The sequence below is a fragment of the Actinomadura oligospora ATCC 43269 genome (genome assembly GCF_000518265.1).
GTDB lineage: Bacteria > Actinomycetota > Actinomycetes > Streptosporangiales > Streptosporangiaceae > Spirillospora > Spirillospora oligospora.
Genome location: NZ_JADG01000029.1, coordinates 1 through 44288, shown reverse-complemented (window position 1 = coordinate 44288; position 44288 = coordinate 1). Strand labels below are relative to the sequence as shown.

Genomic DNA, 44288 nt, shown 5'->3' with positions numbered 1-44288 from the left:
GCGGAGGCCGATGCGGTAGGACAGGTGGGTGTCCAGGCCGCGGAGTTTGCCTTCTTCGAGGCGTTGGGAGGCCAGGAGGAGGTGGACGCCGAGGGATCGTCCGAGTCGTCCGATCATGACGAACAGTTCGGCGAAGTCGGGTTTGGCGGACAGGAGTTCGGAGAACTCGTCCAGGACGACGAACAGGGTGGGCATGGGTTTGAGGGGTGCGCCTTGTTCGCGGGCTTTCTCGTAGTCGCGTAGGGAGGCGTAGTTCCCGGCGGCGCGGAGCCATTCCTGGCGGCGGACCATCTCGCCGTGGAGGGCGTCGTACATGCGGTCGACGAGGGGGAGTTCGTCTTCCAGGTTGGTGATGATGGCCGACACGTGCTGCAGGCCGTCCATGCCCAGGAAGGTCGCACCACCCTTGAAGTCCACCAGGACGAAGTTCAGCACCTCCGACGAATGCGTCATCGCCAGACCGAGGACCAGGGTGCGCAGCAGCTCCGACTTTCCTGACCCGGTCGCACCGATCAGCAACCCGTGAGGACCGACGCCGCCCTGCGCGGCCTCCTTGATGTCCAGTTCGACCGGGCGGCCCTCGGCGTCGACGCCGATCGGCACGCGCAGCCGATTGCGCGGCGCGCGCGGACGCCACGTCCGGGTCAGATCGAGCTCACGTGGCGAACGCAGACCGAGCAGGGAGGTGAGCGTGAGGTTGCCCGCCAGCGCGTCCTGTTCCGGTTCCTCGGGCGCTCCCGCCCGCAGTGGGGCGAGCTTCATGGCCAGGGCTTCGGCCTGCACGGGGCTGAGCGCGTCGGGACGCCCGAGCGGGGACACGACGTCCTTGCCCAGATGATCGCGCTCGAGCATTTCCAGCCGGTCGTCCGTGACGTTCAGCCGGAGCGTGGACGCGTCGGACGTCGGGGACACCGCTCCGCTCAGGTCCACGACGCAGACGCCCCTGATGCCGTCCGCGCCGATCTGCGAGTCCGGTGAGACCTCGCCGCCGTCCACGACGACGAGGTGGTACGGCAGGTCGTCCTTGTCGACGCCGGGGCCGAACCTGGCCCGGTCCTTGATCTCCTCACCGAGCCGTTCCTCCAGCTCGGTGAGGCTCCCGGCCAGCAGCCGGACGGGCCCGGCCGCGTCCTGCTCGGTGGGGTGCAGGCAGTGCGGCAGCCATTTGGTCCACTGCCACTCCGTCATCCGCTCCGGCGAGACGCAGATCGAGATACGCAGGTCGTCCGGCGCGTGGAACGTCGCGCTCTGCGCGAGCAGCGCCCGCACCATCGCCCGGACGGCCTGCGGGTCACCGGTGGGGACGACCCGGGCGAACGCGGGCAGCGACACCGCCACCGGCAGATCCGGGACGGTCGAGTGCGCGCGCAGAAACCTGCGCAGCGCGCCCGCGCACATCGGCTCCAGGTCCTCGATCGGCTTGGTCTCCGGGACGAGCAGCTCGAGCGCGAGCCGCTGCCTGCCCCGCCCGATCCGGGCCTGGCCGAAATCGGCGTCGGAGGGACGCCGCTCCCACAGCCGGTGGCTCATCGCCAGCGACCAGAGCGTGCGCGGCTCCGGACCCGTCCATTCCAGGGCCTGCCGCTGCTGCCCCGCCGCCTTGCGCACCCGGACGCGGACCTGGTCGAGGTAACGGTAGTAGTCGCGACGCGCGCCGTTCAGCCGCTGCTTGCGCTCGCCCGCCCCCTGGCCCATGTGCCCGAAGCCCATGCCGACCATCGACAGCGCGAAGAGCCCGCTCGCCACCCACATGATCGGGTTGCCGCCCGCGCCGCCGGAGCCGCCCATGAACATCAGGCCCATCGCGCCGCCGCTCGCCGCCATCGGCAGGTAGGTCAGCATCCCGGAGAAACCCTGGCTCACCGTCTCGGGCACCTCCGGCGGAGGCTCCAGAACGATTTCACCCTGCGGTATCTGCGGAGGTGAAGGGCGTTCCGGACGGCTGACGAGGACAATGCCCATCTCTGTGGCCCCTCCGATGACTGGCGCCGATCCGTCAAGACTGGTAGTCAATGACCGGTCATCCTAATGATCGAGGCGGGTGCGAAGTCGAGCACTCCGGGAGGCCGAGTGAATCCGACGATCGGTGTCGACCTGTGCCGCGTGGCCCTCGTCTCCGTGAATCGCCGAGTGGACGTGTCACTGCCCGCCGATATGCCTTTGGCGCACATGCTGCCCACGCTGCTGAAAGTCGCCGGAATCGATCTTGCCAACTCCGGACTCGCACATTCCGGCTGGGTTCTGCAGCGTCTCGACGAGGCTCCCTTCGACGAGTCGAAATCCCTGTCGGCCCTCGGGGTGCGTGACGGTGAGCTGCTCTACTTCCGACCTGGGCTTTCGCAGATTCCCGAGGCCGCGTTCGACGACGTCGCGGACGTGGTCGCGACCGGCGTCAACGAGCACGGCGACCGCTGGCGCCCGGAACTGACCCGCCGGTTCGGCCTGCTCGCCGCGGCCACCGCCCTCGCCGTCGGCGCCGTCGGCCTCGCGGCGGCGGGTCCTCCGTGGGAGGTTCTGGCGATCGTCTCGTCCACCGTGGCGGTCTTGCTGCTCGTCGGCGGAATCGTGCTGTCGCGCGCGATCGGGGACGCGGGAGCGGGCGCGACGCTTGGTTACGGCGCCCTGCCGTACGCCTTCCTGGGTGGCCTGCTGGCCCCGGCTCGTCCGGTCTCGCTGTTCTCGCTCGGTTCGCTGCACCTTCTGGCGGGGTTGGGGGCGGTCACGTTCGTCGCCGTCGTCGCCGCGTTCGCGATCACCGAGGGACTGCCGACCTTCCTCGGCGTGGGGTTCACCTCCCTGCTCGGTGTGGTCGCCGCCGGTTGCGTCCAGGGCTTCGGCTGGTCCGCGGACGGGGTGGCGGCCTGCGTCGCGGCGGCGTGCCTGGCGCTGACCGCGTCGATCCCGTCGCTGGCGTTCCGGCTGGCCCGGCTGCCGCTGCCGCCCGTCCCGGAGAACGCCGAGGAGCTCCGGAGCGCGGCCCAGACCTTCGACGGTCCCAGCCTGCTGCGCCGGACCCGTGACGCCGACCGCTTCGCCACCGGCCTGGTCGCCGGAGTCGGCCTGGCCTGCCTGTCGGCGCAACTGCTCGTGGTCCCGGAGCGCGGCTGGCTGCCGACGACGATGAGCGCCTGCCTCTCGGTGGTCCTGTTGCTTCGCGCGCGGGTCTTCCACGGGCGCGGTCAGAGGTTCTGGATGCTCGGGTCCGGCCTGGCGGGCCTGGCGCTGCTGGCCTTGCGAGTCGCTCTGACCGAACCGCCGCGTTCGGTCGTCCTGCTGATGCTGGTGCCCCTGTTGCTGGGCGTGGCATTGATGATGACGATGGCCCTGCGGCTGCCGGTGAACAAGCCGTCCCCCTTCTGGGGACGCGCCGGGGACATCCTCGACATGGTGCTGATCGTGAGTCTGTTCCCCCTGGCGTTCGGTCTTTTGAACCTGTACGCCTGGCTGCGCGGATTGGCCGGTTGACCTGCGATGCAGAACCGCAAGGACCTGTACCAGGCGCACAGACTGATGACCCAGAGGGTCTCGCTGGCGCTCCTTCAGGGGACGCCCGGCGCGGCCGAGTCCCCGCTGCGGAGGACCGGCGTCGGGGCACTGTGCGGGCTCATGGTCGCCGTGCTGGTCGCCGCCGGCTTCGGGATCGCCGGCTTCGTGCTCAAGGGCGGCGCGCGCAACCTCGAACAGCCGGGCCTCGTGCTGATCGAGAAGGAGACCGGAGCGTCGTACTCCTACAGCGCGCCCGATCACCGGCTGATCCCGTTCGCGAACTACGCGTCCGCCCGGCTGGCGATGCCGACGACGGACATCAAGCGGAAACTGGTCTCGGGACGGTCGCTGGCGAAGTACTCACGCGGCCCCCTCACCGGAATCCCGGGCGCACCCGAGTCGCTGCCGGACCCCGGCCATCTGACCGGAGGGCCCTGGTCGCTCTGCGTCCGAAGCGCTGCCGGGACGGGCGGCCTGACGAGCTCTGTCGTCTCACTGGTCGGCGGACGCGATGTGGGGGGCCGTCCCTTGGGCGCGAACGAGGGAGTGGTCGTCCAAGGGGGCCCGCAGGCGTGGCTCGTGTGGCGGAACATCCGGATGAGGATGACGCCACGGGCCGTCCGCGTCCTGACGGCGGAGGCCCCCGCACCCGTCGACATGCGCTGGCTGAACGGACTTCCCCAGGGCCCCGACTTCGCCGCGCCCGCCATCGCGGGCCAGGGCACCCGCGTCACCGGCCCGGACGGAGCGCCGGCCCGCGTCGGCCAGGTCTTCCGCGTCCCACCGGTCGCGGGGACCTCTGAGCGTTGGTACGTCCAACTCGCGGACGGCCTGTCGGGCATCTCCGCGACCCAAGCCCGCCTGCTGCTGGACCAGACCGGCTCCGTGGCGCAACGGGACATCACTCCAGGGGCGGCCGGTTCGCGCGCGTCCGCGACGAACCTGCACAGCCGGGACCTGCCCGAGGAGCCGCCTCACACGGTGGCCTACGCCCCGACAGCGCCGCTCTGCGCGGTGTACCGGGGAACGAGCACCCTCTCCACGGACGCGCGCTTCACCGTGGGCGGCGCGCTCCCCGACCAGCGCGCCGTCGCCGGTGCGCCCTCGGCCGGGCTCGACCAGGTGTTCCTGCCAGGCGGCGGAACCTTCGCCGGCACGTTGACCGCGCCGGGCCAGAGGCCGGAATCCTTCGCCCTGATCACCGATCAAGGGCTGCGCTACCCGGTGCCGACCGCCGATGATGTGGCGAAATTGGGCTATTCACCCCAATCGGCGATTCCGGTACCGGGAAACCTCCTCCAATTGCTCCGTGAGGGACCTGCGTTGTCGAGTGCCATGGCGGCGCGGCCGGTTCCGGCCAACTGACAAAATTCCAGCAGCGACCTGACAAGTGCTGTCACAGGTCGTCGGGGGATCGCGTTCGGACGTGTGAAAGGGAACCGTCCGTGCTGTCGGCGCGTCTATGGACACGAGATCAGGCCGATCCCTACGATCGAATTTGCTCGTAGGCACGAACCGTGTCGAGTGCCCCCCCGCCAACCGGCTCCCCGCACCGGCTGAAAAGCCGACACGTCTCGTGAACCCCAAGGTCAGACGTGTGCGAGGAGAGCGATGAGCAACCAGTCAGCGGTCAACCGGGTACACATGCAGCAGGCGGCCGGCAACGTCCAGGACGCCGCGGGGCAGATCAACCAGATCAAGGGACAGCTCAACGGCCACCACGCGGAGCTCCAGGCGGCGTGGAAGGGCGAGTCGTCGGCCGCGTTCACGCAGGTCTACAACATGTTCGAGACCGAGTTCTCCAAGGTGCTCAAGGACCTCAACGTCATCCACGAGAAGCTCGTGCACACCAAGGTCAAGTACGCGGCCGCCGAGCAGCAGAAGACCGAGCGCGTCAACCACCTTCGCGGCGTCATCTGAGCCGGCCGTCCCGAGACCTGGAGGAACCACGATGAGCTACACCTACGTCAACTTCGGCGGGATGCAGAACGGCCAGCAGAACTTCCTGGCCGCGCTGAAGCAGTACCAGTCCACGCTGGACCAGCTCGACGCGCAGGTGCGCGCCCACCTGGCCGAGTGGGACGGCGACGCCCGCCAGGCCTACGAGGCCAAGTCGCGCGAGTGGAAGCAGGCCGCGCAGCGCATGGCGACCGCCGTCTCCGGCATGAGCCAGGCGATCGGCGACTCCCACGACATCCACCTCGGCGCCGAACGCACCAACGCCGGCATGTGGGGCGGCTGAGCCCTCCGATCCCACGGAAGGAGCCAAGCACCATGCCCCCCAAAGACCCCAACGACGTCCTGAACGGCATTCTCCCCGGTATCGCTCCCCAAGGCCCCCATATCCCGTTCGACCTCAACCGCCCGGACCTGCTCGTCAAGCCGCCCGTGGTCAGCAACAACGGCGCCGGTGGCCGAGGCCATGTCATGGCCGTTCCGGAGCAGATCCGGAAGGTCGCCGAAGAGATGGAGAAGGATGTCAGCGCCCTGGAACAACAGCTGGGCGCGTTGAAGACCCAGTTCGGTGAGGTCGGCGGATGGGACGTCGCCAAGGCGCTCCACTCGAACGTCGGCAAGGCCCACGTGAACATGGTCGAAGGCATCCAGGCCTACATCAGGGCGTACCGAACCGTCATCGCGCGCGTTCGTGAAACCGCCAACAGGTACAGCACCGCGGAAGGCGGTGCGAAAAAGGCCAGCGACGGACCACGTAAGACCCTGGGCGATCCACCCTCGCCTTGGCGGACCTCGTGACAGGACGGAGAGGCATGAGGAGGCCCCATGGGCGGTGACGTCCGCGAAGAGAAGATCAGGCCGGGTGGCCTTCCGCACGGCAATCCAGCCCAGTACGACTACGACAGCATCAACAGGCTCCTCATGGGCGCCACTCCCGAGTCCCTGGACGAGCTCGCGTCGAGCTACACCGGTGTGTCGGATGCGCTGAGCAGGGTCGAGGGCAGCCTCGTCACCCACATGCAACGGCTCACCAAGGTCTGGGGCGGAGACGCCCAGGAGCTGGGCGTCGCCAACGTCAAGTTGCTCAACCAGGCATCGAGCACTTTGTCCGAGGCGACCAGCAAGTTCGGGGGCGCGCTGACGGAAGCCTCGGGTGCCATCAAGACCAGCAAAGCGTCCATGCCGACGAAGACGGCGCCGACCAACCCGAACACCCAGCCCAGCCGGGCAGCGGACATCCTCGCTCCGCAGCGCGACAACCAGGCGGCGCGGGATCACCTGGCGAAGACGAACAGCGACCTCGCCAAGGCGTACTCCAAGATCCCCAGCACCGTCTCGCTCAATCTCCCAGGGCCGAGGTCGGGCCGGGGAGAAGAGGCATACCCGGGGGCAGGTGGTGCTGGCCCCGGCAGCGGACGTGGTGGCCCCTCGGGTACCGGTGGAGGTCCAGGCGTCCACCAGATTCCACCATCCAGCCACCAGCCGGGCAGCGGGAGCGGTGGGGGCCACAGCAATACGCCCGGTCAAGGCCACAACCCAATTCCTGGGCAGGGCGGACATGGCGGCGGGCACGGGTCCGACCTCGAGGGAACCTCGCCTGGTTCGTCAGACCCGAACGGAAGCGGACCGGGCGGAAAGGCGCCGAATACTCCCCCAAACGGAAACCAGCCAGGTCTTCCACCGGGCTCGGGAGACGGAAGGGGGCCTGGATACATTCCGCCTGGCCCCGGGCTTCCGGGGCGGGGAAAGCAGGCGTCCGAAAATCCGCTGATCGGCAGAGGGCCGGGAAACCCAGGCCCCAGGGCGGAAGTTCCGGATGGACGCGGACCGAATGGTCGTTCCACACCGTCCGAGGGCATCGGTCCAGGAGGCCGGCCGGGCCTGGGCCAAGGTCGTGGTGGGCTACTCAGCCCCAGAGGTGTTCTCGGTGGCTCAGGGACCGGAGCACTCAGTGGCGAAGGGGTTCCCATTCGTGGGTCCGGCGTGATCGGCAACGGCAGGATGGCCGGGGCCGCAGGAGAGGCATCTGCCGCAGAAGCCACTGCCGGTAGCCGGGCTGCAAGCGGCATGCCCATGGGGGGATCGGTCGGCGGTGGTCGTACCCACAAGCCGGATCGCGAACGGTCCTCGTGGCTGACCGAAGAGCCGGATGTCTGGAAGGACGACGACGCCACGGCGCCGAGGGTCATCGGCGAGCGAGGTCGGCGGAAGAATTCTTGATCGCCATGAATGGAGGAGCAGCGCCGCGCAGGTGGATCGCGACGGCTTGTGTGGCGCTGCTCCTCGCGCTCCACATGGGGAACGCCGCTGCGGCGCCCAGCCCACGTTCCGAAGAGTGGTGGTTCTCGGCGTGGGAGATAACGAAGATCTGGAGGATGACGAAGGGGGCGGGCGTCATCGTCGCGGTGATCGACTCAGGAGTGGAGGCCCGCCTCCCCGACCTGCAGGGAGTCGTTCTCAAGGGCGGAAGCGTCGGATGGGGTCTCCACGGTGACGGCCGGACCGACCACGACTCGGAACAGGGTGGGCACGGCACCGGAATGGCCGCGCTGATCGCCGGCCAAGGCAAGGGAACCGGCATGACGGGCGTGGCGCCCGACAGCAGAATCTTGCCCGTCCTTGCGGACCAGGACTCCTGGCCACAGGCAATACGGTTCGCCGTTGACCACGGCGCGAAGGTGATCAACATGTCCGTGGGCGCGGACACGGCGAGCTGTGACCCCAAGCTCCAAAACGCGATCTCATACGCCATTGATCACGATGCCGTCTTGGTGGCCGCAGCAGGGAACAAGGCAGGGACGGACAGTGAAAAAAGCTCTCCGGCGAACTGTGCGGGGGGCCTTGTCGTCGGGGGCCTCGATCAGAATCTCGGGGTCTACCGGAACAGCACGCCAGGTGATTCCACGGCGGTGGCGGCACCCGCTGTGAACGTTGGATCGATTGGCAAGGCCGGTGTTTTCGGTGTGGTCAACGGCACCAGCAGTGCCACAGCGCTCACTTCGGGGGCCATCGCTCTCCTCCGGTCCCGGTTCCCGGACGAGTCAGGCCGCCGTATCGTTCAGCGACTCCTGAACACGGCACGTGATGTGGGAGACAAGGGCTGGGATAGATACACAGGAAATGGTGCGGTAATACCCTACTCGGCGGCTGTGGACAATGTGCCAAGCGGTGCGCCAAATTCTGTCTATGCCAGATATGATCGGTGGAGCCAGGGGCGGACCGGGAAAGCCGGGCCACAGGCCCCGGTCCAAGTGAGAACGCCAAAAGACAAGTCGCGTCGCCCCGGTCACTCTGGCATTCCCAAGATGCTGTACGTAGAGATCGCCGGAGCCCTCTTGGTTGCGATGGCTGCCGTCGGAGTGGTGCTTATAGGGGTTCGGCGTGGTCGGAAGAGGTAGTCCGATGGGGAAATATTTCAACCGCTCCTCAGCCCGCCCTGGACCTGTTTCGCTCGCGGCTGGATTCGTTAGCACCGCTCAACCCACCCGGCTGAAAGGGTGGGTTATGGGGGAGATTAGAGCAGATTTTCAGGCCGTCGCGGACGCTGAGCAGAAGTTCAGCGAAGCCCTTCGGCGACTCGAGGGCCTTCGAGAAGGACTCGGCCAGGCTCTGGAACGGACTCTCTCAGGGTGGAATGGTGACGCGAGGGAGGCCTATCTCATCGCCCATGCGCGATGGAACAGGTCGGCGAGGCGATGCATGCTGAGCTAGCTCGGCTTCATCGAGATATCGCTCACGCTCACCGGAACTTTCGGAATTCCAGTGAGACCAACGTACGGATGTGGTCCGGATGGCAGGTGTGGCGAGCCTCAGTCATCGCGCTCGGCGCGGTGGCCATACTTCCTTTATTGGAGTATCGATGCTCTGCCTTCAGCGGAAGACGACTCGTAAATGAATCCATTCACCCAACGGGGCATGTCGGGAGTCGACGGCCAACAATGAGCCCACTCAAAGATGAGTTGAACAGGAGCACGCCACACGCGCCAGCGTCCGAAGAGGAGGTGGCCGCGCGACGGGAAGCGCGCAACCTTTGGGCTGGAACGCCGGAGGCATCCGGGCCTGAAGCAGAGAAATCGACTGAAAGTGTTGCGGAACCGGTTGACGGTGAAATGGATCGCGACCGGTCGCCTCGCCGCACCGGAAGTCCGTCACCCGGCTGGCAGGGCGTCGGTGACGGTGCCGGGCCAAGTGATGGGCCCTCCTATGAGGAAATCGATGCCGAGGCGGATGCGGCCGCTGAAACAGCGGCAAGGGCCCTGCTCGTGTTGGCTGACCAGTCATTCGAGGAGCAGAGCAGGGACGGGGCGATCCATGTCGTCGTGGATGGATGGGGTGAGGTGACGTCCATTTACATCACTCGCCGACCTGAGGATCACCTGGGTATCGCAGAATTTGAACGCGACATCGTAGAGCTGATCAACAGGGGTATGGGCCGTGCTCAGCGCTACCAGAAGGCGCTGAGGGAGCAACAGGGCGACACTCCCTACTGGGAATCATGATGGACACTTCATCGGATCATCGACGTCAGAGGGCCGAGGATCGCCTGGCCTCACTGGACGAAGCCGCGCGGCGCATGGACCATGTCGAGAGTGAGGTCGCGGCCTATGAGTTGAGGATCGAGGGGGTTATCAACAGGCTCGCCTCTACTGAAGTCGAAGGGAAAATGGACGATGGGCTCGGATCCGTTGTCGTCAACGGGGAAGGCCGGCTCGTCCGAGTCAAATTCGACCCCGATCGGTTGAGCGCGACGGAAGTATCAGAAGTCGGTGGTCATATTTTGACGGCTATCAGCAGAGCTCGGTCGACGTTGAACCAGAACCTCCGAGCTGGCATGAAGCAGGCGGCTCGAGAAATCGGATTCTGAGAGGTGGCGAAGGATGTCACGTAATCGTCCGGGGCCTGGCGGGGGCAGGGGCGGAGGTGGACGCGGCCAAGCCGGCGCTGGTGGAACCGGCTCCGAAGTCGAGGAAGCTCTGCCCGGTGCGGACAGCGGTCGAATGCTTGTCAACGTCGCGCACGCCGTTCTCATGGCAACCGAGGTGCTGAAGGCTTATAAAGCTCTACAGAAGACCAAGCCGAAGCCCGCAGCGATCAGAAAAGCTGCAGGGAAATGGTATGACGCCAGCTCCCATTATGACGAATCAAGCGATATTCTCAAGGAGACGTACAATCAGCTGGGCGGTTACTGGGAAGGCAAGGCTTTTGATGCCTTCAAGGGGTATATGACAGATACCGTTCTCCCGGTGGCGTCGAAGAACTCTGACGCACTCTTTGCCGCCGGCGATGAACTGGTGAGCATCCATAATGACATCGTCGATCGCTATAATGATGCAATGCAGAATTATGCCGATACCCTGGACAAGGCTCTTGAGCTCCAGGCCAGTATCGGAGAGGCTGCAGACAAGGACGCGAAAGCCGCCGCCCAGACGGCGTTGATAAACTATCTCAGAGTCTGGATATCAAGAGTTTACAGTCACACCATTCTCGTGAAGAGCATTGCGGACAAGGGGGCCGGTGCCATGACCTCCCTGAGCGGGAAGGTGGAAAAGATCCGCGCCCCCAGGGCTATGCCTCCAGTTATCGCGGACAGGGATAAATGGAAGTACTCCGGATGAGTTCGCGAGCATTGTTCGCGCGCGCGTCAGTTGCCGCCCTCGCCGTGCTCGCGCCGGTCGCCTGTTCTTCCGGGGGAGATGGCGGGGAGGATATCAGAACGAAGCTCGTGGCCACTGGCGCCAAGGACGTCCAGCCCTGTGAAATGCTTTCCTCGTCTACTCTGAAAAAGATCATCGGTTCGTTCGAGCAGAAGAGCGGTCCGATCAAGGAGAGTTCGAGCTGCTCCTGGGCGACTCGGGCCGATTCGGTCGGAGATGATGGCCCAACATCTGTTGTCGTGACCATATCCGTCCAGAAGAGAAGAGTGGCGCGAGGGGATTTCTTCGGTGAGGCCAAGGCGAGTTTCAGGGGATTTCAGTCCGGCAATACCTGTAACGGTATCTCGGTTGGGGCAAGTGAGAGCTGCTGGTATGGTTCCGGCCCGTCCCTGGGGGTCGTGGTCCGCCGCGGATACTACGTAGCGCTGGTCGTCTACACTCCTGAAAGTCAAACGCTGGCGCACCTGAATCGCAAGGATGTATCCAAAATGCTTGCCGTGGATCTGGCGGCCAGGATGCCGGTCTGAGAACCTAAGGGAGAATGGCATGGTGGACGCGTATAGGGTAAACGGTCTCGATCGGATTGTTCACGCTGGAGACACGATAAACGAGGCGGTGAATAAATGGGGCGAAGGCAGCCTGGCGATCGATGGTGCCTGGCTGGAGTACGGAGCGCTCAGTGAGTACGGCGAAAGTGCCCGCTTCGCCTATGAGAAGGTTCGATCGGATGCTCAGAAGCGGCTCGTCGAGTCAGAGAACTCACTCATTCTCTCTCGCGAGACCATGTACCAGGTAGCTCATGTGTACAACAGGAGTGAGATCGACTCCAAGGGTGCCGTGGCGAAGTCGCCTGGGCTGCGTCATCGTCCCGAGATTGACGACCCGAACCGCTGACGGATAGAAGCCGTGGCCGAAGAAGTACCGTGTCCAGGTTGCCGGCCTTCGATTGCCATCCGGCAGTCATCAGGCCTCCGGACCGGCTTGGGGTGTTCGTACCCGGGCAACGCGGTTCGACCGTGAGTCACTGCAGACCTGCAACCGGAGTGGTCCTGGGCTAGTGGTCGGCTGATGATGCCTACCTGAAGCGGTGCCTTGAAGCGTTCTGGTCCGCTGTACCTTCCTGGGTCAGTGTTCTGGCTGGTGCTGGAGGTGGTGGAGGAGGCGGTGGTAGTGGTGCCAGGTGGCTGGGGTGGTGGTGTCGCCTAGGGGGTACCAGGTGATCGGGCCGGCGGCGGCGGAAGGGAAGTCGGGGGCGGGTGGGCGGAAGCCCGTGATGGCCAGGCCGACGGGTGTGGACGTTCCTGACCAGCGTGGTTCGACGGTGAGGTCTGGGCGGCCGGGGGACTGGTGGACGAGCAGGGAGGTGAAGGGGACCTCCGTTGCCGCGGCGGCCAGGATCGCCGGGAGGTGTCGGTGCGGCTGTGGCGCGTTCAGCGCGAACGCGAAGGTGATGGTCGTGTTCTCGGTGGCAGTGCCGTTGTGAGCTGAGGTTCGCTCCGAGAGCGCGAGGGACGGCCCCGGGCCCACCGCGACCATGCGGGTGGGGGGATCGGCGTAGAGGTCGGCGAGGTTCCAGGGGTGGGCGATGGGTTCGGACGTGTCCCAGCCCGTGGGGTTGGCGCCGGTCATGGCTCTCGTCAGTGCTTCGACGGCGGCGCCGGGAGCGGACGAGTCGGTGCGCAGAGTGAGTGTGAGGTGGGTGCCGAGCGGGCTGGCCGGGCCTTTGACGAAGCCCGGGGCGTAGTCGGTCGCGCTCGAGAGGGGGACGAAGGCCGTGCCGTCCCAGTGCATGGGGTGGCCGGTCAGGGCGGCGTAGTAGCCATCTGTGTCCCGGACGATCCACTCGATCTTGTTGGCCGTTACCAGGAGACGCAGCACGGTGGTGATTCGGCTGTGTGGGGAGGTGACGAGCTGGACGATGCGTCCCGAGCCTGTGCATGTGCTCTCGGCTTCGGCGAGGTCGCTGGTGAGCCCGATGACGGGACGGTCGGAGAGCACCACCAGGGCGCGGTCCGTGACGGCGTCGAAGGTGGTCATGCAGGCGTCTCTGCGGTGCAGATGGTTCCGTGGTGGCGGGTAGCGAGGGCTTCGGCGCAGTGGCGGGCGGTGGCGGACGCGGTGTCCGGTGTGGCGGCGGCGCGGAGGTCGATCCACCAGGTGGGCAGCGGTGCCGGGACGCCCAGCAGGCGTTCGGTTTCGCCCGGGACTTCGATGCGGCGTGGCTCGGCGACGCGGACGAGTAGGCGGCCTTCGTCGTCGTAGAGCAGGGTCGCGCCGTCCAGGTGGGCGATCGACAGGGCGGTGTCGCGGAGGGCGTCGGAGTTCGACAGGACTGCGGCGATGTCGGGTGGTTCGGGCAGCAGGACGACCAGTTCGCGGCTCATGTGCTGCCTCCGGCGAGCGAGTGGGTGAAGGACTCGTCGGCGATACGGGTCGTGGCCTCGCGGGTGGAGGCGCTGAGCAGGCCGCTGTCGATCGAGGCTCCCGCAGCCAGGTGACGGTCGAACGGGACGGTCACGACGGACTGGCCGCCGCCGCTGAGAAGGCGTTGGGCGCGGGCGAGGTCGGTGTCGGGGGCAGGTGTGTGCGAGACGAGCACGATCAGCGTCCGGGGCAGGAGGTCGGCGTGGCCGTTGCGTGCGAACCAGTCGATGGCGGCACGGGCGCTGAGCGTGCCGTCCCCTGTGGCGGGGGCGACGAAGATCTGGGCGTGGGCCGAGGTCAGGATGTCGCGGTGGAGCGGCGAGACCAGTCCGGCTCCGCAGTCGATCACGGTTGTGGAGAAGTAGCGGCCCAGTCGTCCGAGGCCGGTGTGGAAGGTGTCGAAGTCGAGGTCCGCGCCCACCGAGCCGTGGCTGCTCGCCGCGAGTACCCAGAGGCCGCTCGGGGTCTGGGTGAGGCAGGAGGCCGTTTCCTCGAAGCTTGACGGGCGGGCGGCGGCCAGATCGCGTAGCGAGCGCGTGGGGCGGACGCCCAGCCGGGGGGCGAGGGATCCGAGGCCGGGGTCGGCGTCGACGGCCGCCACGCGGTCGCTGCGGTGTTCGCGGATCACGTCGGCGACGAGCGCGGAGATGGTGCTCTTGCCCGAGCCGCCTCGGATGCTGGTGACGACGATGCGGCGGCAGGACGGCACCGGACGGTTCATCCGCTCGACGATCTGGGTCGTGTCCCGGACGTCCCCGGCCGCCGACGCTCCGACGATGCGCCGCATCCCGTGGCCGAGGCGTCGCACCGTCGAATCGCCGTGCCGGACTCTTCGGACCATCTCGTCCGCGGAGGGGCCGGGGGCCGCCTGCTGCATCGGAGGCCGTTGCGTCGGCGGGGTGGGTGGTGAGGCGGCGAGTGCGGTGGGCTCGGGCGTGAAGGTCTGGTGGGTGGCGGTGGACCAGTCCACGGACGCCAGCTGAGCCTCGGGTGGTTCGGGCTGTTCCGCCGGATGTTGTTCCCGGGGCTCGGGTGGCTCTTGGGGTAGGGGGCGGCCCCACTCGGGGAACGCGTCCGGGACGGGCTGTTCCGGTGGTTCGGCCTGAGGCGGGGCAGCGAGGGGGCTTGGCCGCTGGAACTGGGTGGTGGCTTGTCTCTGACCTGACGGTCGCGGACCGGGGAGCTGGACGGCCGGGGGTGCGCTGAGAGGCGCGGAGAAGAGGGGTTCGGATGGTGGGGTCGGGCCGAGGAGTACCAGGCCGGTGTCGGAGATGCCGAGGTCGCGGAGCACGTCGTGCTGCCAGTCTCGCTCGGTCACCGGTCTCCCCTCAACGGCGCTGCCAGAGTCAGGCTGACTGGTGGGATCCGGACGAGTCTAGACCCCGGTTGATCTCGCGGCGGTCCCTGTTCCTCAGAGGTAGAGGCCGGGGGCTGTGGCCGGGGTGGGGAGGGTGGTGGGGAGGTCTTCGGGGCGGAGGACGGCGGGGTCGGGGGTCGTGGTGGTGGTGAGGCGGACGGACTGGGTGGCGACGGCGGCGTCCAGGAGGTTGCGGATGAAGCGGCCGTTGCCGAAGGACGGGCCCCTCGGGACGGTGGCCAGGAGGGCGCGGAGGGCCTCGCGGACGCCGGGGGCGAGGGTGAGGCCGTCGGCGGCGGCGAGGACCTCGAAGATCTGGACGAGTTCGGAGTCGGTGTAGTCGGGGAAGCGCAGGCGCTTGGGGAAGCGGGATTCCAGGCCGGGGTTGGCCGCCAGGAAGGCGGTCATCTCGCGTTCGTAGCCGGCGGTGATGACCAGCAGGTCGCCGCGGTACTCCTCCATGAGCTTGACGAGGGTGGCGACGGCCTCGGCGCCGTAGGCGTCGGAGCCGAGGGCGTACGCCTCGTCGATGAACAGGACGCCGCCGAGGGCCTGCTCGACGGCGGCCTTGACGCGCGGGGCGGTCTGGCCGAGGTAGCCGCCGACCAGGTCGCCGCGGGCGACCTCGACGAGGTGGCCGGAGGACAGCAGGCCGAGGTCGGCGTGGACGGCGGCGACCAGGCGCGCGACGGTGGTCTTGGCGGTGCCGGGGCCGCCGGAGAAGACCATGTGGCGGGTGGGCCAGACGGCGGGACGTCCGGCGGCGCGGCGGAGTTCGGCGCTGCGGGCCTCGGCGGCCAGGCGGTGCACCTCGGTCTTGACGTCGCGCAGGCCGACCAGGGCGTCCAGGGACCCGAGCGGGTCGGCGGCGACGATCGCGCGGGACGTGCCGGTGAGCGAGTCGGGGATGTCGGCGGGCAGCAGTTCGGCGAGGCGCTCGGCGGACGGGCGCTTCAGCGAGGTGACGCGCCGGGCCTGGAGGGCCTGGGCGCGTTCGCACAGGTTGCGCATGAGGCGGGCGTTGCCGAAGGAGCGTCCGCGGGGGGCGCGGCGCAGGAGGTCGGCGACCTTCGCGGACGCGTCGCCGGTCAGAGTCAGTCCGGATGTGGCGCACATGCGGGAGAAGATCTCGACGAGCTCGGTGTCGGTGAAGTCGGGGAACCGGACGGTCACCGGGAACCGCGAGGCCAGGCCCGGGTCGGACGCGACGAACCGCTGCATCTCGCGTTCGTAGCCCGCGGCGACGACGACGAGGTCGTCGCGGTGGTCCTCCATCATCTTGACCAGCTCGGCGACGGCCTCGGGGCCGTAGTCCTCCGACAGGTCGGACTGGGCGAGCGCGTACGCCTCGTCGATGAACAGGACGCCGCCGACCGCGCGCCGGACGACCTCGCGCGTCTTGACCGCGGTCTCGCCGAGGTACTGGCCGACGAGCTGCGCGCGGGACACCTCGACCAGGTGCCCGGACGACAGGATGCCGAGGTCCTTGTAGAGGCGGGCGAGGAGCCGCGCGACCTCGGTCTTGCCGGTGCCGGGGTTGCCGGTGAACAGCATGTGCCGGGACGGCGCGCCCGCGGGCAGCCCGGCGTCGCGGCGCAGCCGGGCGGCGTTCGCCCCGGCCACCATCAGCTCGATCTCCTTCTTGACCGGCGCGAGGCCGACCAGCGCGTCCAGCTCGACGTGCGGGTCGGACGCGGTGCCGGCGGCGTCGAAGCGGGCCGGGATGTCGGCGCGCTTGACCACCGGCTCCTCGCCGGGCGCGGTGCGGGCGCGGACGTCGGCGACGATGACGTCCGCGAGGCGCTGCGCGAGCCGGGCGTTGCGCAGGTTCCGGACGGCCGGGGTGCGGGCGAGCAGGTCCCCGGCGGCGGTCAGGGCGCGCTTGTGGGCGCGGGCGCCGCGCGCGGCCAGGGCGCGGGAGAACAGCTCGGCGAACGCGTCCGGGCTGAACGGGCGGGTGTGGACGACCTCGAACCGCAGCGACAGCGCCGGGTTGACCTCGCGGATCCGCTCGTCGCCGCCCGGCTCGCACAGCGCGACGACGTGCAGGTCGTCGTGGACGTCCAGGGCGCGGTGCAGCTCCTCGACGATCGCCTCGCCGCTGCGCGGGTCGCGGGACATGTCGTCCAGGCCGTCGATCACCATGAGGCGGGAACCCGCGGACTCCCGTGCGTCGTTGTACAGGTGCGTGGTGGCAGCGGAGACCTCCTTGCCCGCGAAGAAGTCGTCGGCGAGCCAGAGCGGGGACGAGGTGACCCCCCGGTCGAGCAGAAGCCGGGCGACGTGTTGCGCGGCGTCCCGCTTGCCGGTGCCGTCCGGGCCGACCAGCATCAACCGGACGGGCCCGTCGCCCTCGGCGATCCGCGCGAGGGCGGCGACCACGTCAGGCTGGCCGACCAGGTCGGAGCCGACCTCGGCCGACGCGCGCGGGCGGCGCGAGCGCGGGGTGCCCTTCCCCATGGACGAGGCGAGCGGGTTCACGACCCGGCGGCGCGGCCGGAACAGCCGCCGCAGGTCGTACTGGAACTGGCTGACCGGGATCGACTGCGGGTCCGGGATGTCGCAGTCGGCGGGGAGCCCCTGCACGGATCCGGTGAACCGGACGGCCATGTCGAGCCAGCCGCGGCAGGCGTCCGCCTCGCCCGCGCCGAGCGCCCGCGCGAGCCACGCCCGCACGCCCTCGCTCCATTCGGACGCGTCGAACCCGGTGTCCCTGACGTGGGCGAACCGCTCCAGCAGTTCGCCGTAGGCGTTCTCGCCGAGCACGGCGGACAGCTCCGCCGGGACCTCCCGGAGCCCGCCCTGGAGCAGCAGGTGGACGTACAGGTCCTGGACGGACTCCTCGCGCGGCGCGGCGGACCGCAGGTGCTCGTGCGCGGGGGTGAGCCCGGCGCAGATCCACTCCAGGTAGCCGATCGGCCCGGCGAGCTCGGGCAGCGCGGCGATGATCTCGTCGGACGCGTGGTCCATCCACGCCTGGCGCTGGTCGACGAGGTGGTCGGTGATGTCCAGGGTGGGCGGCGGGTCGGCGAGGAGCCGGGCGAGGGCCCGCCGCCGGGGCTCCAGGGGCTCGATGCCCTCCAGGACGTCGAGGGACTCGCGGGCCAGGGTGAGCGCGAGCTCCTTGTCGCCGCTGTCGCCGAGCCACTCCAGCGGACGGAAGTTCCCGCTGGTCACGATCCAGGCGGGGAACTCCAGCATGAGGTCGCGGGGCTCGCGGTGGTACCTGCCGAAGAACTGGTACTGGAGGCGGGAGTGTGATCCGGTGCACACGGCCGAGCCGCCGCCGAGGAACTCCAGGGCGAGCACGAGGTCGCCGAGGACGAGCGGGGACGGCGCGGTCAGCAATTCCAGGTCGTCGGTGGTCAGATCCTTGCAGCGGGGGTCGTTGACCAGCGTCTCGACCCGGTCGCGGATCTCGGCGAAAAGGCCGTCGGGCACGCGCCAGGGGCCGGTGGCCCAGTAGTCGCAGACCGGCTCATCGGTGACCAGCAGCTCCAGATGCTCCGGCAGCGCCACGCAAGACCCCCCTCGCCAACAAACCCGGCGTAAAGGTTAGGCCGTCTCCGTGACAACTGTGGCCAGGTTTACTCGTCTGTCCGCACGGCGTAACCCCCGAGTGAGGGTTCGAGCAGGCCGAACGCCCGGCCCGCGGCCTCGGTGAGGGCGGCGGCGATCTCCTCGTGGGTCCGGCCGTCCGCCGCGTGGCGCTGGGCCTCCTCGAACAGGACCCGGTGGACGCCCCCGACCTGGGCCGCCGCCAGCCGGGCCCCGAGCCCGGCCACGCCGGTGCCCGCCTCCTCGCCGGTCCCTTCCCCGGTGCCGGTCGCCTTGCCGATCGGTTCGCCGGTCGCGTCGCCGGTCGCGTCGCCGGTCGCCTCGGCGAGGGCCTTGGCTAGGGCGCGTTCGCGTTCCTCGTGCAGTTCGCGGACGCGGGCGACCAGCGTGGGGCTCCCGGCGACGAGCCGGGCGAACGGCTCGCCGCTGAACCCGATCATCGCCTCGCGCCGGTCCACGGCGTCCAGGTAGGCGCGGCGGAGGGCGGCGAGCGCGGACTCGCCGGGCGCGCGGTCCCTGACGGTCGCTGCGGGCCAGGCGACGAACTCCTCGTGGACGTCGAGGGCCAGGTCCTCCTTGCGCGGGAAGTAGTTGGTGACGGTCATCTTCGCCACCCCGGCCGCCTCGGCGATCTCGGCGATCGTGACCTTGTCGAACCCGCGCTCCAGGAACAGGCGGGTGGCGGTGTGCGAGATCGCGAGCCTGGTCCGGCGCTTCTTCAGAGCGCGCAGACCCTCGGTCGGGCCGGTCATGCGGTGATTCTAGGACGGACCTAAGAACGGCCGGGGCGGCCGTCGCGAACCCGTGGGATCACCATCCCGTCACATCTCCATGTCCGGTTCGCCTTGATGTCGGACTTGCGTTGAGTTGTGGTGCCAGAGTGGACGTCGACCGGGTGCGACGCCCGGACGGTTCATGGACTGGAGTGGCGGGATGGAGACCAGGCGGCTCCGGCGGCTTCTTGCCGCGGCGGCGCTGGCGACGACGGCGGTCACGGCCGGGACGGCGGCGGCCGTCCCCGGGGAGAGCGCGGGCGGGTGGGGCACGGCCGTGCTCGCGGCCTCGCCGCCGCTTCCCTGGACCGCTCCCATGCCCGCCGCGCCGGGCAGCCCGCTGGACCCACTGCGGGTCCCGGACGACGGCACCCCCATGATCCCGACGGTCGGCGAGCCCACCTCGTCCGCGCTGGACCACGCCAAGCTCCAGGCCACCCTGGACGCCACGCACGAGGCCGGGATGTACGGCGTGACCTCGGCCGTCCGGGACGGCGGGACGACGTGGCAGGGCGCGGCCGGGGTCGCCGACACCGCCACCGGACGGCCCGTCCGGACCGGCATGCGGCAGCGCGTCGGCGGCGTCACCGAGACGTTCGTCGCGACGGCCGTCATGCAGCAGGTCGACCAGGGGCGCGTCCACCTGGACGACGCGATCGGCGGCTACCTGCCGGACGTGGTCCCCGGCCCGCGCGGGCGGCGGATCACCGTCCGGATGCTGCTCGACCACACCAGCGGCATCGGCGACTACCTGCCCGCCGCGTTCCCGTCGCTGAGCGAGCCGTCCGCGGAGAGCCTCGACGCGAACCGGAACCGGCGGCTGAGCCCGAGGCGGCTCGTCGACTGGGGCCTCGGGGCCAAGCCGACCGGCGACCCGGGGCAGAACTGGACCTACTCCGGCACCGACTACGTGATCCTCGGGCTGCTGCTGGAGAAGATCACCGGGCGGACGGCCGCCGACTACATCACGGCGGCGGTGATCCGCCGCTCCGGGCTCCGGCACACCTACTTCCCGGGCGACGACCCGTCGATCCGCGGCCCGCACTCCCGGATGTACGAGTCGTTGTCGGGCGTGCTCGACCAGCCCCGCGACTACAGCGAGTACGACATGAGCTGGTCGTCCACGGCCGGGTCGCTGATCTCGACCGCCGACGACCTGAACCACTTCTACCGCGACCTCCTCACCGGCAGGCTGACCAGCCAGGACTCCCTGGCGGAGATGAAGAGGACCGTTCCGGTGAAGGACGCGGGCGGGACGACCGTCCTCGACTACGGCCTCGGCCTGTACGCCCTGAACCTGCCCTGCGGACGGTACTGGGGGCACGACGGCAGCGTCTGGGGCGCCGCGACCCAGTCGCTGACCAGCCAGGACGGCGACCGGCAGCTCACGGTCGCCATGAACCGCACCGGCTTCCAGAGCCTCGACGGCCAGGGCGTCCCGATCGCCGGGCCCATCGACAACGCGCTCGGCGCCCACGTCCTCCAGGCGCTGTGCGGGCCGTCCGACGCGTCCTCGGCGGGTTCCGCCGCCACGACCCGCTTCCTTCCGCTCACGTTCCTGGCTCCGCCCGCCTGAAAGGCGATCCGCCGGAGAAGGGCGGCGAGCCGGGAGTAATGTGATCGAAATGGACGAACCGCTGCGGGGAGTGGGACGGACGGCGCTCGGCGTGGCCCGGATGCGGGCCGCGGAGCACCGGCGGGAGGACCGGCTCTTCGCCGATCCGTTCGCCGAGGCGTTCGCGGCGGCCGGGCCGCCCGCCGTGCCGGGCACGGCCGGGGCGATGCGGGACATGATGGTCCTCCAGGTGATCATCCGCACCCGCTTCTACGACGACTACTTCCTGGACGCCGCCGCGTCCGGGATCCGGCAGGTCGTCCTGCTGGCGGCCGGGCTCGACACGCGCGCGTTCCGGCTGGACTGGCCGGACGGCGTGCGGCTGTTCGAGGTCGACCTGCCCGACGTCCTCGCCTTCAAGGACGCGACCCTCGCGGGCGCGGAGCCGCGCTGCGGGCGGACGGTCGTCGCCGCCGACCTGCGGGAGGACTGGGCCGGACGGCTGCCGGCCGCCGGGTTCGACCCGTCCCGTCCGACGGCGTGGCTGGTCGAGGGCCTGCTGATCTACCTTTCCGAGGACGACGCCGCGGCGCTGCTGGACGGCATCGGCGAGGCGTCCGCGCCGGGCAGCCGCCTGGCGACCGAGGACGGCACGGGCACCACCTGGCTGATCGACCTCGCGCGGACGCATCCCGAGCAGTTCCCCGCCGGGGCACTGTGGAAGGGCGGGCTGGGCGAGGAGTCCGCGTCCTGGCTGGAGGAGCACGGCTGGCGCGTCGAGCAGCACAGCCTCAGCGACGCGGCGGCGTCCTACGGCAGGTCCGCCCCGGGGAGCGGCTCGCCCCGCGGCTTCCTCATAGCAGAACGTCCCAGATAACCGAACGTCCCAGCTGACATCGTTTTCCAGACGTCCGGCCCGGAGCGCGCTCCCGGCCGGATCCCTCACGTCTCAGGAGATCCCTTGAAGAAACTGCTGCCCATCGCGGGACTCGTCGTCGCCGTGCTCCCGCTGTCCGCGTGCGGAGGCGCGTCGTCGTCCGGCCGGACGTCGGCGGCCCAGCCGGTCGCGGCGCGGGTGTCGGCGACGGCGGACCGGTACAAGAACTACGCCGACCTGGCCCGTCACGAGAAGGAGGGACGCGACTACCTGCGCGTCCTGCGGCCCGCGAGGGCCTCGCACGTCGCGCAGATCGCGATCCACGGCGGGGGGATCGAGCCGCCGACCACGCAGCTCGCCGACTACGCCGCGCGCACCGGCAAGGACGGCTTCTACTCGTTCGAGGGCATCAAGAAGTCCGGGAACACGGCGCTGCACATCACCTCGACCCATTTCGACGAGCCGCGCGCGCTGAACCTGCAGAAGTCGGTGAGGTACACGGTGTCGTGGCACGCCGCGAAGGGCGACACGGCCACGACCTACGTCGGCGGACGCGACACCGCGCTCTCGGCGAAGATCACCAGGGCGCTGCGGGCGAAGGGCTTCAGGGTCTCCACGCCGCCCGGACGCATCGACGGCGGCGACCCGCGGAACATCTGCAACCGGAACGCGCGCGGCAAGGGCGTCCAGCTGGAGATCACCACGGCGCAGCGCAAGGCGTTCTTCAAGGGCGGACGCCTCGACGCGGCCTGGATCGCCGATCCCAGGCACCGCACGGCCGCCTTCTACAACTACGTCCGCGCGGTGAACTCCGTGCTCGCGTCGCTGTAGGCACACGGCAGGCGGACGGCCCGGGTGCGGTGCGCATCCGGGCCGTCCGCCGCTTTCCGGGGGTCACTTGCGCAGGCCGCGCAGCAGGTCGCGGGACCGCCCGGGAGTCTTTCTAGGAGAGTTCGGCGGCCCGCTTCTCCAGGACGTCCCGCTCGGCTTCGTTGCGGGTCAGCGCCGCCGCGCGGGTGAACTCACGGGCCGCGTCGGCGCTTTCGCCGAGACGTGCGAGCAGGTCGCCGCGGACGCTCGACAGCAGGTGGTAATTCGTCATGGACGGCTCGTCCGACAGCGCGTCGAGCACGTCCAGGCCCCGGCGCGGGCCGAACGCCATGCCGAGCGCGAACGCCCGGTTCACCTGGACGACCGGTGACGGCTCCGTGCGCACGAGCAGTTCGTAAAGTCCGGCGATCTGCTGCCAGTCGGTGTCCTCGGCGGACGCGGCCTGTGCGTGACAGGCGGCGATCGCGGCCTGCAACACGTAGGGGCCGGGGGGTGCGCCTATCTCCTGCGCGCGCAGGAGGGCGGCGAAGCCGCGCGAGATGAGAAGCCGGTCCCAGAGGCCGCGGTCTTGCTCGGGCAGCGGGACGGGCGCGCCGTCCTTGCCGACTCGTGCGCGCGTACGGGACGCCTGGATCTCCATGAGTGCGACCAGGCCCTGCACCTCGGGTTCGCGTGGGGCGAGCTCGGCGAGGATCCGTCCGAGGCGGAGCGCCTCCTGGCAGAGGTCCACGCGGAGCCAGTCGGACCCGGCCGTCGCCACGTATCCCTCGTTGAAGACCAGGTAGACGACCTCCAGCACCGAGTCGAGCCGCGCCGCGCGCTCTGGACCCTGCGGCGCTTCGAAGGGCACGCCCGACGCGCTGAGCGTCTTCTTCGCCCGGACGATCCGCTGCGCGACGGTCGCCTCGGGGACGAGGAAGGCACGCGCGATCTCGTCCGTGCTGAGCCCGCCGAGCATCCGCAGCGTCAGCGCGACGCGCGCCTGCCGTGACAGGACCGGATGGCACGCCGTGAAGACCAGGCGCAGCAGGTCGTCGGCGATCTCGTCCGGTTCGGGCATCTCGGCCGCGGCCTCCAGGGCCTGCCCGACCTCCTCGACCTTCCGCGCGAACGTCTGCTCGCGCCGGATCCGGTCGATTCCGCGCCGCTTGGCGACCGACATCAGCCACGCGCCCGGATTGTCCGGGACGCCTTGGACGGGCCACTGCTCCAGCGCCGCGACCAGGGCGTCCTGCGCCAGCTCCTCCGCCAGTCCGACGTCGTTGACCAGCCGTGCGAGCCCCGCGATGATCCGCGGCGCTTCCAGCCGCCAGACCGCGTCGATGGTCCGGTTCACATCCCTCACGCGCCCGATAAGAGCACCTGGCACCCGGAAACGGCAACACGCCCGCCGCGCGGATGCGCGGGCGGGCGTGCGCGCGGGCACTCTGCCCGGGTCACTGACCGGCCATGTCCTCCGGGCCGAAGACCCGCTGGATGATGCCGCGGCCGCTGCCGACGATGGACCAGAACCGGCGGGAGTGCTCGATGGCCTCCTCCTCGCTCCGGACCTCGATGAGGGCGAAACCGGCCACGAACTCCTTGGACTCGCTGAACGGGCCGTCCACGATCTCGGCCTTGCCGTCCTTGGCGACGATGTGGGTCGCCCGCGGGTCGAGTCCGCCGGTGGCGAGCAGCTCGCCGGACCGGCTCATCTCGGCGATGAACGCGCCCATCTTGGCCTGGATCTCGTCGGTCAGGCCGTCCTGCGGGGTGCCGTCGTCGACCGTCGTCAAGAGGAACCGCATTGTGCTCTCCTTCGCTCTCGGTGTCGCTTCACCAGGGCGTCGATCGAGGAAGGGCCGGATCGACACCGCACCGGAAGTTTTTTCAAAAGAATCATGGCGTACGCGCTGACCTGCGAAAAAGGGCGAGCCCCCCGTAGAGGGCGACCGTGGCCAGCCCGGCGGTGACGCCGAGCCCGGCCAGGACCGTTCCATCCGTGTACTCGCCGAGGTACAGGTGCCGGACGGCGTCCACGGTGTAGCGGAACGGGATGATCCGGGACGCCGCGTCCAGCCAGCCGGGCGCGAGCGTCATGGGCAGCAGCAGGCCCGCGAGCAGCATCATCGGCAGGACGACGGTGTTGGCGATGGCGGCGAACTCGGGCGTGGTCCGCACGTTCATCGCCAGGCCGTACGACAGCAGCGCGAGCGCCGCCGACAGCAGCCCGACGAACACGAAGCCGAGCAGGACGCCCGCCAGCGGCGCGCGCAGCCCGAACGCGACGCCGAGCACGACGAGCAGCGCCGACTGGACGACCAGCTGGACGACGTCCCGCAGGGTCCGGCCGAGCAGCGGCGCGGCGGGGTGCAGGGGAGTGGCCCGCATCCGGTCGATGACGCCGACCTGCCGTTCGACCAGGATCCCCATCCCGACGAACATCCCGCCGAGCAGCGACAGCTGGACGAGCAGGCCGGGCACGAACGCCTGCCAGGACGTCCCGCCGGTCCTCAGGTCGACCTTCGACAGCAGCGGCCCCATCAGGGCCAGGAACAGCAGCGGCTGGAGCATCCCGAAGGTCAGCGAGGTCTTGGACCTCAGGGTCTGCCGCATCGAGCGGCCGAAGATCACGCCGGTGTCGGCGAAGAGCTGGTTCATGGCGGGTCCTAGACGGCGGCGGGCGCGTCGGTGGCGCGTCCGGTGATGGCGAGGAAGGCGTCCTGGAGGGTGGCGGCGCCGTGCCGGGCCTTGAGATCGGCCGGTGTGCCCTCGGCGACGACCGTCCCGGCGTCCACGATCACGAGGCGGTCGGCGAGCGCGTCGGCCTCGTCCAGGTAGTGCGTGGTCAGCAGGACGGTCGTGCCGTGGTCGCGCCGGACGCGGCGGACCAGGTCCCACAGGTCGGCGCGGCTGCCGGGGTCGAGGCCGGTGGTCGGCTCGTCCAGGAACAGCACCTCGGGACGGTTCACCAGGCCGAGCGCGATCTCCAGGCGGCGGCGCTGGCCGCCGGACAGCGCCGCGGTCGGGCGTTCGAGCAGGTCCTCCAGGTGGAGGTCGGCGGCGAGCTCGGCGGCGCGGGCGCGGGACCCGGCGCGGGACAGCCGGTGCATCCGGCCCTGCGTCACGAGCTCCTCGCCGACCGGGCAGCTCGGGTCGAGGCCGCCGGACTGGGCGACGTAGCCGATCCGGGCGCGCACGCCGGCGGGGTCGTCGAGCAGGTCGTGGCCCGCGACGACGGCCCGTCCGCCGGACGGGGGCAGCAGCGTGGCGAGCATCCGGACGGTCGTGGTCTTCCCGGCGCCGTTCGGGCCGAGGACGCCGAGGATCTCGCCGCGCCCGGCCGTCAGGTCGATGCCGCGGACCGCGTGGACGGGCCCGGACCGCAGCTGGAACGTGCGGCTGAGCCCGTGGACGTCGAGAACGGGTGGGGTCATGCCAGGCATGAAAGCACAACGGATGGGAAAAATACAATCAATTGAAAGTTTCGCATGGCATGTAAGATGGCCGCGTGACGGAGACCCTGCGGGAACGGAAGAAGCGCGCGACCCGGCGGCACCTCGCCGAGGTCGCCACCCGGCTGTTCGTGGAGCGCGGCTTCGACGCGGTCACGATGGCCGAGATCGCCGAGGCCGCGGACGTGTCGGTGAAGACCGTCTACAACTACTTCGTGGCCAAGGAGGACCTCGTCCTCCCGCAGGGCGGGGAGGCGTCCGCCGACCGGCTCGCCGCGTTCGTCCGCGACCGCGCGCCGGGGGAGTCGGCGGCCGGGGCCGTCCTGCGGAACCTGCGCGAGGAGCTGCACCGGCGCGACCGCAGCATCGGGCTGACCCTCGGCTACGGCCGGTTCATGCGGATGATCCGGGAGTCGCCGACGCTGCTCGCCCGCTTCGACCGGCTGGGCGCGGACATGCGCGCCGCGCTGACGGCCGAGCTGGCCGCCGCGTCCGGCGCGTCCCCGGCGGATCCGGTGCCCCGGCTCGTGGCCGCCCAGATCGCCTGGACGCAGGAGACGATGTTCCTCGAGATCGGCGAGCGCACCGCCCGCGACGAACCGCCCGGCGAGATCGCCGCCGCCATGCTCGGCCTGCTGGACGTCATGGAGTCGCTGCTCGGCGACCGCGTCCTGACCTACGCGACCCGCCCCCGAGAGGACGAGCCGAAGTGAACGTGTTCCGAGTGTCCATCCGAGGCAGGTTCGGCGACCTGGACGACGAGGCCCGCGCCGCGCTCCGCGGCGGCGACCCGTTCGCCACCGCCTTCACCGGGCGCGGCACCTTCACCTGCGACGGCTCGCTCTCCGTCTTCACCTTCCGCGTCGAGGTCCCCGCGGGCCCGGACGACGACGAGGACGACGCGGGCCTCGCCGCCCTGGCCGCCCTCGACGCGCACGGCCACCCCTACGACGTCCTGAAGACGGCCGTCACCGACATGCGCGACATCAAGATCCGCCGCAAGCGCCGCTGACCCGCCCCCTGGGCCGCTGACCAGCCCGCCGGGCGGCTGACTAGTTCTGCGGGCGGCTGAGGGCGAGGGCCAGGCCCGCCGCCGCGCAGACCACGCCGGGCACCAGCAGGGCGACCGAGGGATGCGTGGACGCGAAGGCGCCCGCGACGGCGACGCCGAGGGTCGCGCCGCACTGCCGGACGGCGTTGAGCAGGCCGCCCGCGGCCCCGGCGGCGCCGTCCGGCGCGGCGGCCATGACGGCGGCGGCGAGGGACGGCAGCGCCAGCGCGACCCCGCATCCGGTGAGCAGCAGACCGGCCGTGAGGGCGTGGGACGCGAGGAGCACGGCGCCGATCGTGAGCAGGGTCGTCCCGCCGAGCAGGGACGGACGCGGTCCGAAGCGCGCGACGAGGCGTCCGGTGATCGGCGGGCCCAGGACGAACGGGACGGTCATCGGGAGCATCGCCAGCCCGGTCGCGACCGGCCCGCGGTGCAGGGTCAGCGGCAGGACGAACAGGTCGCCGGTGAGCGTGAAGTTGACCGCCGCGCCCACACCGAGCCCGATCAGCACGCCGCGGCTGCGCAGCAGCGCCGCGTCCACCACGGGTGTCACCGGGCGGCGGCGTTCCAGCAGGACGAGGCCGACGGCGGCGGCGACCGCGGCGGCTCCCGAGACCGCGGTGTGCGGCCAGTCGCGCGCGCCCGCCGCGATCAGCGCGTCCGTGGCGAGGCCGAGGGCGGCGATGACCGCGAGCTGCGAGCGGACGTTGATCCGCCGCGCGCCGCCCGGGCAGCGGACCGCCGCGCCCGCCGTGAGCGCCAGCACCAGCAGCGCGATCGGGCCGTTCACCACGAAGACCGCGCGCCAGCCCGCCGCGCCGACCAGCAGGCCGCCGAGCACCGGGCCCGCCGCGACCGCGCTGCCGCTGATCGCGGCCCAGGCGGCGATGGCGCGCGTGCGGGCGGCGGCGTCCGGGTAGAGGCGCGCGATCATCGCCATCGAGGCGGGCACGCAGGCCGCCGCCGCGACGCCGAGCAGCGCGCGCAGCCCGACCAGCGTCCCGAGGGTGGGGGCCGCCGCGCACAGCAGGGAGAGCGCGCCGAACGCGGCGATGCCCGAACGGAACACCCGGTGCGCGCCGAGGCGGTCGGCGACCGCCCCGGCCGTGAGCAGCAGCGCGGCGAAGACGACGGTGTAGGAGGTCGTCGCCCACTGCAGCCCGGACATCGAGGCGTGCAGCGAGGACGAGAGGTCGGGTTCGGCCACCGACAGGACGGTCATGTCGAGCAGGACCATGAAGTAGCCGAGTGAGACGCCGACCAGCGGGATCGTCCGCTGGGTCGTCGATGCCGGCGGCGTCGCCGTGGTGGTGATCGTCATGCTCCGAGCCTCGGCGCGCGGGCGGTTCCGTTCCACCGGCCGTGGCGTACGCTCCGTTCGGAAAAACCGAACGGTCGTGGTGGGGGCGCGGAGGATGGAACTTCGTCAGTTGCGGGTCTTCGAGGCGGTGGTCCGGCACGGGACGGTCACCGACGCCGCCGTCGCGCTCGGGCTCGCGCCGTCCAGCGTCTCGGCCCGGATCCGGGCCCTCGAGGAGTCCCTGGGCGTGCCGCTGTTCGACCGGACGGCCCGGGGGATGCGGCTCACCCCGTCCGGCGAACGCATGCTGACCTGGTCCCGCCGCCTCCTGGACGCCGCCGACCAGGCCCGTCAGGAGGTCGTCGGGTCGGCGTCGGCGCTGCGGCTCGGCGCGCTGGAGACGATCGTCGCCACGCTCGTCCCGCGCGTCCTGGCACGGCTGGCCGCGCGGTCGCCGGGCACCGCGACGGAGGTGTTGTCCACGAGTTTCCGCGACGAGCTGCTCGCGGACGTCGTCGGCGGCTCCCTCGACGCCGCGCTGCTGCTCGACACCGGCGACGCCCTCGGCGATCTCGGCTTCCCGCCGCCCGAGGCCCCGCTGGCCTTCCTCGACGTGGAGCCCGTCCCGCTCGTCCTGGTCGCCGCCCCGGGCAACGCGCTCGCCGGACGGACGGGCCTCGTCCCGGCCGACCTCCAGGGCCAGTCACTCCTGGTCAACGTCGAGAACTGCTCGTTCCGGTTCGCCGCCGACCGGTTCCTCGGGCCCGGGCCGGCACGCGTCCGCGCCGGGGGAGTGGCGGTGATGCGGGGGTGGGCCGAGCAGGGCCTCGGGATCGCGCTGCTCCCCGGTTTCGCGGTGGCCGACGCCGTCCGCCGGGGCTCCTTGACCGCGCTTGACCTGCCGGTTCCGGACATCAGCCTGCGACTGGTGTGGCGGTCCGACCGCGAGTCGCTTCCTGGTCTGCGTGAGCTGCTGTACGCCTGCGCTGCCACGCCTTTCGGCTGACCGTCCCGTTTGGGACGGACCGATAGTGGGGGATCTGTCGCGGTTAACTGGCAAAGGTTGCGGTTTGCCCAAGAAACCATGACAGGGGCTTGTGGCACGGTCGGCTTCAGCTGATCATCAGCCTCTATGTGGCATCCGGGGCTGGTACTACGGCGGATGGCCAGCGACCGGACCCTGGTCCTGGCGGCCTGCGCCACGGCGCTCTTCGCGACCACGGTGCTCGCGGCGCTCGTCGGATACGCGGGGGCGGTGACCCGTGACGGTCTGCGCCGCACACTCGCGCAGAACGCGCAGATCGGCGCGACCGCGGTCGTGAGCGTCCTGCCGGGACAGAGCGGCGACACGACCAGGCAACTCGACCAGGCGCTGCGCCGGGCGTACGGGAGCATCCCGTACCAGCTGGAGACGACGGCGCGCAGCGACTCCTACACGCTGCCCGGCCAGGAGCGCGCCCAGCATCCCGAGCTGACGCGGTTCGCCACCTACACGGGCATCGACAAGCACGCGAAGCTGACCGCCGGACGCTGGCCCGCCGCGACCTCCGACGGCACCGCCGAGGCCGTCCTGCCCGCCGCCGCCGCCCGCAGGACGAAGCTGCGGCCGGGCGCGGTCTTCACCGTCCACGGACGCGTCGACAAGACCTCCGCCATCAAGGTGCGGCTCGTCGGGACGTTCGAGACGCGGAGCCAGGACGACTATCTCTGGCACCGCGACAGGCTCGTCACCACCGGGATCGAGCAGCAGAACTACACGACGCACGGCCCGCTCGTCCTGACGCCCGACGTGTACCGGTCGAAGTTCTCCGCCGCGGGCGGCTCCCAGACCTGGTTCGTCCGCAACGACCTGTCCCACCTGGACGTCTCCGGCCTGCGGGCGCTCGGGAAGCGCATGCAGGACTCGACGAACACGCTGCGCAAGTACGGCGACGGCACCACCTTCGCCGTCGCCAGCGACCTGCCGGAACTCGCCGACCAGCTCTCCAGCGCCGTCCTGGTCGCCCGGTCCACGATGTTCGTGCCGGTGCTCCAGCTCATCCTGCTCGCCGGGTACGCGTGGCTGCTGGTCGCGCGGCTCCTCGCCGACCATCGCCGCACCGAGCTCGCCCTCATGCGCACGCGCGGCGCCGGGATGCGGCAACTCGCTGGGATCACGGTCGCCGAAGGGGGCGCCGTGATCCTGCCCGGCCTCTTGCTCGGGCCGCTGCTCGCCGATCCGCTGCTGCGGCTCGCGGGGCACGCGCCCGCCGTCCGCGCGACCGGGATACGGCTGAGCGCCGGGTCGCCGGGCACGCTCTGGACGGTCGCCGGAGCCGCCGCGCTCGCGTTCGTGGCCGCCGTGACCGTCCCGACGCTGCGCGCCGTCCGGGGGACGTTCGTGGAGACCGAGGCCGCGATCAGCCGGGGCCGCCGCGGCGCGTGGGCGGGCACCGGCGCGGACCTCGCGCTGCTCGTCGTCGCCGGGCTCGGCGTCTGGCAGCTCACCCGCTACAACAGCACGCCGCGGGCGTCCGGCGCGGGCGGCATCGACCCGTTCATCGTGTCCGGCCCGGCGCTCGCGCTGCTCGCGGGCGGCGTGCTGCTGCTGCGGCTCGTCCCGGTCACCTCGCGCGCCGCCGAACGGTTCACCACGCGTGGCCGCGGCCTCGCGCCCGCGCTGGGCGCGCGGCAGGTGGCGCGCCGTCCGCTCCGGTACGCGGGGCCCGCGCTGCTGCTCGTCCTCGCGATGGCGGTCGGGGTGCTGTCGGCCACGACGATGAGCACGTGGCGGCTCTCGCAGAAGGACCAGGCCGACTTCCGCGCCGCCGCCGACGTGCGCGTCAGCGAACCGTCCGGCGACCTCACGCTCGGACCTCTCGGACGCGGCGCGCGCTACGCCTCCCTGCCCGGGGTCAAGGAGGCCGTCCCGGTGGCGCGGCAGGGCGCGGCCTACGGCACCGCCGAAGGCTTCCTCGTCGCCGCCGACACCAGGATCCTGCCCAAGGCGCTGCGCGTGCGCCCGGACCTGACCCGGTCCCTCAAGCTGGGCGCGCTCTCCGCCACCCGTCCCCCGTCGCACCTGATGACCCTGCCCGGACGTCCCACGAAACTGGGCCTGGACCTGCGGCTGACCTCGAAGGAGGAGGCGAAGCCCCTCGGATCTGGAGGCTTCTACGGCCCCTGGGACCCGTACGCCCCCGGCTACGGGATCACCGCCGTCCTCACGGACGCGCGGGGCGTCAGCTACCCGGTCGACCTCACCGGCCTCAAGGCGAACGGCAGGACCCAGAGCCTGACGGTGGACGTGACGTCCCTCGCGGGTCCCCAGGGCGCGATCTCCTACCCGCTGTCGCTGCGCGGCCTGCGCTGGCTGGACAGCCAGAACCCCCTGCACGGAGCGCTCAGCCTCGACGTGGTCGCCGTGCGCGGCGAGGGCCCGGGCGGCGGCCCCGCCGTGCTCCCGCAGGGCGGGACGTGGGACCAGTGGTGGGACGACGGCAGCGGCGTCGCCGCGAAGGCCGTGGCGGTGAAGGCGACCCAGAATCCCGGCGTGGTCCTGACCTCCGCGATCCCGGCGACCGAGCTCGTGGGCCTGCCGCCGGCCGCGCCCACGGCCCGGGTGTCGATGTTCGTCGCGCACGGCGACGGCCCGTCGCACGACAACCAGCCGGGCGTCCCCCAGCCGATGCCGACCGTCCCCGGCGTGATCAGCCGGTCCCTCGCCGACCGTTCGCACGCCAAGGTCGGCGAGACCATCGAGCTGAACCTCGCCCGGGGCAGGCAGACGGTCCGCGTCATCGGGATCGCCCGGGCGATCCCCGGCCTGGACGCGGGGACGGACGGCACCCTGGTCGACCTGCAGACCCTCTCCGACAAGTGGCAGGCCACGGGCACCGCCGGCGACGACGCGGCCGACCCGGACGAGTGGTGGCTGTCGGTCCCGGGCGGCGGGACCGGCCCGGCCGTGGACGCGGTGAAGTCCCGCGAGGGCCTCGGCGACGTCGCCGCCGACCGGGTCCAGCTGCGCAGGGACCTGAGGGACGCGCCGCTCGCCGCGTCCCTCCAGGGCGCGCTGCTCCTCGGCTTCGGCGCGGCGCTCGCGTTCACGCTGATCGCGTTCACCGTCAACGCGGCGGTGGCCGTCCGGGAGCGGTCCCGCGAGTTCACCGTGCTGCGCGCGCTCGGCCTGCACCAGCGCCAGGTCTCCGGGATGCTCGCGGTCGAGCAGGCGATCCTGGTCGGGCTCGGCCTGGTCGGCGGGCTCGTCCTCGGCCTGGTCGTGGCGAAACTCGTGGTGCCGCACATCGTGCTGACCGTCCAGGCCGCGCCGCCGTACCCGCCCGCCGCGCTGAGCGTCCCGTGGCTCGCGGTGCTCGGCCTGGCCGCCGGGGTGGCGGTGATGCTCGGCCTGGTCCTGATGGTCGTGATCCGGGTGCTGCGAAAGCGCGGCCTCGGCGGCGACCTGCGCGCCGGGGAGGACCGGTGAGCGGGCCCCGGCTCCGGCTCGTCCGGACGCACTGGGCGGCGCTGCTCGCCGTGGCCGTCCTGACGGCCGTCACGACCGCGCTCGCCGTGGTCTTCCCCGCCCGCGTCGTGTCCGGCTACAACAAGGCCGCGGTCGACGTCCTCGGCTCGGACGGGTCGGTGAACGTCGTCGGCGTCGCCGGCGAGCGGGCCGCCTTCACCGGGTTCGTCAGGCCCGACGCCATGGTGCCCGAGGGCGCCAGGTGGCACGGGATGATGCCCGACCGGCTCCGGCGCGCCACGCTGGAAGCCGATCCGTTCGCGATCACGCCGGACAAACCGAACCTCGCCAATCCCCAGACGCCCCGGGCCGCGAAGCTCGACCTCGTGGCGAACGCCCTGAACACCGGGCCCTACCGGGTCGTCCAGGGGGCGGAGGGCCTCAGCTGGCAGCGGCCGGAACTCGCGCTCACCCGGCCGACGGCCGAGCTGTTCGGGCTCAAGGTCGGCTCCGTCGTCCGGATCGGGGAGGGCCCGACCGAGGTCTCGTTCACCGTCGCCCAGATCATCGAGCCGACCGACCCCGACAACGGCTACTGGACGAGCCGCGGATCGACCGTCACCCCCCACATCGAGGTCGACAGCAACGGCGGGGAGTGGACGGTCGGCGGCGCGCTGACGAACTACAGCGGCTATTCGCAGTACCTGTCGAAGCACGGCGGGAAGTTCCGGTTCACCTGGCGCTTCGGGCTCAACCCGTCCGGGCTCGACGCCTCGGACATGCGCGGCCTCGCGGTCGACATCAACCGCTACCGGTCCGCCGTCGCCGGGCGGCAGGACATCTTCGAATGCCAGATGGTGTCCCCGCTGGAGTCCCGGATCGCCGACTTCGCCGGGCAGTACGCCACCGCCCAGGTCGTCACCGGGCTGGCCTTCAGCGGCCTCGCGGCCGTCCTCGTCGGCGCGCTGCTGCTCAGCCTCGCGCTGTTCACCGAACGCCTGCGCGGGACCTTCGCCACCATGCGCACACGAGGCGCGTCCCTGTTCCAGCTGTGCCGGACGGTCAGCTGGCTGACCGTGCCCGTGCTCCTGCCCTCGGCGGCCGTCGGATACGGGATCGGCCTGCTCGTCCACGCCGGACCCATGCGGATGGTCTCGGTTTACATGGCCGCCCTGATCGGGGTGCTCGCCGTCGCGTTCCCGTGCGCGCTCGCCATGCGGCGGAACCGGGCCGGGACGATGCCGCACAGCCGTCCGGAGACCGGCACGCCGAAGGCGTCCCGGCGGCGGCTCGTGCTGGAGCTGCTGGTGCTCGGGGTCGCCCTGATCAGCCTCTTCCTCCTGCGCCGCCGTGGCCTCGCGGCCCAGGCCGAACTCGGCTCGGACCCGCTGATCTGGGCCGTCCCGGTGCTGCTCGGCGTCGCGGCCGGGCTGATCGTCCTGCGTGGCTTCCCCTTCCCGCTGCGCGCCGCCGGACGGCTCTTCGGACGCGGCCGTTCCATGGTCGGTTTCGTCGGGTTCGCGCGGGCCTCGCGGCAGCAGGTCGTGACCGTCCTGCCGCTGGTCGTGCTGCTGCTCGCGGCGGCCGTCGCCGGGTTCGGCGCGACCGTCGACGCCGCCCTCGGCCGCGGCCAGGAGACCGCCGCCTGGTACTCGGTCGGCTCCGACGCGCGGCTCACCGCCACCCAGTTCGACTACCGGCTGCCGGAGCAGCTGAGGTCGGTGCGCGGCATCACCGGCGTCGTCCCGCTGCGGTCGATCCCGGACGCGGGGATCGGCGGCGCGGGCGGCGAGCGGGGCAAGGTCCAGATCACCGTCCTCGCCGTGGACCTGGACGCCCTGCGCGCCATCGCGGGCGGCGCGGCCCGGTTCGTCCCGCCGACCCCCGCCTCCCCGGACGGCATGCTGGTGTCCCCGGCGGCCGTCCAGTACGTCGGGACGAAGCCGACCACGCTGAACTGGTTCAACAACGCGCTGCGCGTCCGGCCCGCCGGGATCGTGAACCGGTTCCCCGGCCAGGACGCCACCACCCCGTACGTGATCATCCCGTACCGGATGCTCAGGAACTTCGACTCGTTCCCCACGCGCGTGTTCGTCCAGGGCCACGACATCGACCGGAAGGCCCTGGACCGCGTCGCGCGGAAGAACGTCCCGGGGTTCGCGAGCAACTCGATCGGAGGCGACTTCATCCGCTACCAGGGGGACGTCGAGCACACCCTGCGCAAGAGCCCGATGGTCCAGGTCGTCCACCGGGCGTTCGCGGAATGCGCGCTCGTCGTCGTGGCCTACGGCCTCCTGTCGATCCTTCTGGTCCTCCTCGTGGGCGCGCGCGAACGCGGTAGGGCCATCGCGCACCTGGAGGTCCTCGGACTGAGCCGCAGGCAGCGCCGGACGCTCGCGCTCATCGAGATCGGGCCGGTCGTCGTGTGCGCCGTCCTGGTCGGCTGGCTCGTCGGCATGGCGCTGCCCAGGCTGACCGGACCGGTGGTGAACCTGCGTCCGTACACCCTCGGGTTCGCCGCGTCCAACCACGCCGTCGAACCCCTGCACCTGGTCGCGCTCGCCGCCGCCCTGCTGGTCGCGGGGCTGGCGGCGGTGCTGGTGGACAGGCTTTTCGACGCCCGAGACCGGTTGGGCGAAGTGCTGCGGACGGGGGAGGAAGGTTGAGCGCGCCCGCATTCCGGTCGATTCGGACGCGCCTGCCCGCGCTGCTCGCTCTGGCCGTCCTCATCGCGCTGACGACCGGGCTGGCGGTGGTCGTCCCGGCTCGTGTCGTCCATGGTTTTGATCGTTCCGCTGTGGCGGCGGCGGGGCCTGACGGTGCTGTGAACGTCACCGGCCGCGCGAAGGGGGGCAACGCGTTCGGCAAGATCCCCGCGCCCGACGAGCTGGTCAGGCAGGGCGTCGGCTGGCGCAACCTCCTGCCGCCGGGAATCGCCCGCGCCACGGACGACGTCGACCCCTACGCCTACATCGGGCCGGACATGGTCCAGCGCACCAAGCGGCAGCGTCCCGGCTTCCTCCGCCTGTTCGTCAACCCCTCCCTGAGATCGCACGTCCGGTTCCTCTCCGGCGACCCGGACAGCGAGCAGGACAACATGCCCGGCCCGCCCGGCATCTTCATCACCCAGAAGGTCGCCGCGCTGTTCGAGCTGAAGGTCGGCTCGCCCGTCCGCGTGGAGACCGGGTCGGGCGTGCTCGCGCTCCGCGTCGCCGGGATCATCGAGGCGAACGACCCCGAAAGCCCCTACTGGACGGCCCGCCAGGCGGTCACCAAGCCTTGGATCTACGTCGATCCCAGGAGCGGGTACGAGCGCCAGTTCGGCGGGGCGCTGATGGGGCCGAAGGGCTACTCCGCCCTGCGCGCGCTCGGCGCGGAGGTCAACTACACGTGGCGTTTCCCGCTGCGGCAGGACCGCGTCACCGCCGCGTCCCTGCGCGACATGGTCCCGGAGCTCGATCGCTTCCGGTCGTCGGTCTCCGGACGGTCCGACTCGGTTCCCAGCGAGGTCCAGACCCCGATGGACGCCCGGATCAGGGAGTTCGCGGGGCAGTACTCGACCGCGCAGGTGATCACCGGCCTCGCCTTCGGGGGCCTGGCGGCCGTCCTGGCCGGGTCCGTGCTGACCGGCCTCGTGCTGTTCGCTGAACGGCTGCGCGGGACGCTCGCCATCATGCGCGCACGAGGAGCCTCTCGGGCACAGCTGTTCGGCACGGTGTCGTGGCTGACCGCGCCGGTGCTCGTCCCCGCAGTCGCCTTGGGCTACGGCCTCGGCTGGCTCATCCACGCCGGGCCGCACCAGCTCCTCTCCGCCTATCTCGCGGTGGGGATCGCCCTCCTGGTCGTCGTCGTTCCCTGGGCGTCCGCGGTCGGCTGGCGGCGGCGGGGCGCTGCCGGGGCCTCACCGCGCCCTGAGAACGCCGCGGTCAGGCCGTCCCGGCGGAGGCTCGTATTCGAGGGCTTGGTCGTCGTCCTGGCCGTGATCGCCACGGTGGCGATGCGGCGGAGGGGCCTGGCCGTCCAGTCCGAGCTGGGGGCCGATCCGCTGCTCTCCGTTGTGCCGGTCCTCCTGGGCGTCGGCGCGGGGCTGCTGGTGCTGCGCGTCCTCCCCTGGCCGCTCCGGTTCGCCGGACGCCTGCTCGGACGCGGCCGGTCGGCGGTCGGGTTCGTCGGGCTCGCGCGGGCGTCGCGGCGTCCGGTGCTGACGCTGGTGCCGACGATCGTGCTGTTGCTCGCCACGGCGGTCGCGGGGTTCGGCTCGGCCGTCGGAACCGCGCTGGTCCGAGGTCAGAAGGCCGCCGCCTGGCACTCCGTTGGCTCCGACGCGCGGATCACCGCCGGGGCCCTCGGCCGCGACCTTCCAGGACGACTGTCGTCGGTGCGCGGGGTGACCGGCACCGTCCCGCTGCGCACGATCCCCGAGGCGGTCGTCGGGGCTCCGGCGGGCCAGCCCGGCCCCCGCGTCATCGTCATCGCGGTCGATCTCGCCGCATACAAGAAGATCGCGGGCGGGTCCGCCAAGTACGTCCCGGACGCTCCCGCCGCACCGGACGGCGCGCTGGCCTCACCGTCCGCCGCCGCGTTCCTGGGAAAGAAGCCGACCACGCTCGCCTGGGTCGGCGGCTCGCGCGTGGCCGTCCGGCCGAGCGGGATCGCGGCCGACCTTCCCGGCATGGACTCCGCCGACCGCTACGTGATCATCCCGTACCGGCTGCTCCAGGGCGCCGACGCCTTCCCGACGCAGGTGTTCGTCCAGGGGCACGGCATCGACCGCGCCGCCCTGGACCGGGCCGCGAACCAAGGGCTGCCCGAGGGGGCGGGCAACGTCGGAGAGGGCTTCATCCGGTACCACGACGACATCGAACGCGCCATGGTCCAGGGACCGATGGCCCAGGTCATGCACCGCGCATTCTCCGAGGGCGCTCTCCTGGTCGCCGTGTTCGGCCTGCTGACGGTGCTGTTCACCCTGCTCGTGGGCGCGCGTGAACGGGGACGCGCCGTCGCGCACCTGGAGGTGCAGGGACTCGGCAGGCGGCAGCGGAGACTCCTCGCGATCGCCGAGGCCGGGCCCGCGATCCTGTCCGCCGTCCTGGCCGGATGGCTGCTCGGGCTCCTGCTGCCCCGCGTGACCGGGCCCATGATGGACCTGCGTCCCTACACTTCGGGCTTCACGGTGACCAACCACGCCGTGGACCCCGTGCATCTGGTCGCGTTCGCGGGGGTCCTTCCGGCCGTCGCGCTCGCCGCGGTCCTGGTGGACCGGATCTTCGACGCCCGCCACCGGCTGGGCGAAGTCCTCCGGACGGGGGAGGAGGGGTGAGCGCGCCCGGGCTGCGGTCGCTTCGGACGCGCCTGCCCACGCTGCTCGCGCTGGCCGTCCTCGTCACGCTCACGAGCGGGCTCGCGGTGGTCGTTCCGGCCCGCGTGGTCAACGGCTTCGACCATGCCGCCGTGGCGGCGGCGGGCCCGGACGCCTCGGTGAACGTCACCGGCCACGCCAAGGGGGCTGCGGCGTTCGGAAAGATCCCCGCGCCCGACGAGCTGGTCAGGCAGGGCGTCGGCTGGCGCGGCCTCCTGCCGCCGCGGCTCGCCGACGCCGCGGGTGACGTCGACTCCTACGCCTACATCGGGCAGGACAAGGTCCAGCGCCCGAGGGAGAAGCGTCCCGGTTTCCTCCGACTGTTCGTCAACCCCACACTGGGCGACCACGTCCGATTCCTGTCCGGCGACCCGGCGAGCGAGCAGGACGGCACGCCCGGCCCGCCCGGAACCTTCATCACCCGGAAGGTGGCCGATCTCTACGAACTGAAGGTCGGCTCGCCCGTCCGCGTGGAGACCGATGCGGGCGTGCTCGTGCTCCGCGTCGCCGGGATGATCGAGGCGATCGACCCCGACAGCCCCTACTGGACGGCCCGCCAGGCGGTCATCAAGCCCTGGGTCTACATCGACCGCAGGTTCGGGTGGGAGTTCCAGTACGGCGGGGCGCTGATGGGCCCGAAGGGCTACTCGGCACTGCGCGCGCTCGGCGCCGAGGTCCAGTACGTCTGGCGCTTCCCGCTCCGGCAGGACCGCGTCACCGCGCGATCCCTCAGCGGCATGATCCCGGAGCTCGACCGGTACCGGTCCCTCGTCACGGGACGGTCCGACTCCGTCCCCAGCACCGTCCAGACCCCGATGGACGGCCGGATCAGGGAGTTCGCGGGCCAGTACTCCACCGCGCAGGTGATCACCGGCCTGGGCTTCGGGGGGCTGGCGGCCGTCCTCACCGGTGCTCTGCTGACCGGTTTGGCACTGTTCGCCGAGCGGCTGCGCGGGGCGCTCGCGACCATGCGCGCACGAGGAGCCTCGCGCGCCCAGATGTTCGGCTCGGTGTCGTGGCTGACCGTCCCGGTGCTCCTGCCCGCGGTCGCCCTGGGATTCGGTCTCGGTCTGCTCGCCCGCGCCGGACCGCTCCAGCCTCTCTCCATCTCCTTCGTGCTGGTGATCGCCGTGCTGGTCGTCGTCGTCCCCTGGGCGTCCGCGATCGGCTGGAAGCGGCACGCGGCCCTGGTTCCCGCACGCCCGGAGACCGCCGCGACCAGGTCGCCCCGGCGGAGGCTCGTGGTCGAGGGCCTGGTCGTCGTCCTGGCCGTGATCGCCACGGCGGCGATGCGGCGCAGGGGGCTGACCGTCCAGTCCGAGCTGGGCGCCGACCCGCTGGTCTCCGCCGTTCCGGTCCTGCTGGGCGTCGGCGCGGGCCTGCTGGTGTTGCGCGTCTTCCCCTGGCCCGTCCGATTCACCGGGCACCTGTTCGGACGAGGCCGGTCCGCGGTCGGGTTCATCGGGCTCGCGCGGGCGTCGCGGCGTCCGGTGCTGACGCTGGTGCCGCTGGTCGTGCTGCTGCTCGCCACCTCCGTCGCGGGGTTCGGCTCGGCCGTCGGGACCGCGCTCGTCCGAGGCCAGAAGGCCGCCGCCTGGCACCTCGTCGGCTCCGACGCGCGGATCACCGCGGGACGGCTCGACAACCGCCTCCCCGAACGCCTGAGGGCCGTGCGCGGGGTCACCGGGGCCGTCCCGCTGCGCCTGGTCTCCGAGGCCGTCGTCGGCGCCCCGGCGGGCCAGCGCGGCCCCCGCGTCATCGTCGTCGCGGTCGACCTCGCGGCCTACAAGCGGATCGCGGGCGCTGCCGCCAAGAACGTCCCGGACGCCGCCGCCGCCCCTGACGGCGCGCTGGCCTCCCCGTCCGCCGCCGCGTCCCTGGGGACGAAGCCGACCACGCTCGCCTGGGTCGCGGGCCCGCGCCTGACCGTCCGGCCGAGCGGCATCGCGCCGGACCTCCCCGGCCTGGACTCCGCGGCCAAGTACGTGATCATCCCGTACCGGCTGCTCCAGGGCTTCGAGGCGTTCCCGACCCAGGTGTTCGTCCAGGGTCACGGCATCGACCGCGCCGCCCTGGCCCGGATCGCCCACCAGAACGTCGACAAGGACGCCGCGCCCGTCGAGGCGGGCTTCATCCGCTACCAGGACGACATCGAGCACGACATGACCCACGGGCACATGGCCCAGGTCATGCACCGCGCGTTCGCCGAGGCCGCCTTCACGGTCGCCGTGTACGGCCTGCTGACGGTGCTGTTCACCCTGCTCGTCGGCGCGCGTGAACGGGGACGCGCCGTCGCGCACCTGGAGGTCCTCGGGCTCGGCAGGCGGCAGCGGAGGCTCCTGGCGGTCACCGAGGCCGGGCCCGCGGTTCTGAGCGCCGTCCTGGCCGGATGGCTGCTGGGATTCCTGCTGCCGCGCGTGACCGGGCCCATGATGGACCTCCGCCCCTACACTTCGGGCTTCACGGTGACCAACCATGCCGTGGACCCCGTGCATCTGGTCGCGTTCGCGGGGGTCCTTCCGGCCGTCGCGCTCGCCGCGGTCCTGGTGGACCGGATCTTCGACGCCCGCCACCGGCTGGGCGAAGTGCTTCGAACGGGGGAGGAGACATGACCGAGACCCCGAGCCTGGCGGAACTGGAACGCCGAGCGACCGACCGCGGGCCCGTCTACGGGACGGGCGCGCACATCGTGTGCGACAACCTCGTCCGCATCTTCAAGGCGGACGGCATCGAGGTCGTCGCGCTCCAGGGGCTCGACCTGCTGGTCGACCCGGGCGAGCTGATCGCGATCGTCGGCGCGTCCGGCTCCGGCAAGTCCACGCTGCTGAACATCCTGTCCGGGCTGGACGTCCCGACCGCGGGGGTCGCCCGCGTCGCGGACGTCGACCTGCTGACGATGAAGGCCGCGCAGCGGCTGACGTTCCGGCGCGAGAAGGTCGGGTTCGTGTGGCAGCAGACCGCCCGCAACCTGCTGCCCTACCTGACCGCCGAGCAGAACGTCCAGCTGCCGATGCGGTTCGCCGGACGGTCCCGGAACCTGCGCCGCAGCCGCGCCGCCGAGCTGCTCGGCGTCCTCGGCGTCGGCGAGCTGGCGGGCCGCCGCCCGGCCGAGCTGTCCGGCGGCCAGCAGCAGCGCGTCGCCATCGCGGTCGCCGTCGCCAACGAGCCGGACGTCCTGCTCGCCGACGAGCCGACCGGCGAGCTCGACTCCGCCACCGCCGAGCAGGTCTTCGAGGCGCTCCGCCGCGTCAACACCGAACTCGGCACCACCACCGTGATCGTCACCCACGACCCGCACGTGTCCGAGGAGGTCGACCGGACCGTCGGGATCCGCGACGGACGGACCAGCAGCGAGGTCCGGCGGCGGAGCGCGGTGGACGCCGACGGCCGCGCCGTGCGGATCGCCGAGGAGTACGCCGTCCTGGACCGGGTCGGCCGCGTCCAGCTGCCGCGCCACTTCATCGACGCCCTCGCGATGAAGGACCGCGTCCGGCTGAACCTGGAACCCGACCACGTGGCCGTCCACCGGGCCGAGGAGGAGACCGCCAGTGAGTGAGACCCGGCACGACCCCATCCTCACGGTCACGGACCTGGTGCGGACGTACCGGACCGGCAGGGTCGAGGTGCACGCGCTGCGCGGCGTCTCGTTCGCCGTGGGCCGCGGCGAGCTGGTCGTCCTGAAGGGCCGGTCCGGCTCCGGCAAGACCACCCTGCTGAACCTGATCGGCGGCCTGGACACGCCCAGCTCCGGGACCGTCCTGCTGGACGGCAAGGAGGTCACCTCCCTCGACGAGGACGGCCTGATCCGGCTGCGCCGCGAGACGATCAGCTTCGTGTTCCAGTCGCACGGCCTGATCCCCGTGCTGTCGGCGGCCGAGAACGTCGAGGTCCCGCTCCGCCTGGCCCGCACCGCCCCCGCCGAACGGGACAGGCGCGTCGAGACCCTGCTCGCCCTCGTCGGCCTCGCCGACCACGCCCGGCAGCGTCCCTACGAGCTCTCCGGCGGCCAGCGCCAGCGCGTCGCCATCGCCCGCGCCCTGGCGTCCCGGCCGAGGCTCCTGCTCGCGGACGAGCCGACCGGCCAGCTCGACTCGGAGACCTCACGCGCGATCATGCCGCTGTTGCGCGCCGTGATCGCCGCCGAGGGCGTCACCGTCCTGGTCGCCACCCACGACCCCATCGTCATCGAGCACGCCGACCGCGTCCTGGCGATCACCGACGGCGTCGTCACCGAGGAGCCGCTCCCCGCCCGGACCTAGGGCGTGTCTCGAAGCCACCTGCCCTACTACGCGACGCCCAGGTGCGCACCTCGCGGGGTTGTCGTCGGTCGACGGCCAAATCCGGACCGACTCCCTCCTCCGCCCCCACGATGCACGCACCTGGACGCCGCTCGCCACGGGCGCCGACTTCGAGACACGCCCTAGCGACCGCTTGGGCGTCCGCCGTCAGTGCTGGCTGTCGGTCCCGTACTCCCAGTGCCAGGGCTCGAACGGGCTGCTGTAGGCCCAGGACGGATGGAACCAGCCGTACGTCCCGGCGTTGGCCCGCAGCCAGTTGAACTGGGTCGAGCCCTGGTTCTGGACGCCGTCGCAGAGGTCGAGGGCCTGCCCGAGACCGTGGTTGCTGGTACCCGGGACCGCCGCGAACCCCGGCCGCTCCGCGTACACGCGATGCTGGTCTGCCAGGCTCCGGTAGGACGACGTGATGCACATCTTGTGCCCGAACCGGCGCTTGTAGGCGGCGTTCAGCTTGTAGAACGCCAGCGCCGCGTCCGCGCGCAGCATCATGCCCTTCTTCGGCAGCGGGCACAGGTACTTGTCGGGGATCAGCCCGTTCGGGAACTTCGTGGACTCCGACGCCAGGCTCTTGTCGCAGGTCAGCTCGAGCCGCTTGTCCGGGTCGAGCTTCCGCAGCATGCCCTCCAGCTGCCTGGTGAGCTGGGCCGACTTCTGCTTCAGCCCGTCCACCTGCTGCTTCAGCTTCGTCTGCGCGACCGCGTTGTCCGACTGGAGCTCCTGCGCCGAGGTCGCCAGCGACTGCCGCTGCTTCTGCAGCTGCGTGGCCTGCGCGATGAGCGACTTCTGCGCGTCCGCCAGATGATCCACATCGGCCGTCGAGCGCAGCGCCGAGACATCGCCGCCCGCCCCGAAGACGGCCATCGAGCCGACGACTCCGGGCTGCTGGTAGGACGCGTTCGCCAGCCGCGACAGCGGCAGCCGGATCCGGTCGAACCGGGCGTCCGCCTCGGCGAGGCTCTTCAGCGTCGACCGCAGCTTGGCCTGGGACGTCTCGATCGACTGACGGCTGTCCTCCATGCGTTTGGTGGCCGCCAGCAGGTCCTTCCGGGCCTTGTTCGCCGCCGCGCGCAGCTGCTCGGCCGCGTCGCCGTCACGATCCAGGGGCGCGCCCGCCGCGGATCCACCGGGGGACACCAACGTGACCACCGAGAGGAGGACCGCGATCAGCGCCGCCGACCGGGGAATCGGCACGTCTGGTTTCCTCCTGATGCCCGAAGCCGAAGAGCCGCAGGAACGCTACTACACGTCCCAGTGTGATCAGGGGGCAACGGTGCGACCACGTCGCTCGCACCAGTGCCGCAGGAACGGGATGTCCGCCCACTCCGGCGGGCACCCCCGACGCTGGCCGGGCGGCCTCCCCTGCCGTTGCGTGGCCGTCGGCGACGGCGAGGACGCCCTCGGCCGGACGGTCTTCCGCTCCTCCATCGGAGGCTGCGACGCGGGCTTCGGCCGGGCCGGAACATAACCCCCCACTGTGGGATTACTCTCCGGAGTCGCCGCCACCGAGGGCCGCACGCTCACGGCGTCAGGCCGTCCCCCCGACGACGTCCCGACAAGAACCGCCCCGGCCAACACCACGAGAACCACGGTCCCCCCGGCGATCCACCAGAACCGCCGAGGCGTCCGCCCGACGCCGCCACCCCGAGGCCGCGCCGACCCACGATGCCGACCCACCACGGCACCGAACTGTACTCACCTCCGCCCCACAGGGCCTAGTCCCCAAATTCGGTTCCACCCCCGCCCCTCCCGTCCCCTACCCTGGTACCGGACGTCCGCTACGCTCTACCGCGAACGCCCGACCAGCCTCCGTAGCTCAGGGGATAGAGCACCGCTCTCCTAAAGCGGGTGTCGCAGGTTCGAATCCTGCCGGGGGCACAAGATCAAGCAGCACAAAGAGCCCTCTGACCTGTGAAAACACCGGTCAGAGG

37 protein-coding genes and 1 tRNA gene are annotated in these 44288 nt (G+C 71.2%); 25 read left to right on the top strand and 13 right to left on the bottom strand.

The window, feature by feature from the left end; translation table 11 throughout:
* On the bottom strand, positions 1-1962 hold a 1962-nt coding region (gene eccCa, locus P696_RS0130695), incomplete at its 3' end, for a type VII secretion protein EccCa (protein WP_034487922.1).
* Between the two features lie 66 nt (positions 1963-2028).
* Here eccCa and eccD point away from each other — a divergent pair.
* From eccD to P696_RS0130670, 5 genes are all read left to right on the top strand, one after another.
* The gene (gene eccD / locus P696_RS0130690; protein WP_245627880.1) at positions 2029-3465 is read left to right on the top strand and encodes a type VII secretion integral membrane protein EccD; all 1437 of its coding nucleotides are present in this window, start codon (positions 2029-2031) and stop codon (positions 3463-3465) included.
* 6 nt (positions 3466-3471) lie between these two features.
* A complete protein-coding gene (gene eccB, locus P696_RS0130685; RefSeq protein WP_026415339.1) occupies positions 3472-4851 on the top strand; it encodes a type VII secretion protein EccB in 1380 nt (459 codons plus the stop codon).
* 246 nt (positions 4852-5097) lie between these two features.
* On the top strand, positions 5098-5406 hold the full coding sequence (locus P696_RS0130680) for a WXG100 family type VII secretion target (RefSeq protein WP_084338466.1): 309 nt from the start codon (positions 5098-5100) through the stop codon (positions 5404-5406).
* Between the two features lie 31 nt (positions 5407-5437).
* Positions 5438-5728: a WXG100 family type VII secretion target gene (locus P696_RS0130675; protein ID WP_026415337.1), complete on the top strand. Its 291-nt coding sequence runs from the start codon at positions 5438-5440 to the stop codon at positions 5726-5728.
* A 32-nt stretch (positions 5729-5760) separates the two neighbouring features.
* A complete protein-coding gene (locus tag P696_RS0130670) occupies positions 5761-6240 on the top strand; it encodes a WXG100 family type VII secretion target (protein WP_026415336.1) in 480 nt (159 codons plus the stop codon).
* A gap of 164 nt (positions 6241-6404) precedes the next feature.
* Here P696_RS0130670 and P696_RS0130665 read toward each other — a convergent pair whose 3' ends face one another.
* Positions 6405-6680, bottom strand: coding sequence for a hypothetical protein (locus P696_RS0130665; RefSeq protein ID WP_026415335.1), 276 nt, complete (start codon positions 6678-6680; stop codon positions 6405-6407).
* 1032 nt (positions 6681-7712) lie between these two features.
* Between P696_RS0130665 and P696_RS55050 the strand changes: the two genes are divergently transcribed.
* The 7 genes from P696_RS55050 to P696_RS0130635 all read left to right on the top strand — a co-directional run bounded on the left by P696_RS55050 (position 7713) and on the right by P696_RS0130635 (position 11990).
* Positions 7713-8840, top strand: coding sequence for a S8 family serine peptidase (locus P696_RS55050; protein ID WP_170026621.1), 1128 nt, complete (start codon positions 7713-7715; stop codon positions 8838-8840).
* A gap of 4 nt (positions 8841-8844) precedes the next feature.
* Positions 8845-9153 (top strand): WXG100 family type VII secretion target, encoded by a 309-nt coding sequence (locus P696_RS59415; protein ID WP_084338460.1) that lies wholly within the window; start codon positions 8845-8847, stop codon positions 9151-9153.
* Positions 9154-9443: 290 nt separating this feature from the next.
* On the top strand, positions 9444-9941 hold the full coding sequence (locus tag P696_RS57055) for a YbaB/EbfC family nucleoid-associated protein (RefSeq protein ID WP_170026617.1): 498 nt from the start codon (positions 9444-9446) through the stop codon (positions 9939-9941).
* Positions 9938-10306: a YbaB/EbfC family nucleoid-associated protein gene (locus tag P696_RS49155; protein ID WP_084338458.1), complete on the top strand. Its 369-nt coding sequence runs from the start codon at positions 9938-9940 to the stop codon at positions 10304-10306. Before P696_RS57055 ends, P696_RS49155 begins: the two co-directional genes overlap by 4 nt.
* A 133-nt stretch (positions 10307-10439) precedes the next feature.
* On the top strand, positions 10440-11057 hold the full coding sequence (locus P696_RS0130640) for a WXG100 family type VII secretion target (protein ID WP_026415332.1): 618 nt from the start codon (positions 10440-10442) through the stop codon (positions 11055-11057).
* Positions 11054-11623, top strand: a complete 570-nt coding sequence (locus P696_RS56365) for a hypothetical protein (protein ID WP_157430007.1) — start codon at positions 11054-11056, stop codon at positions 11621-11623. The genes P696_RS0130640 and P696_RS56365 overlap by 4 nt, the downstream gene beginning before the upstream one ends.
* Positions 11624-11642: 19 nt before the next feature.
* Positions 11643-11990, top strand: a complete 348-nt coding sequence (locus P696_RS0130635; RefSeq protein ID WP_026415331.1) for a hypothetical protein — start codon at positions 11643-11645, stop codon at positions 11988-11990.
* Between the two features lie 231 nt (positions 11991-12221).
* Here P696_RS0130635 and P696_RS0130630 read toward each other — a convergent pair whose 3' ends face one another.
* The 5 genes from P696_RS0130630 to P696_RS0130610 form a co-directional block, all read right to left on the bottom strand.
* Complete coding sequence (locus P696_RS0130630) at positions 12222-13133, bottom strand: DUF6177 family protein (protein ID WP_026415330.1); 912 nt, start codon at positions 13131-13133, stop codon at positions 12222-12224.
* A complete protein-coding gene (locus tag P696_RS0130625; RefSeq protein ID WP_026415329.1) occupies positions 13130-13480 on the bottom strand; it encodes a hypothetical protein in 351 nt (116 codons plus the stop codon). The genes P696_RS0130630 and P696_RS0130625 overlap by 4 nt, the downstream gene beginning before the upstream one ends.
* Positions 13477-14838, bottom strand: a complete 1362-nt coding sequence (locus P696_RS49150; RefSeq protein WP_157430006.1) for a MinD/ParA family ATP-binding protein — start codon at positions 14836-14838, stop codon at positions 13477-13479. The genes P696_RS0130625 and P696_RS49150 overlap by 4 nt, the downstream gene beginning before the upstream one ends.
* 93 nt (positions 14839-14931) lie before the next feature.
* Positions 14932-18396 (bottom strand): AAA family ATPase, encoded by a 3465-nt coding sequence (locus P696_RS53120; protein ID WP_051468382.1) that lies wholly within the window; start codon positions 18394-18396, stop codon positions 14932-14934.
* A 68-nt stretch (positions 18397-18464) separates the two neighbouring features.
* Positions 18465-19187: a TetR/AcrR family transcriptional regulator gene (locus P696_RS0130610; protein WP_026415328.1), complete on the bottom strand. Its 723-nt coding sequence runs from the start codon at positions 19185-19187 to the stop codon at positions 18465-18467.
* 181 nt (positions 19188-19368) lie between these two features.
* Between P696_RS0130610 and P696_RS0130605 the strand changes: the two genes are divergently transcribed.
* The 3 genes from P696_RS0130605 (at position 19369) to P696_RS0130595 (ending at position 22471) form a co-directional block, all read left to right on the top strand.
* Entirely contained in the window at positions 19369-20784 is a 1416-nt protein-coding gene (locus tag P696_RS0130605) for a serine hydrolase domain-containing protein (protein ID WP_245627879.1), read from the top strand.
* 49 nt (positions 20785-20833) lie between these two features.
* Positions 20834-21640, top strand: coding sequence for an SAM-dependent methyltransferase (locus tag P696_RS0130600; RefSeq protein ID WP_026415326.1), 807 nt, complete (start codon positions 20834-20836; stop codon positions 21638-21640).
* An 84-nt stretch (positions 21641-21724) separates the two neighbouring features.
* A complete protein-coding gene (locus P696_RS0130595; protein WP_051468381.1) occupies positions 21725-22471 on the top strand; it encodes a poly-gamma-glutamate hydrolase family protein in 747 nt (248 codons plus the stop codon).
* A 112-nt stretch (positions 22472-22583) separates the two neighbouring features.
* On the opposite strand, the gene P696_RS0130590 is transcribed toward P696_RS0130595, so the two are convergent.
* The 4 genes from P696_RS0130590 to P696_RS0130575 all read right to left on the bottom strand — a co-directional run bounded on the left by P696_RS0130590 (position 22584) and on the right by P696_RS0130575 (position 25887).
* Positions 22584-23816 carry an RNA polymerase sigma factor gene (locus tag P696_RS0130590; protein WP_026415324.1) on the bottom strand — a complete coding sequence of 411 codons (1233 nt, stop codon included), beginning with the start codon at positions 23814-23816 and terminating at the stop codon, positions 22584-22586.
* Positions 23817-23907: 91 nt separating this feature from the next.
* Positions 23908-24258 (bottom strand): YciI family protein, encoded by a 351-nt coding sequence (locus P696_RS0130585; RefSeq protein ID WP_026415323.1) that lies wholly within the window; start codon positions 24256-24258, stop codon positions 23908-23910.
* Between the two features lie 91 nt (positions 24259-24349).
* On the bottom strand, positions 24350-25111 hold the full coding sequence (locus P696_RS0130580; RefSeq protein ID WP_026415322.1) for an ABC transporter permease: 762 nt from the start codon (positions 25109-25111) through the stop codon (positions 24350-24352).
* Between the two features lie 8 nt (positions 25112-25119).
* Positions 25120-25887 carry an ABC transporter ATP-binding protein gene (locus P696_RS0130575; protein ID WP_026415321.1) on the bottom strand — a complete coding sequence of 256 codons (768 nt, stop codon included), beginning with the start codon at positions 25885-25887 and terminating at the stop codon, positions 25120-25122.
* A 74-nt stretch (positions 25888-25961) separates the two neighbouring features.
* On the opposite strand from P696_RS0130575, the gene P696_RS0130570 reads away from it, so the two are divergent.
* Both P696_RS0130570 and P696_RS0130565 read left to right on the top strand, forming a co-directional pair.
* Positions 25962-26618 carry a TetR/AcrR family transcriptional regulator gene (locus P696_RS0130570; RefSeq protein WP_026415320.1) on the top strand — a complete coding sequence of 219 codons (657 nt, stop codon included), beginning with the start codon at positions 25962-25964 and terminating at the stop codon, positions 26616-26618.
* Entirely contained in the window at positions 26615-26917 is a 303-nt protein-coding gene (locus P696_RS0130565; RefSeq protein ID WP_245627878.1) for a DUF6204 family protein, read from the top strand. Before P696_RS0130570 ends, P696_RS0130565 begins: the two co-directional genes overlap by 4 nt.
* Positions 26918-26957: 40 nt before the next feature.
* On the opposite strand, the gene P696_RS0130560 is transcribed toward P696_RS0130565, so the two are convergent.
* Positions 26958-28277 carry an MFS transporter gene (locus tag P696_RS0130560; protein ID WP_034487910.1) on the bottom strand — a complete coding sequence of 440 codons (1320 nt, stop codon included), beginning with the start codon at positions 28275-28277 and terminating at the stop codon, positions 26958-26960.
* Positions 28278-28371: 94 nt separating this feature from the next.
* Here P696_RS0130560 and P696_RS0130555 point away from each other — a divergent pair, with 94 nt between their 5' ends.
* From P696_RS0130555 to P696_RS0130525, 7 genes are all read left to right on the top strand, one after another.
* The gene (locus P696_RS0130555; RefSeq protein WP_026415317.1) at positions 28372-29262 is read left to right on the top strand and encodes a LysR family transcriptional regulator; all 891 of its coding nucleotides are present in this window, start codon (positions 28372-28374) and stop codon (positions 29260-29262) included.
* 156 nt (positions 29263-29418) lie between these two features.
* Positions 29419-32724: an ABC transporter permease gene (locus P696_RS0130550; protein WP_026415316.1), complete on the top strand. Its 3306-nt coding sequence runs from the start codon at positions 29419-29421 to the stop codon at positions 32722-32724.
* Entirely contained in the window at positions 32721-35369 is a 2649-nt protein-coding gene (locus P696_RS0130545) for an FtsX-like permease family protein (RefSeq protein WP_026415315.1), read from the top strand. Before P696_RS0130550 ends, P696_RS0130545 begins: the two co-directional genes overlap by 4 nt.
* Entirely contained in the window at positions 35366-38023 is a 2658-nt protein-coding gene (locus tag P696_RS0130540) for an FtsX-like permease family protein (protein ID WP_157430005.1), read from the top strand. The genes P696_RS0130545 and P696_RS0130540 overlap by 4 nt, the downstream gene beginning before the upstream one ends.
* Entirely contained in the window at positions 38020-40674 is a 2655-nt protein-coding gene (locus P696_RS0130535) for an FtsX-like permease family protein (protein ID WP_026415313.1), read from the top strand. The genes P696_RS0130540 and P696_RS0130535 overlap by 4 nt, the downstream gene beginning before the upstream one ends.
* The gene (locus P696_RS0130530; protein WP_026415312.1) at positions 40671-41618 is read left to right on the top strand and encodes an ABC transporter ATP-binding protein; all 948 of its coding nucleotides are present in this window, start codon (positions 40671-40673) and stop codon (positions 41616-41618) included. Before P696_RS0130535 ends, P696_RS0130530 begins: the two co-directional genes overlap by 4 nt.
* On the top strand, positions 41611-42321 hold the full coding sequence (locus P696_RS0130525) for an ABC transporter ATP-binding protein (protein ID WP_026415311.1): 711 nt from the start codon (positions 41611-41613) through the stop codon (positions 42319-42321). The genes P696_RS0130530 and P696_RS0130525 overlap by 8 nt, the downstream gene beginning before the upstream one ends.
* A gap of 186 nt (positions 42322-42507) precedes the next feature.
* On the opposite strand, the gene P696_RS0130520 is transcribed toward P696_RS0130525, so the two are convergent.
* The gene (locus P696_RS0130520) at positions 42508-43551 is read right to left on the bottom strand and encodes a M15 family metallopeptidase (protein WP_026415310.1); all 1044 of its coding nucleotides are present in this window, start codon (positions 43549-43551) and stop codon (positions 42508-42510) included.
* A 611-nt stretch (positions 43552-44162) separates the two neighbouring features.
* Here P696_RS0130520 and P696_RS0130510 point away from each other — a divergent pair.
* Positions 44163-44235 (top strand) — tRNA-Arg (locus tag P696_RS0130510).
* The last annotated feature ends 53 nt before the right edge of the window (positions 44236-44288 follow it).

Bases quoted from the DNA above. Each gene is read 5' to 3' on its own strand.
- P696_RS0130675 (WP_026415337.1), top strand. From the start codon at position 5,438: ATGAGCTACACCTACGTCAACTTCGGCGGGATGCAGAACGGCCAGCAG.
- P696_RS49155 (WP_084338458.1), top strand. From the start codon at position 9,938: ATGATGGACACTTCATCGGATCATCGACGTCAGAGGGCCGAGGATCGC.
- P696_RS0130575 (WP_026415321.1), bottom strand. From the start codon at position 25,887: ATGACCCCACCCGTTCTCGACGTCCACGGGCTCAGCCGCACGTTCCAG.
- P696_RS0130600 (WP_026415326.1), top strand. From the start codon at position 20,834: ATGGACGAACCGCTGCGGGGAGTGGGACGGACGGCGCTCGGCGTGGCC.
- P696_RS0130640 (WP_026415332.1), top strand. From the start codon at position 10,440: ATGCTTGTCAACGTCGCGCACGCCGTTCTCATGGCAACCGAGGTGCTG.
- P696_RS0130605 (WP_245627879.1), top strand. From the start codon at position 19,369: ATGGAGACCAGGCGGCTCCGGCGGCTTCTTGCCGCGGCGGCGCTGGCG.
- P696_RS0130550 (WP_026415316.1), top strand. From the start codon at position 29,419: ATGGCCAGCGACCGGACCCTGGTCCTGGCGGCCTGCGCCACGGCGCTC.
- eccB (WP_026415339.1), top strand. From the start codon at position 3,472: ATGCAGAACCGCAAGGACCTGTACCAGGCGCACAGACTGATGACCCAG.
- P696_RS0130630 (WP_026415330.1), bottom strand. From the start codon at position 13,133: ATGACCACCTTCGACGCCGTCACGGACCGCGCCCTGGTGGTGCTCTCC.
- P696_RS0130680 (WP_084338466.1), top strand. From the start codon at position 5,098: ATGAGCAACCAGTCAGCGGTCAACCGGGTACACATGCAGCAGGCGGCC.
- P696_RS0130610 (WP_026415328.1), bottom strand. From the start codon at position 19,187: ATGACCGGCCCGACCGAGGGTCTGCGCGCTCTGAAGAAGCGCCGGACC.
- P696_RS0130530 (WP_026415312.1), top strand. From the start codon at position 40,671: ATGACCGAGACCCCGAGCCTGGCGGAACTGGAACGCCGAGCGACCGAC.
- P696_RS0130580 (WP_026415322.1), bottom strand. From the start codon at position 25,111: ATGAACCAGCTCTTCGCCGACACCGGCGTGATCTTCGGCCGCTCGATG.
- P696_RS0130560 (WP_034487910.1), bottom strand. From the start codon at position 28,277: ATGACGATCACCACCACGGCGACGCCGCCGGCATCGACGACCCAGCGG.
- P696_RS56365 (WP_157430007.1), top strand. From the start codon at position 11,054: ATGAGTTCGCGAGCATTGTTCGCGCGCGCGTCAGTTGCCGCCCTCGCC.
- P696_RS0130670 (WP_026415336.1), top strand. From the start codon at position 5,761: ATGCCCCCCAAAGACCCCAACGACGTCCTGAACGGCATTCTCCCCGGT.
- eccD (WP_245627880.1), top strand. From the start codon at position 2,029: ATGATCGAGGCGGGTGCGAAGTCGAGCACTCCGGGAGGCCGAGTGAAT.
- P696_RS0130585 (WP_026415323.1), bottom strand. From the start codon at position 24,258: ATGCGGTTCCTCTTGACGACGGTCGACGACGGCACCCCGCAGGACGGC.
- P696_RS0130665 (WP_026415335.1), bottom strand. From the start codon at position 6,680: ATGTCCGCTGCCCGGCTGGGCTGGGTGTTCGGGTTGGTCGGCGCCGTC.
- P696_RS59415 (WP_084338460.1), top strand. From the start codon at position 8,845: ATGGGGAAATATTTCAACCGCTCCTCAGCCCGCCCTGGACCTGTTTCG.
- P696_RS0130635 (WP_026415331.1), top strand. From the start codon at position 11,643: ATGGTGGACGCGTATAGGGTAAACGGTCTCGATCGGATTGTTCACGCT.
- P696_RS0130555 (WP_026415317.1), top strand. From the start codon at position 28,372: ATGGAACTTCGTCAGTTGCGGGTCTTCGAGGCGGTGGTCCGGCACGGG.
- P696_RS0130625 (WP_026415329.1), bottom strand. From the start codon at position 13,480: ATGAGCCGCGAACTGGTCGTCCTGCTGCCCGAACCACCCGACATCGCC.